The 57,671-nt window shown below is 62.4% G+C and carries 46 protein-coding genes and 2 pseudogenes (2 of these 48 running past the window's edge); 13 read left to right on the top strand and 35 right to left on the bottom strand.

All coding sequences use genetic code 11. The features are described from left to right. The 7 genes from ACIQUI_RS01065 to glnE all read right to left on the bottom strand — a co-directional run. Window positions 1-622, bottom strand: the 5' portion of a protein-coding gene (locus ACIQUI_RS01065) for a lipopolysaccharide kinase InaA family protein (RefSeq protein ID WP_403194281.1). 131 nt of this gene lie to the left of the window's left edge; 622 of the gene's 753 nt are visible here — the first part of the coding sequence; the start codon lies at window positions 620-622; the stop codon falls past the left edge of the window. Continuing rightward, window positions 619-1,353 carry a lipopolysaccharide kinase InaA family protein gene (locus ACIQUI_RS01060; protein ID WP_403194279.1) on the bottom strand — a complete coding sequence of 245 codons (735 nt, stop codon included), beginning with the start codon at window positions 1,351-1,353 and terminating at the stop codon, window positions 619-621. Before ACIQUI_RS01060 ends, ACIQUI_RS01065 begins: the two co-directional genes overlap by 4 nt. After that, on the bottom strand, window positions 1,353-2,159 hold the full coding sequence (gene rfaP, locus ACIQUI_RS01055) for a lipopolysaccharide core heptose(I) kinase RfaP (RefSeq protein ID WP_403194278.1): 807 nt from the start codon (window positions 2,157-2,159) through the stop codon (window positions 1,353-1,355). The genes ACIQUI_RS01060 and rfaP overlap by 1 nt, the downstream gene beginning before the upstream one ends. Next, on the bottom strand, window positions 2,156-3,280 hold the full coding sequence (locus ACIQUI_RS01050; RefSeq protein ID WP_403194277.1) for a glycosyltransferase family 4 protein: 1,125 nt from the start codon (window positions 3,278-3,280) through the stop codon (window positions 2,156-2,158). Before ACIQUI_RS01050 ends, rfaP begins: the two co-directional genes overlap by 4 nt. Then, window positions 3,280-4,338, bottom strand: coding sequence for a lipopolysaccharide heptosyltransferase I (waaC, locus tag ACIQUI_RS01045; RefSeq protein WP_403194276.1), 1,059 nt, complete (start codon window positions 4,336-4,338; stop codon window positions 3,280-3,282). Before waaC ends, ACIQUI_RS01050 begins: the two co-directional genes overlap by 1 nt. After that, complete coding sequence (gene waaF, locus ACIQUI_RS01040) at window positions 4,339-5,388, bottom strand: lipopolysaccharide heptosyltransferase II (RefSeq protein ID WP_403194274.1); 1,050 nt, start codon at window positions 5,386-5,388, stop codon at window positions 4,339-4,341. Window positions 5,389-5,590: 202 nt separating this feature from the next. Next, window positions 5,591-8,524 (bottom strand): bifunctional [glutamate--ammonia ligase]-adenylyl-L-tyrosine phosphorylase/[glutamate--ammonia-ligase] adenylyltransferase, encoded by a 2,934-nt coding sequence (gene glnE, locus ACIQUI_RS01035; RefSeq protein WP_403194272.1) that lies wholly within the window; start codon window positions 8,522-8,524, stop codon window positions 5,591-5,593. A gap of 383 nt (window positions 8,525-8,907) precedes the next feature. Between glnE and aceE the strand changes: the two genes are divergently transcribed. The 5 genes from aceE (at window position 8,908) to ACIQUI_RS01010 (ending at window position 17,743) form a co-directional block, all read left to right on the top strand. After that, window positions 8,908-11,553, top strand: coding sequence for a pyruvate dehydrogenase (acetyl-transferring), homodimeric type (gene aceE / locus ACIQUI_RS01030; RefSeq protein ID WP_400684545.1), 2,646 nt, complete (start codon window positions 8,908-8,910; stop codon window positions 11,551-11,553). A gap of 13 nt (window positions 11,554-11,566) precedes the next feature. Next, the gene (aceF, locus tag ACIQUI_RS01025) at window positions 11,567-13,207 is read left to right on the top strand and encodes a dihydrolipoyllysine-residue acetyltransferase (protein WP_403194270.1); all 1,641 of its coding nucleotides are present in this window, start codon (window positions 11,567-11,569) and stop codon (window positions 13,205-13,207) included. A gap of 381 nt (window positions 13,208-13,588) precedes the next feature. Continuing rightward, entirely contained in the window at window positions 13,589-16,279 is a 2,691-nt protein-coding gene (locus tag ACIQUI_RS01020; protein ID WP_403194268.1) for a putative bifunctional diguanylate cyclase/phosphodiesterase, read from the top strand. A gap of 168 nt (window positions 16,280-16,447) precedes the next feature. Further along, entirely contained in the window at window positions 16,448-17,116 is a 669-nt protein-coding gene (gene msrA / locus ACIQUI_RS01015; protein WP_403194266.1) for a peptide-methionine (S)-S-oxide reductase MsrA, read from the top strand. A 3-nt stretch (window positions 17,117-17,119) separates the two neighbouring features. Next, window positions 17,120-17,743 (top strand): glutathione S-transferase, encoded by a 624-nt coding sequence (locus tag ACIQUI_RS01010; protein ID WP_403194264.1) that lies wholly within the window; start codon window positions 17,120-17,122, stop codon window positions 17,741-17,743. A gap of 166 nt (window positions 17,744-17,909) precedes the next feature. Here ACIQUI_RS01010 and creD read toward each other — a convergent pair whose 3' ends face one another. From creD to ACIQUI_RS00990, 4 genes are all read right to left on the bottom strand, one after another. Further along, window positions 17,910-19,238 carry a cell envelope integrity protein CreD gene (gene creD / locus ACIQUI_RS01005; protein WP_403194262.1) on the bottom strand — a complete coding sequence of 443 codons (1,329 nt, stop codon included), beginning with the start codon at window positions 19,236-19,238 and terminating at the stop codon, window positions 17,910-17,912. Between the two features lie 197 nt (window positions 19,239-19,435). Continuing rightward, the gene (gene creC / locus ACIQUI_RS01000) at window positions 19,436-20,869 is read right to left on the bottom strand and encodes a two-component system sensor histidine kinase CreC (protein WP_403194260.1); all 1,434 of its coding nucleotides are present in this window, start codon (window positions 20,867-20,869) and stop codon (window positions 19,436-19,438) included. After that, complete coding sequence (gene creB / locus ACIQUI_RS00995; RefSeq protein ID WP_403194258.1) at window positions 20,869-21,549, bottom strand: two-component system response regulator CreB; 681 nt, start codon at window positions 21,547-21,549, stop codon at window positions 20,869-20,871. Before creB ends, creC begins: the two co-directional genes overlap by 1 nt. A 155-nt stretch (window positions 21,550-21,704) precedes the next feature. Next, window positions 21,705-22,205 (bottom strand): ATP-dependent zinc protease, encoded by a 501-nt coding sequence (locus ACIQUI_RS00990; protein ID WP_403194256.1) that lies wholly within the window; start codon window positions 22,203-22,205, stop codon window positions 21,705-21,707. Between the two features lie 182 nt (window positions 22,206-22,387). On the opposite strand from ACIQUI_RS00990, the gene ACIQUI_RS00985 reads away from it, so the two are divergent. After that, complete coding sequence (locus ACIQUI_RS00985; protein ID WP_403194254.1) at window positions 22,388-23,275, top strand: acyltransferase; 888 nt, start codon at window positions 22,388-22,390, stop codon at window positions 23,273-23,275. A gap of 244 nt (window positions 23,276-23,519) precedes the next feature. After that, window positions 23,520-24,869, top strand: coding sequence for an APC family permease (locus ACIQUI_RS00980; RefSeq protein ID WP_403194252.1), 1,350 nt, complete (start codon window positions 23,520-23,522; stop codon window positions 24,867-24,869). A gap of 259 nt (window positions 24,870-25,128) precedes the next feature. Here ACIQUI_RS00980 and ACIQUI_RS00975 read toward each other — a convergent pair whose 3' ends face one another. Beyond that, window positions 25,129-25,704: a DUF2780 domain-containing protein gene (locus tag ACIQUI_RS00975; protein WP_403194250.1), complete on the bottom strand. Its 576-nt coding sequence runs from the start codon at window positions 25,702-25,704 to the stop codon at window positions 25,129-25,131. 234 nt (window positions 25,705-25,938) lie between these two features. Between ACIQUI_RS00975 and ACIQUI_RS00970 the strand changes: the two genes are divergently transcribed. Next, complete coding sequence (locus ACIQUI_RS00970) at window positions 25,939-26,907, top strand: RHS repeat-associated core domain-containing protein (protein WP_403194248.1); 969 nt, start codon at window positions 25,939-25,941, stop codon at window positions 26,905-26,907. 247 nt (window positions 26,908-27,154) lie between these two features. Here ACIQUI_RS00970 and ACIQUI_RS00965 read toward each other — a convergent pair. The 3 genes and pseudogenes from ACIQUI_RS00965 to ACIQUI_RS00955 form a co-directional block, all read right to left on the bottom strand. Further along, a pseudogene (locus ACIQUI_RS00965) lies at window positions 27,155-27,277 on the bottom strand (formaldehyde dehydrogenase, glutathione-independent); the annotation flags it as partial. Window positions 27,278-27,307: 30 nt separating this feature from the next. Then, entirely contained in the window at window positions 27,308-27,580 is a 273-nt protein-coding gene (locus tag ACIQUI_RS00960; protein WP_403194246.1) for a DUF3077 domain-containing protein, read from the bottom strand. A gap of 20 nt (window positions 27,581-27,600) precedes the next feature. Next, a complete protein-coding gene (locus ACIQUI_RS00955; protein WP_403194244.1) occupies window positions 27,601-27,849 on the bottom strand; it encodes a hypothetical protein in 249 nt (82 codons plus the stop codon). 397 nt (window positions 27,850-28,246) lie between these two features. Here ACIQUI_RS00955 and ACIQUI_RS00950 point away from each other — a divergent pair, with 397 nt between their 5' ends. Further along, complete coding sequence (locus ACIQUI_RS00950; protein WP_403194242.1) at window positions 28,247-29,137, top strand: RHS repeat-associated core domain-containing protein; 891 nt, start codon at window positions 28,247-28,249, stop codon at window positions 29,135-29,137. Between the two features lie 50 nt (window positions 29,138-29,187). Here ACIQUI_RS00950 and fdhA read toward each other — a convergent pair whose 3' ends face one another. The 7 genes from fdhA to ACIQUI_RS00915 form a co-directional block, all read right to left on the bottom strand. Then, window positions 29,188-30,387 (bottom strand): formaldehyde dehydrogenase, glutathione-independent, encoded by a 1,200-nt coding sequence (fdhA, locus tag ACIQUI_RS00945; protein WP_012270123.1) that lies wholly within the window; start codon window positions 30,385-30,387, stop codon window positions 29,188-29,190. A gap of 424 nt (window positions 30,388-30,811) precedes the next feature. Then, window positions 30,812-31,669 (bottom strand): formyltetrahydrofolate deformylase, encoded by an 858-nt coding sequence (gene purU / locus ACIQUI_RS00940; protein ID WP_016714526.1) that lies wholly within the window; start codon window positions 31,667-31,669, stop codon window positions 30,812-30,814. A gap of 11 nt (window positions 31,670-31,680) precedes the next feature. Beyond that, window positions 31,681-32,313, bottom strand: a complete 633-nt coding sequence (locus tag ACIQUI_RS00935) for a sarcosine oxidase subunit gamma (protein WP_403194240.1) — start codon at window positions 32,311-32,313, stop codon at window positions 31,681-31,683. 168 nt (window positions 32,314-32,481) lie between these two features. Beyond that, entirely contained in the window at window positions 32,482-35,496 is a 3,015-nt protein-coding gene (locus tag ACIQUI_RS00930) for a sarcosine oxidase subunit alpha (protein ID WP_403194239.1), read from the bottom strand. Further along, window positions 35,493-35,828, bottom strand: coding sequence for a sarcosine oxidase subunit delta (locus ACIQUI_RS00925; protein ID WP_403194237.1), 336 nt, complete (start codon window positions 35,826-35,828; stop codon window positions 35,493-35,495). The genes ACIQUI_RS00930 and ACIQUI_RS00925 overlap by 4 nt, the downstream gene beginning before the upstream one ends. Before the next feature lie 14 nt (window positions 35,829-35,842). Then, window positions 35,843-37,093: a sarcosine oxidase subunit beta family protein gene (locus ACIQUI_RS00920; RefSeq protein ID WP_003255680.1), complete on the bottom strand. Its 1,251-nt coding sequence runs from the start codon at window positions 37,091-37,093 to the stop codon at window positions 35,843-35,845. A gap of 15 nt (window positions 37,094-37,108) precedes the next feature. Next, window positions 37,109-38,362, bottom strand: a complete 1,254-nt coding sequence (locus ACIQUI_RS00915; RefSeq protein ID WP_003255681.1) for a serine hydroxymethyltransferase — start codon at window positions 38,360-38,362, stop codon at window positions 37,109-37,111. Window positions 38,363-38,688: 326 nt separating this feature from the next. Here ACIQUI_RS00915 and ACIQUI_RS00910 point away from each other — a divergent pair, with 326 nt between their 5' ends. After that, window positions 38,689-39,729, top strand: coding sequence for a low specificity L-threonine aldolase (locus ACIQUI_RS00910; protein ID WP_403194235.1), 1,041 nt, complete (start codon window positions 38,689-38,691; stop codon window positions 39,727-39,729). A 106-nt stretch (window positions 39,730-39,835) separates the two neighbouring features. Here ACIQUI_RS00910 and ACIQUI_RS00905 read toward each other — a convergent pair whose 3' ends face one another. The 4 genes and pseudogenes from ACIQUI_RS00905 to ACIQUI_RS00890 form a co-directional block, all read right to left on the bottom strand. Then, window positions 39,836-40,540, bottom strand: coding sequence for a methyl-accepting chemotaxis protein (locus tag ACIQUI_RS00905; protein WP_403194414.1), 705 nt, complete (start codon window positions 40,538-40,540; stop codon window positions 39,836-39,838). A 159-nt stretch (window positions 40,541-40,699) separates the two neighbouring features. Continuing rightward, a pseudogene (locus tag ACIQUI_RS00900) lies at window positions 40,700-41,728 on the bottom strand (cache domain-containing protein); the annotation flags it as partial. A gap of 254 nt (window positions 41,729-41,982) precedes the next feature. After that, complete coding sequence (locus ACIQUI_RS00895) at window positions 41,983-42,285, bottom strand: cell division protein ZapA (RefSeq protein ID WP_391137572.1); 303 nt, start codon at window positions 42,283-42,285, stop codon at window positions 41,983-41,985. Further along, window positions 42,282-42,512: a hypothetical protein gene (locus tag ACIQUI_RS00890; protein ID WP_391137569.1), complete on the bottom strand. Its 231-nt coding sequence runs from the start codon at window positions 42,510-42,512 to the stop codon at window positions 42,282-42,284. The genes ACIQUI_RS00895 and ACIQUI_RS00890 overlap by 4 nt, the downstream gene beginning before the upstream one ends. Before the next feature lie 274 nt (window positions 42,513-42,786). On the opposite strand from ACIQUI_RS00890, the gene ACIQUI_RS00885 reads away from it, so the two are divergent. After that, window positions 42,787-44,412, top strand: a complete 1,626-nt coding sequence (locus tag ACIQUI_RS00885) for a methyl-accepting chemotaxis protein (RefSeq protein ID WP_403194232.1) — start codon at window positions 42,787-42,789, stop codon at window positions 44,410-44,412. A 108-nt stretch (window positions 44,413-44,520) separates the two neighbouring features. On the opposite strand, the gene gbcB is transcribed toward ACIQUI_RS00885, so the two are convergent. Beyond that, window positions 44,521-45,621, bottom strand: coding sequence for a glycine-betaine demethylase subunit GbcB (gbcB, locus tag ACIQUI_RS00880; protein WP_201206638.1), 1,101 nt, complete (start codon window positions 45,619-45,621; stop codon window positions 44,521-44,523). 295 nt (window positions 45,622-45,916) lie between these two features. Here gbcB and gbcA point away from each other — a divergent pair, with 295 nt between their 5' ends. Next, complete coding sequence (gbcA, locus tag ACIQUI_RS00875) at window positions 45,917-47,209, top strand: glycine-betaine demethylase subunit GbcA (protein WP_403194230.1); 1,293 nt, start codon at window positions 45,917-45,919, stop codon at window positions 47,207-47,209. A 34-nt stretch (window positions 47,210-47,243) separates the two neighbouring features. Here the strand turns inward: gbcA and ACIQUI_RS00870 are convergent, their stop codons facing one another. The 7 genes from ACIQUI_RS00870 to ACIQUI_RS00840 all read right to left on the bottom strand — a co-directional run bounded on the left by ACIQUI_RS00870 (window position 47,244) and on the right by ACIQUI_RS00840 (window position 56,713). After that, entirely contained in the window at window positions 47,244-47,978 is a 735-nt protein-coding gene (locus tag ACIQUI_RS00870) for an RHS repeat-associated core domain-containing protein (RefSeq protein WP_403194228.1), read from the bottom strand. A 934-nt stretch (window positions 47,979-48,912) separates the two neighbouring features. Further along, window positions 48,913-49,683 carry an electron transfer flavoprotein subunit beta gene (locus ACIQUI_RS00865; RefSeq protein WP_403194226.1) on the bottom strand — a complete coding sequence of 257 codons (771 nt, stop codon included), beginning with the start codon at window positions 49,681-49,683 and terminating at the stop codon, window positions 48,913-48,915. 10 nt (window positions 49,684-49,693) lie between these two features. Next, complete coding sequence (locus ACIQUI_RS00860) at window positions 49,694-50,926, bottom strand: electron transfer flavoprotein subunit alpha/FixB family protein (RefSeq protein ID WP_403194224.1); 1,233 nt, start codon at window positions 50,924-50,926, stop codon at window positions 49,694-49,696. Then, complete coding sequence (gene dgcB, locus ACIQUI_RS00855) at window positions 50,926-52,878, bottom strand: dimethylglycine demethylation protein DgcB (protein ID WP_403194222.1); 1,953 nt, start codon at window positions 52,876-52,878, stop codon at window positions 50,926-50,928. Before dgcB ends, ACIQUI_RS00860 begins: the two co-directional genes overlap by 1 nt. A 173-nt stretch (window positions 52,879-53,051) precedes the next feature. Further along, a complete protein-coding gene (gene dgcA / locus ACIQUI_RS00850; RefSeq protein WP_403194220.1) occupies window positions 53,052-55,112 on the bottom strand; it encodes a dimethylglycine demethylation protein DgcA in 2,061 nt (686 codons plus the stop codon). A gap of 15 nt (window positions 55,113-55,127) precedes the next feature. Next, window positions 55,128-55,658: a DUF5943 domain-containing protein gene (locus ACIQUI_RS00845; RefSeq protein WP_008091518.1), complete on the bottom strand. Its 531-nt coding sequence runs from the start codon at window positions 55,656-55,658 to the stop codon at window positions 55,128-55,130. Window positions 55,659-55,735: 77 nt separating this feature from the next. After that, entirely contained in the window at window positions 55,736-56,713 is a 978-nt protein-coding gene (locus ACIQUI_RS00840; RefSeq protein WP_016497618.1) for a dipeptidase, read from the bottom strand. A gap of 284 nt (window positions 56,714-56,997) precedes the next feature. On the opposite strand from ACIQUI_RS00840, the gene ACIQUI_RS00835 reads away from it, so the two are divergent. Next, complete coding sequence (locus ACIQUI_RS00835) at window positions 56,998-57,399, top strand: lysozyme inhibitor LprI family protein (RefSeq protein WP_403194218.1); 402 nt, start codon at window positions 56,998-57,000, stop codon at window positions 57,397-57,399. Between the two features lie 127 nt (window positions 57,400-57,526). On the opposite strand, the gene ACIQUI_RS00830 is transcribed toward ACIQUI_RS00835, so the two are convergent. After that, a protein-coding gene (locus tag ACIQUI_RS00830; protein ID WP_403194216.1) for a GlxA family transcriptional regulator crosses the window boundary here: on the bottom strand, window positions 57,527-57,671 show its final stretch. It continues 800 nt past the right edge of the window; only the last 145 of its 945 coding nucleotides appear in the window; its start codon lies beyond the right edge, outside the window; the stop codon is at window positions 57,527-57,529.

Raw genomic sequence — 57,671 nt, 5'->3', positions numbered from 1 at the left:
CTCGGCGCAGCAGTGGTTCCAGGTCCTTCAGGCGGTCACGCATGCCAAACAGCAAAGGCCGGGTCTTTTCCAGGTCGATCAGTTGCGCATCCCAGCCTTCGCGGCGCTGGCGCAGGAAGATGTGCTTGGGGTAGAAGCAGCCGTGCACCTGGCCGGCGCTGTGCAGGGTGCGCGCCAGCTGGCCGCAGGCCTGCAAGATGCCATGGCGGTCGGCATCGCCCAGCTGCGGCCACTGGGCCAGCAGGCTGTCGAGGTCGGCCCATTCGTCCAGGGCACGGGTCATCAGGATTGCCCGGTGTTTGCCAGCCTGCTTGCGCTCGCCGTAGAACACCGCCTGCAAGGCAGGGATGTGCAGCTTCTGGTAGCGGCTGATGTTGCGAAATTCACGGGCGAACGTGGGCTCGCCAAACGGCCGGTGCAGGGTGCGGGTCAGGTAGTCGCTCTGGCGCTTGAGGTAGTAGCCCTTGCCTTCGAGTTCCAGGCGATACACGCTGCTCCAGCCGCCACGGCCGGTGTTGGGTTCATCCACGGCTTCCAGTTGCAGCGCCCACAGCGCCTCGAAGTCGTCCAGGCCATGGCGTTTGAGCAGCGCGAGGTCCGCGCTGGCCAGGTAATCGGTCATTCCCTTCCCTCGAAAAAGCCCAGCACCTGGCGAATGCGCTTCTTGTCACGCTCATTCAGCCGGTCGCGGCCACGGTATTGCAGGTAGAAGCGCAGGCGCTGGGTGGCCGACAGGTGGTATTTGGCCACTTTGTCCAGGCATGCAAGGTCCTTGATCATCCGGTGCCGCCACATGAAGCCGCGCCAGAAGTCGCCGGTGGGGCAGTCGATGAAGAATAGCGTGCCCTGGTCATCCACCAGCAGGTTGCGCCACTTCAGGTCGTTGTGGGCAAAGTGGTGCTCGTGCATCACCCGGGTATGGCGCGCCAGCTGGCGGCTGAGGTGGTCGACCCAGGCACGGTCGGCCAGGCGCGCATCGTTGCGCTCGGCCAGTGCCGACAAGTCTTCGGTGTTGGGCAGTTCGCGGGTGATCATTGCCCCGCGGCCAAAAGCCAGGCCATTACGCTCCAGGCCCCAGGCCACCACTTCGGCGGTGGGTATGCCCCACTTGGCGAACTGCTTGAGATTCTGCCATTCGGCCTTGATGCGTGGCCGGCCCAGGTAGCGGCGCATGTGCTTGCCGGCGCCGGTGTAGCGTTTGACGTAGTAATTGACCCCGTCACGCTCGATGCGCACCACTTCGCTCAACGGGTCGCGGGTCAGGCGTTCGCCTTGAATGGCAAACACTGCATCGAGGCTGCCGAAGTCCGCCGCCAGCTGTTCATAGCCCGGCGCCAGTGTCCAACTCGCCATCAGAGTGCATCCCCATAGCGTTGCTTGCGGTCGTAAAGTTTCTGCGCCTTGCGCTCCAGCCAGGCGAGCAGCGCGGCTTCGTCCTTGAGGATTTGCCGCAGCGGGCGCTGGAAGTAACCGCGCAGGAAACGCAGCTTGTCGCGCTGGGTCAGGCCGATGTCCAGCGCCGAGAAGTACAGCGCGGCCAGGTCCTTGTCGCGCCAGCGGCGGCTGATCGTCGCCCGGGTCTGCGCGCGGTGCAGGTCGATCACCGACAGTTTGAAGTCATCCGCCGTCACCGGGCGGTCGGTGTGCAGCAGGAAGTGGCAAATGTAGCAGTCGCGGTGGTTGACCCCGGCGCGGTGCATGCCGCCGGTCATCTTCGCCACTTCGGCGATCAGCGCACGCTTAAGGCGCGGCTCGGGCGGCTGCTTGACCCAGTCGATGCTGAAGTCTTCCAGGCTGATGGTCGGCGCCAGCTCTTCGGTGATGATGAACGAGTGCTGTGTGGCCGGGTTGCTGCCGCGCTCGCCATAGGCGACTGCGGTCATGGTCGGCACACCCACCTCGTGCAGGCGCTGGATGGCCTGCCATTCCTGGCCGGCACCGAGCACCGGCAGCTTGGCGGTGAACAGGTTCTTGAAGATCTCGCCCCAGCCGATGCCGCGGTGGATCTTGACGAAAAAGCCCTCGCCAGCCACCTCGGTGCGCAGCGTGCGGCGCCCTTCCAGCTCGCGATAGACCTCGCCTTGCAGCGCCTCCACGGCGTCGAAGGCATCACGCCCGGCCCACAGGCGCTTGAAGGGTTCGGCCAGTATCAGCTTCATGCGGTTTTCTGCCCCAGGATCACGTCGGCAGCATGCTGCGGCATGCTGTACAGATCGGCGGTTTCAGCGAACGCCAGGCCGTTGCGCGACCAGTTGGCACGGGCCTGCGGGTCTTCGAGCATGCGTTGCAGGTAGCCATTGAGCTGGTCCTGTTCGAGTGGCTCGTCCAGCACCAGGCCGCTATCGGCCTCGGCAATGTAGTGGGCGTAGCCGCACACCTTCGACACCAGCACCGGCAGGCCGGCCACCAGCGCTTCGAGCAGCACCGTACCGGTGTTCTCGTTGTAAGCCGGGTGAATCAGCAGGTCGGCACCCAGCAGGAAGCGCGGAATGTCGCTGCGGCCCTTGAGGAACTGCACCTGGTCGCCCAGGCCCAGGGTGGCGCTCTGCAGCTGGAACACCTTGGGGTCGTCCTGGCCGATCACCATCAGCCTGGTGCGTTTGCGCAAGGCCGAAGGCAGCGCGGCCAGCGCCTTGAGGCTGCGGTCCACACCCTTGGTCTTGAAGCCCGAGCCAATCTGCACCAGCAGCAGGTCTTCATCGCCCAGGTTGAACTCCTTGCGGAACTCGGCGCGGATTTCGCCAGCATTGGCCGGCGCACGACGGTCCTGGGAAATGCCTGGCGGCAGCAGGTGGAAGCGTTCCACCGGCGTGCCGTAATGCTTGATGAACAGCGGCTGCTGCACTTCGGAAATCATCAGCACTTCGGTATGCGCGTCCTTGGCGAACACCGCCCGCTCGTACTCGGCAAAATGCCGGTAGCGGCCCCAGCGGCGGTACAGGCCGCCACGCAGGGTTTGCGCCTTGTCTTCGAAGCAGCCGTCGGCGGCGTAGTACACGTCCAGCCCCGGCATCTTGTTGAAGCCGATCAGGCGGTCGACCGGGCGCTTGGCCAGGTCGGCGGCCATCCAGGCGCTGAGTTTCTCGTTGCGCCGGTGATTGAAGATCGCCTTCACCGGCGCCACCAGTACTTCAAAGCCCGGTGGAATGTCACCTTCCCAGATCAACGTGTACACACGGATCTGATGGCCCCGCTTCTGGCATTCCAGGGCAATGCGCATGAAATCGCGCTGCAGCCCGCCGAAGGGGAAATATTTGTAAAGCACGAAAGCCAGTTGCATCAACGGACATCCTCAGCCAGCAGCAACGCGCTCAAGCGGCTCGCCACATGCTCGGGATTCAGGCGAGTGAAGCACAGTGGCCACTCGCGTTTCAGATCGAACCGGCGCAGGTCGTCGGCGCTCGGTTTGTAGGTGCACTTCTTCTGCAGGCAGGGAGCGCAAGGCCAGTCACTGGCCTGGTGAATCTGGGTCCGTCCGTAGGCGCCAGTCAGGCCCGGGTTGGTCGGACCAAACAGCGAAATGGTCGGCACATCGAGTGCCGCCGCCAGGTGGCCAAGGCCGGTATCGACCGCCACGCAGGCTTTTGCCGCCGCCAATACACGCGCTACGCCGGCAAGGTTCAATTTGGGGAGCACCTGGCAGTTGTTCAAGCCCTGGGCAATGCGCTCGGCCCGTGCCTTCTCGGCCGGGTTGCCCCACGGCAGGCGCACTTCCAGCTTGCGCCGGCCCATGCGTCCGGCCAGTTCGCGCCAGTAGGCTTCAGGCCAGTGCTTGGTCGCCCAGGTGGTACCGTGCAGGAACACCACGTAAGGGGCCGCTGGCGGCAGTTGCAGCCGGTCGAGGTCCAGGCCGTAGTTGCCGATGCCTTCCGGCAGGTCGTAGGCCAGGGCCATGGCGAACAATTGACGCACGCGCTCCACCGCATGCTGGCCGGTGGCAACCGACAGGCGCCGGTCATAGAAGCGGCTGGCCAGGCCTTCGCGCGCCGAGTAACGGTCCAGGCCGGCGACCGGGGCCTTCACATAGCGGGTCAGCCAGGCCGACTTGACCAGGCCCTGTGCGTCGATCACCAGGTCGTACTTGCGCTCGCGCACACGCTGCTTGAACGCCTTCCACTCGCCACTCTTGACGGTTTGCCAAAGGTTCTTGCGCCAGCGCCGGATGGCCACCGGGATAACCTGGTCGACCGCCGGGTGCCAGCTGGGGATTTCGGCGAAGCCTTCTTCCACCACCCAGTCGAAACGGATGCCCGGGATGGCGTGGGCGGCATCGGTTAGTGCCGGCAGGGTGTGGATCACATCACCCAGCGACGAGGTCTTGATGATCAGTACCCGCACTTAGTCGACCTCGGCCACGGTATCGATCAGGTCCGGCCCGCTCAGGCTGTGCAGGGCGGCGATGACTTTGCCCGGTTCCAGCAGGCGCAGGCAGTTGTAGTGGCCGAAGCGGCAGGTACGGTCGAAGCACGGGCTGCACTCGATACCGGTGCGCACCACCTCCACCTGCTCGGCCAGCGGCGGGGTAAAGCCGGGCGAGGTCGAACCGTATACCGCCACCAGCGGGCGGTTCAGCGCGGCAGCCACATGCATCAGGCCGGAGTCGTTGGACACCACGGCGTGGGCGCAGGACATCAGGTCGATGGCCTCGGCCAGCGAGGTTTCACCGGCCAGGTTGGACGACTCTTCACGCAAGCCCGGGATCAGGCGGTCGCGGATCTGCTCACCCACCGGGTAATCGTTCTTCGAGCCGAACAGCCACACCTGCCAGCCCTGGCGGATCATCGCGTCGGCCACGGCAGCGTAATGCTCGGATGGCCAGCGCTTGGCTTCGCCGAACTCGGCCCCCGGGCACAGCGCCAGCACCGGGCGGTCCAGCTCCAGGCCGAACTTGGCCAGTGCCGCTTCGCGGCTTTGTGCTTCGATCTGCAGGCTGGGGCGCGGGTACGGCTGCGGCAGCTCGGCGCCGGGCGCGTAGGCCAGGGCCATGAAGCGCTCGATCATCAGCGGGTAGCGGGCCTTGTCCAGCTTGCGCACGTCGTTCAGCAGGCCGAAGCGCATTTCGCCGCGCCAGCCGGTGCGTTTGGGGATACCGGCAAAGAACGGTACCAATGCCGATTTCAGCGAGTTGGGCAGCAGGATGGCCTGGTCGTACTGGCCGGCCAGGGACTTGCCGATGCGCCGGCGCGTGGCCAGTTCCAGCGCGCCGTGGCCGAGCGGGAAGCTCAAGGCCTGGCGCACTTCGGGCATGCGTTCGAGGATCGGCCGGCTCCACTCGGGCGCCAGCACGTCGATCACGCAGTCGGGGTGCTGCTGTTTCAGGCACTGGAACAGGGTCTGCGCCATCACCATGTCGCCGACCCAGCTGGGGCCAATGATCAGTATTCTCATGCTTAGTCCAGAAACGCTCGGGGAGGCTACAGACTGCGGTACAGCCTGGCCTCCCCTCTTTATATTCAGGCTATGTGGCGGACAGTGTACCACTCACATGGCCCATTCGCGGGCACGCCCGCTCCCACAGGTATTGCACTGCCTCGAGGTCTGCGCTTTCCCTGTGGGAGCGGGCGTGCCCGCGAATGAAGCCAACTCGACATCAGCTCAAACCCAATTCACCCCAGATCCGCCGCACTTCACGGCGTTCATCGGCAAACTGCGCCGCATCGATCACCCCGGCCTGCTTCTGCAAGGCCTGGCGGTGCGAAGCCGAGCGGAACGCCTTGTACACTTCACGCAACAGCACCGCGTCACTGGCCGGCATCAAACCTGCCTGCTCCAGCTCTTCCAGAATGCGGATGTTATCGGTCCATCGGAGTATGGCCGGGTGGTCGTGGGACCAGGCCAAAGCGGCGTATTGCACCATAAATTCGATATCGACGATACCGCCGGCATCCTGCTTGATATCGAAGGGTACACCGGCCTCGAAAGCGTTACCCGCAGTGCCGGCAGCCGTGGCCTTGGTACCGAGGTTGCCGCGCATTTTTGCGCGCATTTCACTCACTTCGGTGCGCAGTTTTTCCAGGTCGCGGGCTTGCCCCAGCACCTTGGCACGCACGCCCTCGAACGCCGTACCGACCTGCTTGCAGCCCACCAGCACGCGGGCCCGCACCAAAGCCTGGTGCTCCCAGGTCCAGGCTTCGTTCTGCTGGTAGCGCTCGAAAGCCCCCAGCGAGCTTACCAGCAGGCCGGAAGCACCGGACGGGCGCAAGCGCATGTCCACGTCATACAGTTGGCCCGAGTTGGTCTGGGTGGTCAGCAGGTGAATAATGCGCTGGCCCAGGCGGGTGAAGAACTGCGCACTGTCGATGGGCTTGGCGCCGTCGGTTTCCTCTTGCGGGTCGCCGTCGTGGATGAACACCAGGTCCAGGTCCGAGCCATGCCCCAGCTCCAGCCCGCCGACCTTGCCGTAACCAATGATGATGAAGCCCGGGTCGCACAGGCTGCCGTCACTGCGCCTGGGCTGGCCGTGGCGGGCCACGGTCTGGCGCCAGGCCAGCGCGAGTACCTGGTCGAGGATGGCCTCGGCCAGCCAAGTCAGGTAGTCACTGACTTTCATCAACGGCAGGTTGCCGCTGATTTCCGATGCGGCCACGCGCAGGCTGTGGGCCAGCTTGAAGTGGCGCAGCGCTTCCATCTGCTGCTCCAGGTCGTCTTCAGGGATGCGCGTCAGGCGTTCGCGCAGCTCGCTGGCCAGCTCTGGGGCCAGGGGCGGGCTGAACAAGCGGCCTTCGTTAAGCAGCTCATCGAGCAGCAGCGGGTAGAGGGCGATCTGCTCGGCAATCCACGGGCTGGCAGCGCACAAGGTCAGCAGGCGACGCAGGGCACCCGGGTTTTCGGTGAGCAGCACCAGGTAAGCCGAACGCCGCGCCACGGCTTCGACCAGCGGTAGCACACGTTCCAGTACCAGGTCTGGGTTGTCGTGCTCCACCGCCTGGGCCAGCAGGCGTGGAATGAAGGCATCCAGCCGCTCGCGGCCAATACGCTGCATCGAACGCAGCTGCGGGCTGGAGCGCAGCCCGGCCAGGCGGCGCAAGGCTTCCACCGGTTCCTTGAACCCGGCCTCTTGCAGCTGCCGGCCAGCGGCTTCCTCGTCCTGCGCCTGCTCCCACAGCGGCGACCATTCGCCACCCACCACCAGTTCGCCTTCGCCGTCTTCATCATCCGGGTCGGCGATAACCTGGCGGAAGTGCCAGTCGATACGGCCACGCCAGTACATCAGCTGGTCGTGGAAACTTTGCCAATCGGCAAAGCCAAGGATGTACGCCACCCGCGCCTTGTCAGTCTCATCCTCGGGCAACATCTGCGTCTGGCGGTCGGCAATGGCCTGGATGGCGTGCTCGGTATAACGCAGGAATTCATAACCCTCGCGCAGCTCGGCCACCACCGCTGGCGGCAGATAACCCTGGCCCTCCAGGGTGGCCAGTACCTTCAGCAGCGGCCGCTGCTGCAAGCTGAGGTCACGCCCGCCGTGGATCAGCTGGAACGCCTGGGCAATGAACTCCACCTCGCGGATGCCACCGGCACCCAGCTTGATGTTGTCGGCCATGCCCTTGCGCCGCACCTCCTGCTGGATCAACTGCTTCATGGTGCGCAGCGCTTCGATGGCGGAAAAGTCCAGGTAACGGCGGTACACGAACGGGCGCAACATCTCCTGCAACTGCGCACCGGCAGCCTGGTCACCGGCCACCACCCGCGCCTTGATCATCGCGTAGCGCTCCCAGTCGCGGCCCTGGTCCTGGTAGTACTGTTCCAGGGCATTGAAGCTGAGCACCAGCGCCCCGGCCGAACCATAGGGGCGCAGGCGCATGTCGACACGGAACACGAAACCGTCGACGGTGACCGGGTCCAGCGCCTTGATCAACCGCTGGCCCAGGCGGGTGAAGAACTCCTGGTTTTCCAGCGAGCGCTTCACCCCTTCGGTTTCGCCACCCTCAGGGAAGCCAAAGATCAGGTCGATATCCGACGACAGGTTCAGCTCCACCGCGCCCAGCTTGCCCATGCCCAGCACCACCATGTGCTGCGGCTGGCCGCTGCGGTTGCCGATGGGCGTGCCGAACTGCTGGCAGTGGCGCGGGTACAGCCACTGGTAGGCTTCGTCGATGGCGGCATCGGCAAGGTCGGACAGGTCGCGGCAGGTTTCACCCAGCTCGGCCTGGCGGGTGATGTCGCGCCAGATGATGCGCAGTTGCTGGCGATTGCGCTCACGGCGCAGGTTGCGCGCCAGCTCGTCGTCGCTTTGCGCCGCGTTGGCAGCCGCAGCGATGTGCCCGCGCAACTCACCCGGTGCGTAACGGCGCGCCAACTCGCCGCTGGCCAGCAAGTCGAACAGCATCGCCGGCTCGCGCTGGGCCAGGCCAAGGACAAAGTCGCTGGCGGCAGCAACCTGATCAAACTGCTGGCGGTGGGCAGGGCTCCATGTAGCCAGGTCGAGTTCGGCATGGGCGGCTACCGCATCACCGAGGAATTGCTGGTTACGGGCGACCAGTGGCTGGAGGATGGCGGGCAGGTCGGGCGGCAAAGGCAGGCGCATGGTCTATCCTTGATCGGCGTGAATTAAAGGGGAAAAAGCGGCCAAGGGGAGACCGGACCACGGTTGGACTGTCGTACAAAAGTTGGAAATAGCTGAAAAAAACGAAAACTTGGCAATAATCATCAAGAACCACCCGTTCGCGACACAATGCCAACCACCATGAACGTTTTTCCTCACAAGCCAAGGTGCGACCAAACGTCGCACAAATGTAGTTTTACTACTACTCGTGTCGTGTAAAAGCATGAAATGCGAAAGCAAATGTAGTAAAACTACACGGCGCCGGATGACACCCCGGTAATCCAAGAATTCACGACGTCTGCCCATAAGGCCAGTCGCAATCTCAGGCAATCGATTCTGGTTGCCTTTCCGCCCTGGAGCAAGCCATGCAAGACCTCGATCCAATCGAAACCCAGGAATGGCTGGATGCCCTGGAGTCGGTCCTCGACAAAGAAGGCGAAGACCGCGCTCATTACCTGATGACCCGTATGGGCGAGCTGGCCACCCGTAGTGGCTCCCAGCTGCCGTATGCGATCACCACGCCATACCGCAACACCATCCCTGTCACCCACGAAGCACGCATGCCTGGCGACCTGTTCATGGAACGCCGCATTCGCTCGATGGTGCGTTGGAACGCCCTGGCCATGGTCATGCGCACCAACCTGAAAGACTCGGACCTGGGCGGACACATCTCCAGCTTCGCCTCCAGCGCCACCCTGTACGACATCGGCTTCAACTACTTCTTCCAGGCCCCGACCGACGAACACGGCGGCGACCTGGTGTTCTTCCAGGGCCACGCTTCGCCAGGCGTCTACGCCCGCGCCTTCATGGAAGGCCGCATCAACGAAGAGCAGATGAACAACTTCCGCCAGGAAGTGGACGGCAACGGCCTGTCTTCGTACCCGCACCCATGGCTGATGCCTGACTTCTGGCAGTTCCCGACCGTATCGATGGGTCTGGGCCCGATCCAGGCCATCTACCAGGCACGCTTCATGAAGTACCTGGAAGCGCGCGGCTTCATCCCGGCCGGCAAGCAGAAGGTCTGGTGCTTCATGGGCGACGGCGAGTGCGACGAGCCGGAATCCCTGGGCGCAATCGCCCTGGCCGGCCGCGAGAAGCTGGACAACCTGATCTTCGTCATCAACTGCAACCTGCAGCGCCTCGACGGCCCGGTTCGCGGCAACGGCAAGATCATCCAGGAACTCGAAGGCGTGTTCCGTGGCGGTGGCTGGAACGTCAACAAAGTCGTCTGGGGCCGCTTCTGGGACCCACTGCTGGCCAAGGACACCAACGGTGCCCTGCAGCGCCGCATGGACGAAGTCATCGACGGCGAGTACCAGAACTACAAAGCCAAAGACGGCGCGTACGTTCGTGAAAACTTCTTCAACACCCCAGAGCTCAAGGCCATGGTCGAAGACCTGTCCGACGACGAGATCTGGAAGCTCAACCGTGGCGGCCACGACCCGTACAAGGTCTACGCGGCGTACCACCAGGCTGTTAACCACAAAGAGCAGCCAACCGTTATCCTGGCCAAGACCATCAAGGGTTACGGCACCGGTGCTGGCGAAGCCAAGAACACCGCGCACAACACCAAGAAGGTCGACGTCGACAGCCTGCGTCACTTCCGTGACCGCTTCGACATCCCGGTCAAGGATGCCGACCTTGAGAACCTGCCGTTCTTCAAGCCCGAAGAAGGTTCTGCCGAAGCCAAGTACCTGGCCGAGCGCCGTGCTGCCCTGGGCGGTTTCGTGCCACAGCGCCGCGCCAAGAGCTTCAGCGTGCCGACCCCGCCACTGGAAACGCTGAAAGCGATCCTGGACGGCTCGGGCGACCGCGAAATCTCCACCACCATGGCCTTCGTGCGTATCCTGGCGCAGCTGGTCAAGGACAAGGACATCGGCCAGCGCATCGTCCCGATCATCCCGGACGAAGCCCGTACCTTCGGTATGGAAGGCATGTTCCGCCAGCTGGGCATCTACTCGTCGGTCGGCCAGCTCTACGAGCCAGTCGATAAAGACCAGGTGATGTTCTACCGCGAAGACAAGAAGGGCCAGATCCTCGAGGAAGGCATCAACGAAGCCGGCGCCATGTCGTCGTTCATCGCTGCCGGTACCTCGTACAGCTGCCACAACCAGCCGATGCTGCCGTTCTACATCTTCTACTCGATGTTCGGCTTCCAGCGCATTGGCGACCTGGCCTGGGCTGCCGGCGACAGCCGCACCCGTGGCTTCCTGATCGGCGGTACCGCCGGCCGTACCACCCTGAACGGTGAAGGCCTGCAGCACGAAGACGGTCACAGCCACATGATGGCGGGCACCATCCCGAACTGCCGCACCTACGATCCAACCTACGGCTACGAGCTGGCGGTGATCATCCAGGACGGCATGAAGAAGATGACCGAAGAGCAACAGGACATCTTCTACTACATCACCGTGATGAACGAATCCTACCAGCAGCCAGCCATGCCGGCCGGTGTCGAGGAAGGCATCATCAAGGGCATGTACCTGCTGGAAGAAGACACCCGCGAAGCCGCGCACCACGTTCAGCTGATGGGCTCCGGCACCATCCTGCGCGAAGTCCGCGAAGCCGCGAAGATCCTGCGTGAAGAGTTCAACGTCGGTGCCGACGTTTGGAGCGTCACCAGCTTCAACGAACTGCGCCGCGACGGCCTGGCCGTGGAACGCGCCAACCGCCTGAAGCCTGGCCAGAAGCCACAACAGACCTACGTCGAGCAGTGCCTGAACGGTCGCAAAGGCCCGGTCATCGCCTCTACCGACTACATGAAGCTGTTCGCCGAACAGATTCGCCAGTGGGTACCGAGCAAAGAGTTCAAGGTCCTGGGTACCGACGGTTACGGTCGCAGCGACAGCCGCAAGAAGCTGCGTCACTTCTTCGAAGTCGACCGCCACTTCGTGGTGCTGGCTGCCCTGGAAGCCCTGGCTGACCGTGGCGAGATCGAACCCAAGGTTGTTGCAGACGCTATCGTCAAGTTCGGTATCGACCCGGACAAGCGCAACCCACTGGACTGCTGAGGAGTATTTTTAAGTGAGCGAACTCATTCGCGTACCTGACATCGGCAGCGGTGAAGGTGAAATCATCGAGCTGTTCGTCAAGGTCGGTGACCGTATCGAGGCTGACCAGAGCCTGCTGACCCTGGAGTCCGACAAGGCCTCCATGGAGATCCCGGCCCCCAAGGCCGGCGTCATCAAGGAGCTGAAGGTCAAGCTGGGCGACCGCCTGAAAGAAGGCGACGAGCTGCTGGTCCTGGAAGCCGAGGGCGCCGCTGCTGCGGCCCCTGAGGCCCCGGCCGCTGCAGATGCGGCCCCGGCTGCTGCCCCGGCGCCTGCTGCCGAAGCCGCCCCTGCGCCAGCCGCAGCCCCGGCTGCCGCCAGCGTGCAGGACATCCACGTGCCGGACATCGGCTCGTCGGGCAAGGCCAAGATCATCGAAGTGCTGGTCAAGGTCGGCGACACCGTCGAAGCCGACCAGTCGCTGATCACCCTGGAGTCCGACAAGGCCTCCATGGAGATCCCGTCGCCAGCTGCTGGCGTGGTCGAAGAAGTGCTGTGCAAGCTGGAAGACGAAGTCGGCACTGGCGACCTGATCTTCAAGCTGAAGGTCGCTGGCGCAGCCCCGGCTGCCGCTCCGGCCCCTGCTGCTGCCCCGGCGCCAGCCAAGGCTGAGGCTGCTCCGGCCGCCGCACCTGCTGCTGCTGCCCCGGCTGCTGCCCCTGCACCGGCTGCTACCGCACCGGCCGCTGGCAGCAACGCCAAGGTTCACGCAGGCCCAGCCGTTCGTCAGCTGGCCCGTGAATTTGGTGTCGACCTGGGCGCTGTTGCTGCCACTGGTCCGCACGGCCGCATCCTGAAAGAAGACGTGCAGGTTTACGTCAAGGCGATGATGCAGAAAGCATCGGGCGCCCCGGCAGCCGCTGATGCAACCGGCGGCGCCGGCATCCCGCCAATTCCGGTTGTGGACTTCAGCAAGTTCGGTGAAGTGGAAGAAGTGGCCCTGACCCGCCTGATGCAGGTCGGTGCTGCCAACCTGCACCGCAGCTGGCTGAACGTGCCGCACGTGACCCAGTTCGATTCTGCCGACATCACCGAGCTGGAAGCCTTCCGCGTTGCGCAGAAGGCCGTGGCCGAAAAAGCCGGCGTGAAACTGACCGTGCTGCCACTGCTGCTCAAGGCCTGCGCCTTCCTGCTCAAGGAACTGCCAGACTTCAACAGCTCGCTGGCGCCAAGCGGCAAGGCCATCATCCGCAAGAAGTACGTGCACATCGGCTTCGCCGTGGACACCCCGGACGGCCTGCTGGTCCCTGTGATCAAGAACGTCGACCAGAAGAGCCTGCTGCAACTGGCTGCCGAAGCCGCTGCACTGGCCGAGAAGGCGCGCACCAAAAAGCTGTCGGCCGACGACATGCAAGGTGCCTGCTTCACCATCTCCAGCCTCGGCCACATTGGCGGCACCGGTTTCACGCCGATCGTCAACGCGCCGGAAGTGGCGATCCTGGGCGTCTCCAAGGCGACCATGCAGCCAGTCTGGGATGGCAAGGCCTTCCAGCCTAAGCTGATGCTGCCACTGTCGCTGTCCTACGATCACCGCGTGATCAACGGCGCAGCCGCCGCGCGCTTCACCAAGCGCCTGGGCGACGTACTGGGCGATATCCGCACCATGCTGCTGTAAGGCAGCCCGCTGCCCCTCCTTGCGAGGGGCAGTACCCTTTTCGAGCTGCCACGCTCGTACCTCAACCCCGTCAATTGGCGGGGCTTTTTTTTGCCTGACACAAGGCATATTGGGGCTGCTTTGCAGCCCATCGCAGGCAAGCCAGCTCCCACAGGTACTCCACAAACCTTGAAACCTGTGCCGTACCTGTGGGAGCTGGCTTGCCTGCGATGGGCCGCAAAGCGGCCCCAAATTCTCAACGCAAACTACAGATTCCGACCAAACAGCCGATAACCCGCACACAGCATCACACATGGCCGCTTGCCAGCCCTCGGCACATGATGCAACCTTGCCAGACCCGCTGCGGTCCTACCCAGCGTTCCCTCTTCAAGCGAGTCTTCGATGAAAAGCCAACCCGATGCCGCCAGCCGTGTGGCGGCCGAGGTCGTCACGCCGTTACCCGTGCCCTCGCGGCTCGGCATGCTGCGTTTCGAAAGGCTTAACGAGGCCACCTGGACCATGCTCTACCTGGACCCGGCCTGCGAGCGCCAGTTCGGCCTGCACGCCGGCGACCTGTGTGCCCTGGTGGATGCGCCCTACGCCAGCCTGATGGAACCTGAGGCGCGCTACCGGCTGCACGACGACATTCAGCTGCAACTGTCCCAGCGCGGCTACTACCGTGTGCGCTACACCCTGCATACGCCAGGCGCATCGCTGCGGCTGCTGGAGGCCGGTGAAGCCTACAAGCAGCACAACCGCCAGCTGCTGCGTGGCTACCTGAGCGTACTCGACGACCAGCAGGACGACACCGGTGAACCCGGCGCCACCGACCTGGAGTCGCGCAATAACCGCCTGCAACTGGCCTTGCAGCTGAACCAGCGCGCCCAGCAAGAGCAACTGGAACACCTGGAGCGCGTGCGCGGCCAGCAAGACCTGATCCTGCGCCTGGCCCGACAGCGCTACAGCGCCGGCAACTCGCTGCTTGAGGCCGCCCAGCTGATTACCCAGAGCGCCTGCGAAATCTACAAGGTCGACAGCGCCAGCATCTGGCACCTGGACGATCAGCGCCTGGAGCCGATCACTGCCTGGTACCGCGACGCACAGGAGCATCGCCAGCCCGAAGCCATCGATGGCAGCCGCTTCCCCGACTACCTTGAAGCGCTGCATGCCAGCCGTGCCATCGACGCACACAATGCCGGCCACGACCCGCGCACTCGTGCCCTGGCACAAAGCCTGCGCCCGGAAAACAAGGCAATGCTCGATGCCAGTATCCGCGTCGACGGCCAGGTGGTGGGCGTGCTGTGCCTGGAGCAGACCGGCCAGCCGCGGGCCTGGCAGTCGGACGAAATTGCCTTCGCCGGCGAGCTGGCCGACCAGTTTGCCCAGGTCATCACCAACCATAATCGGCGTACTGCGGCCAGCGCCCTGCACCTGTTCCAGCGTGCGGTGGAGCAAAGCGCCAGTGCTTTCCTGCTGGTGAACCGCGATGGCCAGGTGGAGTACGTCAACCCAAGCTTCACCGCCATCACCCAGTACAGCACCGAAGAAGTGCAAGGCCGCCACCTGGGCGAGCTCCCCGCGCTGGAAAACCTCAGCGAACTGCTGTTCGACTCGCCGTCCAGCCTGGCCATGGGCAACAGCTGGCAGGGCGAATTCAAGAGCCGGCGCAAGAACCTGGAGCCTTACTGGGGCCAGTTGTCGATTTCCAAGGTGTACGGCGACAACCGTGAGCTGACCCATTACATCGGCATCTACGAAGACGTCACCCAGACCAAGCTGGCGCAGCAGCGCATCGAGCGCCTGGCCTACACCGACAACCTGACCAACCTGGGCAACCGTCCGGCGTTCATCCGCAGCCTGGACGAACGCTTTGCCCACGATGGCGAGAACTCGATGTGCCTGCTGCTGGTGGACATCGACAACTTCAAGCGCATCAACGACAGCCTGGGCCACCAGACCGGCGACAAGCTGCTGATCAGCCTGGCCCGGCGCCTGCGCAACAGCCTGCCCACTGGCGGTGTGCTGGCACGCTTTGCCAGTAACGAGTTTGCCGTGCTGCTCGACGCCACTGGCCTGGAAGACGGCCAGCACGTTGCCCAGCAACTGCTGCGCACCCTCGACAAGCCCATGTTCGTCGACAACCAGCTGATCAACGTCACCGCGTCGGTGGGCCTGGCCTGTGCGCCGCTGCACGGCGCCGACCCGGCCAGCCTGATGAAAAACGCCGGCCTGGCCCTGCACAAGGCCAAGGCCAACGGCAAGCACCAGGTACAGGTGTTTACCGAGGTGCTCAATGCCGAGGCCAGCTACAAGCTGTTCGTCGAGAACAACCTGCGCCGCGCCCTGACCCAGAACGAACTGGAAGTGTTCTACCAGCCCAAGATCTGCCTACGCAGCGGCCGCTTGCTTGGCCTGGAAGCGCTGTTGCGCTGGAACCACCCCGAGCGCGGCATGATCCGCCCGGACCAGTTCATCAGCGTGGCGGAAGAAACCGGCCTGATCATCCCCATCGGCAAATGGGTGGTGCGCCAGTCATGCAGCATGAGCCAGCAACTGCGCGAGGCCGGCCTGGGCAACCTGCACGTGGCCATCAACCTGTCGCCCAAGCAGTTCTCCGACCCGGACCTGGTGGCCTCGATCAGCACCATTCTCAAGGAAGAAGCCCTGCCCCCGCACCTGCTGGAGCTGGAGCTGACCGAAGGCCTGCTGCTGGAAGCCAGCGAAGACACCCACCGCCAGCTGGACGAGCTGAAGGCCCTGGGCCTGACCCTGGCCATGGATGACTTCGGCACCGGCTATTCGTCGCTGAGCTACCTGAAGAAGTTTCCGATCGACATTCTCAAGATCGACCGCAGCTTCATCAACGAGATCCCGGATAACCAGGACGACATGGAAATCACCTCGGCGGTGGTGGCCATGGCGCACAACCTGAAGCTGAAGGTAGTGGCCGAAGGGATCGAGACGCCGGAGCAGCTGGCGTTCCTGCGCCGGCACCGCTGCGACGTGGGCCAGGGTTACCTGTTTGACCGGCCGATTCCGGGGCGCGAGCTGGCTGAACGGTTGAAGCGCTATCCGCGTGGACCGGTGGCCTGACAGCGGCTTAAACCTCGGGCACTATAGAAGCCATTCGGGCCCTTTCGCGGGCGCGCCCGCTCCCACAGGAACACCACAACCTTCGAAACCTGTGCTGTACCTGTGGGAGCGGGCATGCCCGCGAATGCCCCAACCCCTATCCAACTGAAAAAACACAGAGGAACGGCCATGGTCCTGCGTTCGGAAATCCTGGTGAACAAAAACGTCATGCCAACCGCGGAGCAGGCCTTGCCTGGCCGCGAAACGCCAATGAGCCTGCCCGAGTTCCACTACGTGTTCGAAGGCACCCCGCTGCTCGGCCCCTTCTTCGAAGGCGCTGTCGACTTCGCCATCTTCGGCCTGGGTTGCTTCTGGGGCGCCGAGCGCCGCTTCTGGCAGCGTGAAGGCGTGGTCAGCACGGTGGTTGGCTACGCCGGCGGCTTTACCCCCAACCCTACCTATGAAGAAGTCTGCTCAGGCCTGACCGGCCACACCGAAGTGGTGCTGGTGGTGTTCGACAAGGACAAGGTCAGCTACCGCGAGCTGCTGGCGATGTTCTGGGAACTGCACAACCCGACCCAGGGCATGCGCCAGGGCAACGATGTTGGCACCCAGTACCGCTCGGCCATCTACTGCACCAGCCCGGAGCAGCTCAAAGAAGCGCAAGCCAGCAAAGCCGAGTACCAGGCTGAACTGGCAAAGTCCGGCTTCGGCGAGATCACCACCGAAATCGACCAGGCGCCAACCGTGTACTTTGCCGAGGCCTACCACCAGCAGTACCTGGCCAAGAACCCGGACGGCTACTGCGGCATCGGCGGCACCGGCGTATGCCTGCCACCGAGCCTGCAAGGTAACTGACGCATGAGCACGATGACCCTGTTCCACTCGCCGTTGTCGCCGTTCGTGCGCAAGGTCATGGTGGTATTGCACGAGACCGGCCAGCTGGGCCGGGTGCAGTTGCAGGCCGTGAACATCAGCCCGGTTAGCGGCGACCCGCAGCTGAACCAGGACAACCCGATCGGCAAGATCCCGGCGCTGCGCCTGGACGACGGCACCGTGCTGCATGACAGCCGGGTGATCTGCGAGTACCTCGACCTGCAACACGTCGGCCTGCCGCTGCTGCCCCGTGAAGGCTCGGCGCGCTGGCGGCGCATGACCCTGGTGTCCCAGGCGGATGCGATCATGGATGCGGCGGTGTCGTCGCGTTATGAGAGCTTCCTGCGGCCAGAGGACAAGCGCTGGGATGGCTGGCTGCAGGCGCAGGGCGACAAGATCCGCCGTAGCCTGGCCAATCTGGAGCAGGAGCATTTGCCTGAGCTGATGTCCGGGTTCGACCTGGCGGCGATTGGCGTGGCCTGTGCGCTGGGGTATCTGGATTTGCGCCAGCCGGAGTTTGGCTGGCGTGAGCGCCAGCCTGGGCTGGCAGCGTGGTATGCCGAGGTGGCCAAGCGGCCTTCGATGGTCGCCACTTCGCCGGTGGTTTGACAGGGCCTCTTCGCGGGCACGCCCGCTCCCACAGGGACATCACAGTATTCGAAAGCTGTGCAGTACCTGTGGGAGCGGGCATGCCCGCGAAGGCCTCAGCTCGATATCACAGGAAACAACTGCCCGATCCTGAAGGCCAACCACCGCCCGATCTCTTTATCCTCCCTCATGCCGCCCTCCCCACCCGCGCCCAGTCCAGCCGCCGGGTCAGCACCATGAACACCCCCAGCAAACCAAAGCACAGCAGCGACCCCATCAGCAGCGCATAGTCCTCGGCACTCAACAGCCCGTAGAGCAGCGCATACAGCGCCGCCAAACCCGCCGCAAAACCGATGCCCCGCCCCAGGCTGCACAGCACATGGCTCAGGTAGAAGCCAATCAGCAGCACACACGCCGAAGCCGACAGCCCATACGCCAGGCCAAAGCCGATGTGCTCGGACAACGACAGCAACAACAGGTAGAAAAACGCCAACGCCACGCCCACCAGGATGTACTGCACCGGGTGCACGCTCAGGTTCTTCAGCACTTCGAACAGGAAGAAACCGGCAAAGGTCAGCGCAATGAACAACAGCGCGTATTTGATCGCCCGTTCGCTTTTCAGGTACTGGTCCACCGGGTCGACAAAGCTCACGCCGAAGCTGCGTTCGCTGAAGTCGGCGCACTGCCCGGCCGTGGCGCACTGGCGCAGGGCGTCTTCAAGGTTGGTGGCAAAGAACGACGTCTGCCAATGTGCGGCGAAGCCCTGGGCGTCGATCTCGCGGCGGCTGGGCAAGTAGCTGCCGACGAAGCTCGGGTGTGGCCAGTTGGCACGCATGTCGACGCTGCTGGTACGACCGACTGGCACTACGTGCAACTGGCCGGTGCCTTGCAGCGCCAGGTCGAAGCCATAGCTGAACTCCCGTGCCTGCAGGCCATCGAGCCCTGGCAGGCTGGCGTGCACGCCGCCACGCATCCAATCGAGCTGGGTGCCCGCTTCGAACGGCACCTTCTGTTCGTCCAGGCTCAGCTCCAGGCCATTCTCGATACCGCGTATATCGCTGATACCCACCACCAGGAACGGCTTGTCGAAACGGTAGTCGTCGAAATCCTTGTCGATGCCCCAGCGCTCCGGGAGCTTGAAACGGCCGCTGATGCGGCCTTTGGCGTGGAACAGCCGGGCCTGGTAGATGCCGCGGGCGCGCAGTTCGGTGTCTACGCCAAGGTCGGCGTCGAAGGTTTCCGGCAGGAAGTACAGGTGGCCGACGATGGTGCTGGTTTCCTGGGTACGCTCGCCGTCCTTTTCGATCCAGCGGCGCTGGTACTTGCGGTACGGCACCACCAACAGCGGGCCGCTGAGCTGCTGGTCGAAGCTGGCGCTTTGGGCGATGTCGCGCAATACGTCGTCACGCAGGGCCTGGCGTTCATCGATCAGGCCGTTGATCAGCAGCAGCGGGATGAGCAGCAGAAGCATCAGCACGACGATCATGCCGAGTTTGTAACCGAGGGTCTTGTTCATGGGGCCTCCTGTGGCAGTGGGCGCAGTGTCTGCGCCTTGCGTGGAGGCTTCGGGGAGGCTCTGTGGAGATTATGTGTATTCGAGGGCCCCATCGCAGGCAAGCCAGCTCCCACAGGTATTTCACAGGCCTTGAGCATTGTGCGGTACCTGTGGGAGCTGGCTTGCCTGCGATGGGCTGCGCAGCAGCCCCGGCTATCTCAGCTGATACGCCGAACCGGCAGCCACAACCGCACCCGCACCCCGCCATCAACGTTGTCCACCGCCAAAGCCCCACCATGCAGCTGCATCACCTCGGCCACAAAGTTAAGCCCCAGGCCGGTACTCTTGCGCCCACTCCCCGGCCGCGGCAGCGAGTAGAACCGCTCGCTGACCCGCCCGATGGCATACGCCGGTATCGCTTGCCCCTGGTTGAACAGGCTCAACGCCACCCGCTCGCCGTCGCGCTCCAGGTCAAACAGCAGTGCGCCACCATCGGGGGTGAAATCCAGTGCATTATCCAGCAGGTTGGCCAGCGCCTGGCGCATGAGAAACGGGTCGCACAGCAGACGCAACCCGGCGGGCACCCGCTGACGCACGTGCAACCTGGCGGCTTCGATGCGCGCAACATGGGCCAGCAGCAATTCGTCCACCAGCGCCGCCAGCGCCACCTGCTGTTCGTCCTCCAGCGCCTGCATCTGCTCGACCCGGGCCAGGTTCAGCAGGCGCTCGATCATCTGCTGCAAGCGCTCGCTCTCACGCTCGATATTGCCGGCAAAGCGCGCCCGCTGCTCGGCCGGCATGTCATCCTGCAACAGTTCTGAGGCCCCGCGAATGGCAGCCAGTGGGCTTTTCAGCTCATGTGTGAGGGTGTGCACGTAGCGTTCAACATAGGCCTTGCCCTCCAGCTGCGTGCGCATGCGTTCCACGGCATTGGCCAGGTTCGCCAGTTCACCCCCCTTGTAATGTGGCAACTCCGCACGCTCACCTTCGCTGACCGCCTGCGCGTAGGCCGCCAACTTGCGCAGCGAGCGCGCCAGCCACCACGACAGTGCCGCACCCACCAGCAAGCCCAGGCCGATCAACCCCAGCCCCAAGGTGAGCAAACGCTTCTCGGAATGGTCGATGTACGGCTGTAGCGAGCTGTTGGGCTTGGCCACAGTGACCACGCCGATGATCTTGCCCTCGTCGATGATCGGCGCCCCCACATGCATCACCGACGTACTTTCGTCGCTGGGGTCGCTGCGGGTCGAGCGCGCACCGTACTGGCCACGCAGGGTCAGGTACACGTCATTCCACTTCGAGTAGTCCTTGCCCTGGGCCTCGCCGCTGGAATCCAGCAGCACGATGCCCCTGGCGTCGGTGACATAGATGCGGTGGCTGACCTGGTTCTTGGCCAGGCCCCAGATCTGCGCGCCGGGGCTGCGCAAGCCGTAGGCCTTGAGTACTTGCGGCAGGCGGCCCTGGTTCAGGGTGCCGGCCTTGACGTCATCGCGCAGGATCTCGGCCAGCAGGTTGGCCGTATCTACCAGTGTTTCTTCGGAAGACTGGCGCACCACCGGGCGGATCTGTTCACGCACGGTATTGAGCAAAAAGTAGCCCGCCAACCCGACGAACAGGAAGTACACCAGGAAGATCCGGACACCCAGGCGCATCAGGCGTGGTCCGGGCTGTAGCTGTAGCCGAGGCCGCGGTGGGTCTGGATCGGCTCGGCATCGCTGGCCACCTGGCGCAGCTTGGCGCGCAGGCTCTTGATATGGCTGTCGATGGTGCGCTCGTAGCCAACGTCAGAGGCCACGCCCAGCGCGTCGAGCAGTTGTTCGCGGCTGAACACCCGCTGCGGTTGCTCCAGCAGGCATTGCAACAGGCGGAATTCGTGACGGGTCAGGGTGAGTGGCTGGCTGCGGTAGGTGATCTGCATGCGCAAGGTGTCGAGCTGGAACAGCGCACTTTCGGCAGCAGGCTCGGCCCTGGGTGCCATGCGCTTGAGGATCGCCCGCACCCGTGCGGCCACTTCACGCGGGCTGAAGGGTTTGACCACGTAGTCATCGGCACCGATTTCCAGGCCTACCACCCGGTCGATCTCACCGTCGCGGGCGCTGAGGAACATCACCGGCACTTCGGTGAAGCGGCGCAATTGGCGGCAGGTTTCGAAGCCACTGATGTCGGGCAGGCCGATGTCGAGAATGATCAGGTCGGCCGGGCGTTGGCGCTGCTGTTCGAGGGCAGCGCTGCCCAAGGTCACCCATTCGGTGCTGTGGCCATCGGCTTGCAGGGCGTAGACCAGGGTGTCGGCGATGGCGGCTTCGTCTTCGACGATGAGGATGTGGGGCATGGCGTCCGGCCTTACTCGGGGCAAGAATGGACTTTTAACTTACCGGCCTCTTCGCGGGCAAGCCCGCTCCCACAGGATCACCTCAAGCCTTGAGGGCAGCGCGGTCCCTGTGGGAGCGGGCGTGCCCGCGAAGAGGCCAGTACAGGCAATGCAAATCAGCAGTCAGGCTTGCCAGCCGTAAACTTCTTGGCCGGGTTAACCGCCGCCTTGAACTCGCGCAGCGCCTTTGAACCCACCAGCAGCGGGTAGTTGAAGCTGCTGCGGTCCACCAGGTTCACCTCCACGGTGCGCTTCACGTCACCCAGGCACAGCTCCAGGTCAACCACCGGACGCTTGGAGATCTCCGGCGCGTCACCTTCCTCTTCTTCATCGGCACGCCCCTTGATCTTGCTGATGCGCGACACCTTGTGCTCATACACCTTGCCATCCGAATCCTTGGTCGCCAGGCGGAAGCGCACCCACTCGTCACCATCACGGGTGAACAGTTCGATGTCCTTGGCCGACAACGACGCGGTAAAGGCACCGGTGTCCATCTTGGCTTTCAGGGTTTCGCCCAGCTCGGGCAGGGCGATGTTCTCGTACCGGCCGTAGATCGTGGGTTCGGCAGCCATAACCGGCAGCGCCAACAGCGACAACAGGGCAAACAGAGATTTCACTAGCAGGCTTCCTTGAGAAGGGTCAGTGCTTAGACTGCACTGGCAGGATAGGTTCGCTGTCACAAGGTTAACCAACAAATTGTGAAACATTTGTCTGCGCCGCAAGGCATTGGACATTTGGCGTAGGCCACGGCGCTGCTTATCATTGCCGACCGTTTATCTCCCACAACAAGAGTTTCTTTATGCGTCGCCTGCTGACCGGCATTCTCACAACCACCCTGCTGCTGCTCAATACCGTGGTGTTGATCTGCCCGCTGCTGGTCTTCGCCCTGCTCAAGCTGGTGCTGCCGGGGCGTGGGCGTGATTACGCTTCCTGGGCGGTGATGTGGGTGGCCGAAACCTGGTCGGAAATCGACAAGGCCATCTTCGCACTGTGCATCCCTACCCAATGGGACATTCGTGGCGTCGAGAACCTGCGCAAGGACACCTCGTACCTGGCGGTGAGCAACCACCAGACGTGGGTCGACATTCCCGCTTTGATCGAGAGCCTCAACCGCCGCACGCCGTTCTTCAAATTCTTCCTGAAGAAGGAGCTGATCTGGGTGCCGCTGCTGGGCCTGGCCTGGTGGGGGCTGGATTACCCGTTCATGAAGCGCTACAGCAAGGCGTTTCTGGAAAAGCACCCGGAGCTGAAGGGCAAGGACCTGGAAATCACCAAGGCGGCCTGTGAGTTGTTCAAACGCCAGCCGGTGACCGTGGTGAACTACCTGGAAGGCACCCGCTTTACCGAGGCCAAGCGGCAGGAACAGCAGTCGCCCTATCGCTACCTGCTCAAACCCAAGGCCGGGGGCGTGGCGTTTGTGCTGGCGGCGCTGGGTGAGCAACTGGATGCCTTGCTGGATGTAACCATCGTGTACCCCGGCAACAAGGCACCGGGGTTCTGGGATTTGCTCAATGGCAGCATTAGCCGGGTGATTATCGACATTCAGGTGCGTGAGCTGGACCCGGCACTGTGGGCAGGGGATTACGAGAATGACCCTGAGTTTCGTCAGACTGTGCAGGCTTGGGTGAACCAGCTGTGGGTGGAGAAGGACCAGCGGATCGAGCGGCTGCGAGGGGAGATGGGCTGAGCCCTTTACTGCTTGTACCGGCCTCTTCGCGGGCTTGCCCGCTCCCACAGGAACCGCGTCACCTTCAGCACCTGTGATAATCCTGTGGGAGCGGGCGAGCCCGCGAAGAGGCCGGCACAGTTAGCCCAGCAATCCGATTAAAACCCAGGCTAATAATCAGCATAAGTAATACTTCTTTGTCACACCCCACCCAAGTGGATAAAAATCGACCAAAGCACAACTACAAAAATGCCTGGATCGATCAATGGCCACCCAACCTAGCTCCGCCCCCGCCCAGCTTCGCCGTGTCCTCGGCTTGCCCGCCCTGGTGTTCTTCGGCCTGGTCTACATGGTCCCCCTGACCATTTTCACTACCTACGGCATCGTCACCGAACTCACCGGTGGCCGCACCGCCGGCGCCTACATGGTCACGCTGGTAGCCATGCTGTTCACCGCCGCATCCTACAGCTTCATGGTCAAACGCTTCCCGGTCGCGGGCTCGGCGTATTCCTACACCAACATGGCCTTCGGCCCCAACGTCGGCTTCCTGGCCGGCTGGTCGCTGCTGTTGGATTACCTGTTCCTGCCGATGATCAACTACCTGCTGATCGGCCTGTTCCTCAACATCGCCTTCCCGGCAGTGCCTGCCTGGGCCTTCGTGCTCGCCTGCATCGCCCTGGTAACCGTGCTGAACGTGGTTGGCATCAACTCAGTGGCCAAGACCAGCAACCTGATCGTCGGCGCGCAAATCGTGTTCATCGGCGTGTTCGTCGCGCTGTCCTGCCAGACCTTGGCTGGTCAGCCGCTCGACCTGCTGTCGCCGCTGCTGGGTGATGGCTCGCAGCCTGGCTTCGGCCCGATCATGGCTGGCGCTGCGGTACTGTGCCTGTCGTTCCTCGGCTTCGATGCGGTCTCGACACTGGCCGAAGAATGCCGCGACGCACGCCGCGACGTGCCACGGGCGATCATCCTTACCACCCTGTTCGCCGGTTTGCTGTTCACCCTGCTGGCCTACGTCAGCCAGCTGGTGCTGCCGGGCAGCAGCTTCGCCAATGCCGATGCAGCGGCCAACGAAGTGATGTTCAAGGCGGGCGGGCAGTTCCTCACCAACTTCTTCACCGCCGCTTATGTCGCCGGCAGCCTGGGTTCGGCGCTGGCCTCGCAGGCGGCAGTGTCGCGTATCCTGTTCACCATGGGCCGTGACAACGTGCTGCCACGGCGCAGCTTCGGTTACCTGTCACCGCGCTTTGGTACCCCGGTATTCGCCATCTTGTTGGTGTCGGCGTTTTCGTTGCTGGCGTTGGTGATCGACCTGACTACCCTCGCTTCGCTGATCAGCTTCGGTGCGCTGGTGGCGTTCTCGGCCGTGAACCTGGCGGTGGTCAAGACGCACCTGATGGACGATGCCTCGCAGCGTAGCTTCAAAGGGCTGCTGAGCTATGGCCTGGTGCCGCTGGTAGGGTTGGGGCTGACACTGTGGCTGTGGACCAGCCTGTCGGCGCTGACCTTGGTGATTGGCCTATGCTGGTTTGCCTTGGGCCTGGCCTACCTGGCAGTGCTGACCGCCGGCTTCCGTCGCCCGGTGCAGCTGGTGGACTTCAGCGAAACTACCTGACCAAACGCGATTCTGCGTTACAAATGTTTTGCTCAATTGTTTAAAGCTGGCGCGATCCCTGTGGGAGCCGCGCTTGCCGGCGATGGGCCGCAAAGCGGCCCCGGCAATTTATGCAACAACCTTGAAAAAGTGGGGCCGCTTCGCGGCCCATCGCCGGCAAGCGCGGCTCCCACAAGCACAGCGCACGCCTGGACGCGGGTGATAATCCTGTAGAGGCCGGCTTACCGGCCATAGGTCCGGCACTGACGCTACAAGACCTTCAGACCGAAGGCTGGCCCAACGGCGCCGGCGTGGTCCACAAACTCCCCAGATTCTGCAACAACGACCCGGCAATCCCCTGCTGCCCCAGGTACTGCAGAATCAACGGCGCAAACTGCCCGATCATCCCGGTATCCATCCCCAGCGCCTTGAACGCAGTGTCCAGGTCGCTGCGGTTTTCCACGTTGTTGCCCAGCGCGTTGCTCAACGCCGACTGGCTTTCGCTGTTCTTACCCAGCATTTCGCCCAACCCGCTCAACCCACCCAGCGCATTGGCCCCGGCCAGCAGGTCCAGCCCCGGCACGGCTTTGGTCAGCTGACCATAGTCATCGCTGCTCAGGTTATTGCGCGCCAAGCCCAGCATTGCGCCTGCCCCGCCCACGGCCTGTTCGGGGGTGATCTTCAATTCGCTGCCCAGGGTGTTAAGCAGGTTGGCCTGCGCCTCGGGCGCCTGCACCTGGCCTTGCTGCTTCTGGTTCTGCATGGCCGACACAGCATTGGCGGCATCACTGAGGTTGAAGGCGAACACCGGGCTTGTGGCCAGGGTCATCAGGGTTGCCAGGGTGAATGCTTTCATCGGGAGGGACCTCGGTTGGCCGGGATGGCCGGGATGGCCGGGGAAACGAGAGATTCGACTCGTGGTTTGAGGATTTGTTCCAAACCAACAGTCGAGATTCAAAATGAGAACCAACTCATAAATGACTCAACCTCGAAACTAGCAATTTTACCAGTTGCACAATATCAGATTCCATATAAATCTCTAAACTACCCAGCCACAGCTTAATATGCCAAGCCAAAACAGAGGTAGAACATGCCCTCCCATAAAAAGCAATCAATATTCTATCAAGCTTTCAGTATCAGCACTGTCATTTACAATGACAAAAGCACTTCCATCATACGTAGCGAGTCCGGCCCAATAGCTGAAAGAACCTTAAACTCTACGCCCAATGAGCTAGCACTTTTATCTACAGACAACTTAAATACACCTATTAGCATCGTTCACAATGAAAATATTTCAGGAAAAGCATTTTCAGCATACGGGTACATCAGCACAGAGTGCCGAGAGCACTCTTTGATTGGCTTCGCAGGAGAAACCCCCATAGTTGGCGAAAAATACTTGCTTGGCAGCTACCGTATATTTGACCCTGTACTGATGCGCTTTCACTCACCAGACAACCTTAGTCCTTTCTTGGCCGGGAGCATAAACAGCTATGGTTACTGCAGCGGCGACCCAATAAATAACACAGACCCAACTGGACATGTCAAAAATCGGCTTAGATCGTTCAGAAAATTATTCTCAAATAAAAAAAACAAACCCATGAACACGAGTCTAAGTCAGTCCACACCGGCGGTAAACCAGCCATCGGAATACTCTCAACCTGAGAGCTTCAACCCGACATTCGAGGGCAAAGGAGAAATATTCCTGCCCTCCAAGGACAACTTAAAATCTGCCAAGAGCCTATCCAACATCGTCGGAACGAGCGACGCGCCGACGCTGGAGCACCTGATGCAATACGAACCTTCCGCCCCATTACCGGTAAATACATTAACGGACGACAACTTAAAATACTTGAGAGAACTTGAGCGACTTGCAAGCTCAATCTCTCGTATAATGCGTGAGCGGCGACCGGTGTCAAGATCTATCTTCGAGCATCGGCGCATCCAAGATTTTAGCGCGCAAAGACTCGATGAGCACAGCAACGAAATCACAAAAATGCTATTTAAAGCTGGTTATACACCCTCTCCAGAAAATGTTCAGAGATTGATCCGACGGACGTAAAACAAAATATAATTCCCGCACTCAGCTCCTACAGGTGAGGCTTGAGTTTGAGGTTACAACCTTCTTAAGCTCTGTACGAAATCCCGAGAAACTGAATCGGCGTCTCTCGGAAGCTGGAATTCTCTAGGGTTCCCCGCCATGTACGGAAAGGAGTTATGTGATGGTGAAGCGATACGAACTCTCGGATGAGGCCTGAAAGAAGCCCCTCTACTGGAGGGGCTTTTTGTCGATGCAGATTACGCCGTCCCCACATCTTGTGCAGGTCGATCACAAACTTCTTCGGCGCCCCGGCATCAAACTCGCCATACCCTTCCGGCGACTGGTCCAGATTGATCACCTGCACGCCAACCACCTCAGCGAGCTTTATCCTCGACTAGCTGACCGTCAAAACCTGAATCGATCAATGCCTCTTGTTCCGCGCCACCTCGATGTCATCCATGATCGCCTTGGCAAATGCACTCAAGTAATCCGCAGCCCCCAGCAGCTTGTGGTCATCCTCCATATCCCCCTCGCGCACTAGGTGCTTGATGTACCCCAGCAACACCGAAACCTGCTCATAGGCATGTTCGAAGGGCACGCCGGGCATCACCCGGAAGATATGGCAGGGGCCTTCGCCCGTCTCGCAGAAGGTTTCAGCGCCAAGGGTTACGTTCGTGGTTTTTTTGTCAATCATCGCATCACTCCCTTATGTGTTCACAGACGAACCAGCGCGTGCTCGACCAGCGCATGGGCGGTATCGGCGCAGTGGCCGGCATTAGCCAGCATTTGCATGCCAGGCTCACCGGCGTTGGCGCGGCAGTACTCGTCGAGGGCTTGCGAAATGCCAAGCAGCATGTCGCTGGCGACGGCCAAAGCGTCAGGAGCGATAAGGTCGGGATGGATGGAGGAATAGAGAGTATTGAACAGCTTCAGACGGGGTGGATCGGGGACTATTTTGTTCATCAAATCACCATGCTTTGGGTGCCACCCGGCCGTTTCCACACATAGGGGTGACAACTGTACACGGGGTGGAAAGACCGGTGCATGGTGAACCCGGCAGGTCGTTAGACCTCCCGCGTACAGCCGTCATGACGACAACAACCATGCTAACTACCGGGTTTCCACACCCGGCCGCTGAAACGTTCAGCGACCGGTTGAGCCTAAATGGCCAGGGTTCCCGGGACAATCAGAAGGGAGTCGACAGAGTGCGTAGGATATTTCTCTAGAAAAGGGATGACTAGCACATTGACGTCGGATCATTCCGAAATCGACGTAAGAAACCTGTTACTTTTACTAGTTTCACTATTTCCCAAACAGCCCAGAATGCTCAGAGCCGTTTTTGACAATAGTGAAACCTAAAATGGATAACCGGCTCTTTTTCTATCAAAGCAGCGCGCTCGCCACCGTCAAGCACGGCGCCCAAAGCCGCAAGATCTTGCGCGGCACTGGTGTGCCTTTGGCAGAGCAGCAAACGGACAATACCCCTAACACGGGCTTACTGGCGACCGACGACAAGAGGTCAGTGCTGCTGGTAACTGGAGATCAAGGTGAGCAATCGCACGCCTACACCGCCTACGGATATGACCCCACACTGCCATCCGCCAAGACAGTGCTCGCTTTCAATGGCGAACCCATTCACTCTGGGATCACAGGCGCTTTCCTGGGCAACGGCTATCGCTGCTACCCATCGGCATTGATGCGCTTCAACTCACCTGATAGCTGGAGCCCTTTTGCAGCGGGCGGCTTGAACCCGTATTGCTATAGCCTTGGCGATCCGATCAATCGGGTAGACCCCACAGGCCATGTCAGCTTTCCCATGCTGGTAAAAGCCATTATCAAGTTTCGTGGATTACGGCAGCGTCCACTGCCCAACACCGGCACAAATGGCCACCTGAGCATGATCAGCACGCATATCCCTCACAGGCCTGCACAGGTCGCCTACGTCGCGCCAGTACCAAGCTCCGGGGCTGTCAGACCTTCACGCGCTCATGCAGCACCGGCATCAGTGCCACAGCGCGTGGCGAGCACCAGCACCATTACAACCTCTATCGGCCCTGAATCACCAGCTGGGCCTACCAATGCGCGGCGGTATTCATCCGATACGCCGTTGTCAGCAGACTCGTCGAGAGACTCCACGCCAGCAAGCAGTCGTTCTTCAAGCCCATCGCCGGAGCAAAGTGTGCCGGACTTCGTTCAACGCGCTTTAAATCTGAGAAAAAACCCTTACCACAGTCAAAGATTCAACTATTAAACGAAAAAAAGAGCCCCTCAAATTGAGGGGCTCTTTGTTATATCAGAAGATCAAGCCGCACCCCACATCTTGTGCGGATCGATCACAAACTTCTTCGGCACCCCTGCATCAAACTCGCCATACCCTTCCGGCGCCTGATCCAGGTTAATCACCTGCACGCCCACCACCTCGGCAATGTTGATCCGGTCCCACATGATCGCCTGCATCAGCTGGCGGTTGTACTTCATGGTCGGGGTCTGGCCGGTGTGGAAGCTGTGCGACTTGGCCCAGCCCAGGCCAAAGCGAATGCTCAGCGCGCCGATCTTGGCAGCAGCATCCACCGCGCCCGGGTCTTCGGTCACGTACAGGCCCGGGATACCGATGCTGCCGGCCACACGGGTCACTTGCATCAGCGAGTTCAGCACGGTGGCCGGGGCTTCGTGCTTGGCACCTTCGTGACCATGGCCGCGGGCCTCGAAGCCTACGGCGTCGACGGCGCAGTCCACTTCCGGCTCGCCGAGGATATCGACGATCTGCTCGTGCAGCGGGGTGTCCTTGGACAGGTCGACCACTTCGAAGCCCTGCGACTTGGCGTGGGCCAGGCGGGCCGGGTTGAGGTCGCCGACGATCACGCAGGCAGCGCCCAGCAGGCGGGCCGAGGCAGCGGCAGCCAGGCCGACCGGGCCAGCGCCGGCAACGTAAACGGTGCTACCTGGGCCTACGCCAGCGGTGACGGCACCGTGGTAACCGGTTGGCAGGATGTCGGACAGGCAGGTCAGGTCACGGATCTTCTCCATGGCCTTGTCGCGCTCTGGCAGTTTCAGCAGGTTGAAGTCGGCGTACGGCACCAGCACGTATTCGGCCTGGCCGCCGGTCCAGTCGCCCATGTCGACGTAGCCGTAGGCACCGCCGGCGCGTGCCGGGTTGACGGTTAGGCACACGCCGGTGTGCATCTCTTTGCAGGAGCGGCAGCGGCCGCAGGCGACGTTGAACGGTACCGACACCAGGTCGCCGATCTGCATGCGCTCTACGTCGCTGCCCTTCTCGACGATTTCACCGGTGATTTCATGGCCCAGGACCAGGCCGACCTGGGCAGTGGTACGGCCGCGGACCATGTGCTGGTCGGAGCCGCAGATGTTGGTGGAGACCACCTTGAGGATCACGCCGTGCTCGATCTTCTTGCCGCGTGGGTCTTGCATTTTCGGGTAGTCGATTTTCTGTACTTCGACCTTGCCAGCGCCGAGATACACCACTCCACGATTGCCAGACATGCTCTTACCTCGCTTGATTTTTATTTATGCAGCGGTGGTTGAACGCGCCGCCATCCGTGGGCGGCATGTGTTTCTGGGATGAGGGGAATTGTGGGCCGGATGGGGCGAAGTGCGCTGACTGGGAACGACAGAGAGATGCCTTTTAGCGGCAGGTTTGTCGTTGGAAGACATGGAGGCAAACAGAGGTGAGTGGCCTGTGCCGGCCTCTTCGCGGCTAAAGCCGCTCCCACAGGTAAAGCACAGCCTTCGAGGCTTGTGATATCCCTGTGGGAGCTGGCTTGCCGGCGATCACCGGCGCAGCCGGTGCCATACACCGCGTCGCCTGCTTCGCGGGCTTGCCCGCTCCCACAGGTTCAGCGCAAGGCTCAAAGCTGGCGCATTACCTGTGGGAGCGGGCAAGCCCGCGAAGAGGCCGGTACAGGTATTAAAGAACTACAGTCCGGTTGGCGTTAAGGAACACCCGCCGCTCAATGTGATAACCAACAGCCCGCGCCAGGGTCAGGCATTCGATGTCGCGCCCCTTGGCAATCAGGTCTTCCGGGTAATGGCTGTGGTCCACCACCTCCACACCCTGGGCAATGATCGGCCCTTCATCCAGGTCGTTGTTGATGTAGTGCGCCGTGGCACCGACCATCTTCACACCCTTGTTATACGCCTGGTGATAAGGCTTGGCGCCTTTGAACCCCGGCAGCAACGAGTGGTGAATGTTGATCGCCCAGCCATCCAGGCGCCGGCACAGCTCCGGCGACAGCACCTGCATGTAGCGCGCAAGAATCACCAGCTCGGCGCCGGTTTCCTCGATCACCTGCAACACCTTGCGCTCCTGCCCAGGCTTGTCCTTGGGGTCGAGGGCGAAGTGGTAGTAAGGGATCTTGTGCCACTGCGCCAACGGCTCGAGGTCCGGGTGGTTGGACACCACCGCGACCACGTCCATGCCCAGCTGGCCAATGCGCTGGCGATACAGCAGGTCGTTCAGGCAATGGTCGGCCTTGGACACCATGATCACCACCTTGGGGCGGTGATTAGGGGCGGTCAGCTCGAAGGCCATGCCGAACGCTTCGCTGCGCTCGGCGAGGCCGGCCCGAAAGCCCGCCTCGTCGAAATCGTCCGGCTGGCGGAACTCCACGCGAATGAAGAAGCGCCCCGACTGCCGGTCATCGAAGGAGTGGTGCTCCGTCACGTAGCAGCGCTGCTCGAAGAGGTAACGCGTCACCACGTCGACGGTGCCGAGCATGCTCGGGCAGTCGGCGGTGAGAATCCAGGTATCCGGTGCCCGACTCATGTTGTTGCTCCTTAGGCTTCGATGCTCAGGCCGTATTCGGCCGAAGCGTCCTGCAGCCACAGCCACCAGTAATCGGCGAAGCTGCGGCGAATCACCAGCTCCCAGGTGTCTTCGGCGGTGCGGCGGATCACCAGTTGCGACTTGGCGAACACGGTGCCGACAGCCTTGCCGACCGGGAAGTTGTTCGGATGAACATCATAGCTGGTGGATTTCATCAGCACTTCGCGCACGTTCGGGCCGCGCAGTTCCAGCAGGCTTTGCCCACCGCTGACGTTGACCACCTGGATGTGCTGGCCGTCGAGGGCCGCGCGCAGCTTTTGCTCGACCGCCAGTTCCTGGCCGCCTGGTACGATCAGCAGCCACTCGTCTGGGCCTACCCATTGCAGCGAGGTGTCACCGTTGGCAACCACGGTCAGGGCTACCGGCAGCTCCAGGCCCAGGGCCTTGTGCACGCCAGCGGCGAATTCCGGGTTGTGGCCATCGCCACGCAGGGTCAGGTGGCCGAGGAATTTCTTCTCACGCAGGGTTACGCCTGCGTTCTTGCGGCCTTTGCCAACCAGGCTGGCCAGGTCGGCGTGGTGCAGTGGCGACTGGGCCTTGGCCTCGGCGCCGGGGTTTTGCTGGTAAACGTTGATAGCGCTCATTTCTTACCTGCCTTGAATTCTGTTGTCGACCACGATGCCCGCCGGAAACGCTGGTCCTGTGGGAGCGGGCGTGCCCGCGAATGCGATGGTTGATGCACCGCCCTCTTCGCGGGCACGCCCGCTCCCACAGAGACCTCATTCCAAACAGGCACAGTTGGTGCCGGGGCCTTAGACGTTCTGCCGCTCACCCTTCGGATCGAAGAACACCGAAGACACGATTTCCGCCTCGATCACACTACCGTCAGCCTGTGGCGAGTACACACGCTCACCCATGCGCTTCAGGCCGCCTTTGACCACACCCATGGCGAACGAGTAGCCCAGGGAGTTGGATGCGTAGCTGGAAGTCACGTGGCCAACCATGTCCATCGGGATCGGCTGCTTAGGGTCGAACACCAGCTGGGCGCCTTCCGGCAGCCATTTGGTCGGGTCGACCGGCTTCAGGCCCACCAGCTGCTTGCGGTTCTCGCGCACGCAGTCTTCGCGGTTCATGCCACGCAGGCCGATCCACGAGTACGGCTTGTTGCGGCCCACACACCAGCTCATGTTCAGGTCGTCCGGGTTCATCGAACCATCGGTGTCCTGGCCAACGATGATGAAGCCCTTCTCGGCACGCAGTACGTGCATGGTCTCGGTGCCGTACGGGGTCAGGTTGTACTTCTTGCCGGCCTCGATGATCTGTTCCAGCACGCCCATGGCGTAGTTGGCCTGCACGTTGACTTCGTACGACAGCTCACCGGTGAACGAGATACGGAACACACGGGCCGGCACGCCGCCAACGTTGCCTTCCTTCCAGGTCATGAACGGGAAGGCTTCCTTGTCCATGTCGATGTCGGTCAGCTCGCTGAGCAGCTTGCGGCTGTTGGGGCCGGACAGGGTCATGGTCGCCCAGTGGTCGGTGACCGAGGTGAAGTACACCTTCAGTTCCGGCCATTCGGTTTGCAGGTACAGCTCCATCCACTGCAGCACGCGGGCGGCGCCGCCGGTGGTGGTGGTCATGATGAAGTGGTTGTCGCCAACGCAGGCGGTTACGCCGTCGTCGAAGACCATGCCGTCTTCCTTGCACATCAGGCCGTAGCGGGCCTTGCCCACGTCGAGCTTGGTCCAGGCGTTGGTGTAGATGCGGTTGAGGAACTCACGGGCGTCCGGGCCCTGGATGTCGATCTTGCCCAGGGTCGAGGCGTCCAGCAGGCCCACGCTGTCGCGCACGGCCTTGCATTCGCGGGCCACGGCGGCATGGATGTCTTCACCGGCTTTCGGGAAGTACCAAGGGCGCTTCCACTGGCCGACGTCTTCGAACTCGGCACCGTTCTTCACGTGCCAGGCATGCAGCGCAGTGAAGCGCACAGGCTCGAACAGGTGACCACAGTGGCGGCCCGCTACTGCACCGAAGGTAACCGGCGTGTAGTTGGGGCGGAACATGGTGGTACCCATTTCCGGGATGGTGATGCCGATCGAACGGGCGGCGATGGCCAGGCCGTTGATGTTGCCCAGTTTGCCCTGGTCGGTACCGAAGCCCAGCGCCGTGTAGCGTTTTACGTGCTCGACCGACTCGAAGCCTTCGCGGGTAGCCAGCTCGATACCGGCAGCGGTCACATCGTTCTGTTGGTCGACGAACTGCTTCGGCCCCTTGGTGCCTTTGTCGTGCGGCACCAGGAACAGCGCCACGGTGGCCTCTTCCTTGCGTGCAACGGTTTTTGGCAGGGTGCCAACGGTCGCCTTGAAGCCCGCCTCGGTGGCTGCGCGCACGCCGCCTTCGAAGCCATCGGCAATCACGTCGCCAAGGGCGTAAACGCCGTTGATACCGCCCACGCACTCGCGCTTTTGCGGCGCATCGCCTGGCACGAAGCCGAGGATGTCGTCACGCCATACCGGGCGACCGCCCAGGTGCGACGCCAGGTGAACGATCGGGCTGTAGCCACCGGAGCTTGCAATCAGGTCGCAGTCAAGGGTTTCGCCTGGGCTGGTGACTTTGTGCGCCTGCACATCGATGGCGGCCACACGGGCGCCGGTGACATGCTTGCTGCCTTTGGCCTCGACCACGGCGCTGGAAGTCAGGATGCGAATGCCTTTGGCACGCGCCTCCTCAACCAGCGAGCCACGTGGGTTGTGGCGGGCATCGGCGATGGCGACCACTTGCAGGCCGGCGTCGTGCCAGTCCAGCGCGGCGCGGTAGGCGTGGTCGTTGTTGGTCGACAGCACCAGCTTGCGGCCCGGGGCCACGCCGTAACGGCGTACGTAGGTGGACACAGCACCGGCCAGCATGTTGCCCGGCACGTCGTTGTTGCCGTACACCAGAGGGCGCTCGTGGGCGCCGGCAGCCAGTACCACGCGCTTGGCGCGTACACGGTGCACACGGTGGCGAACCTGGCCGATCGGGGCGCGGTCGCCAAGGTGGTCGGTGAGGCGCTCGTGAATGGTCAGGAAGTTATGGTCGTGGTAGCCGTTGACCGTGGCGCGTGGCAGCAGGGTCACTTCCGGCAGGCCTTCCAGCTCCTTGACCACAGCGTTGACCCAGTCGGCGGCAGACTTGCCGTCGAGGGTTTCGCGGGTGTCGAGCAGGCTGCCGCCGAACTCTTCCTGCTCGTCAGCCAGGATCACGCGGGCACCGCTGCGCGCAGCGGCCAGTGCAGCAGCCAGGCCAGCAGGGCCGGCGCCAACGATCAGCACGTCGCAGTGCTGGTTCATGTAGTCGTAGCTGTCCGGGTCGTTCTGCAGCGGCGCACGGCCCAGGCCGGCAGCTTTACGGATGTACTTCTCGTAAGTCATCCAGAACGATTTCGGGTACATGAAGGTTTTGTAGTAGAAGCCCGGCGGCATCATGCTGCCGCCCACCTTGCCAAGGATGCCCATGACGTCATTGTTGACGTTCGGCCAGCCGTTGGTGCTGGTGGCTACAAGCCCTGCGTACAGCGCCTGCTGGGTGGCACGCACGTTGGGGATCTGGGTGGCTTCGCTGGAGCCGATCTGCAGGATGGCGTTCGGCTCTTCGGTACCCGAGGCGATGATGCCGCGAGGGCGCGAATACTTGAAGCTGCGGCCAACGATGTCGACGCCGTTGGCCAGCAACGCGGCGGCCAGGCTGTCACCGGCATAACCCTGGTAGGTCTTGCCGTTGAAGCTGAAGTTCAGGACCTTGCTGCGGTCGATACGGCCGCCGCTGGCGAGGCGATAGGTCTGGCTCATACTTTTTCCCCTTGGCCTTTGACGGCGGACGGTGCGGTCGCAGCTTTGCCATCAGCGGTCACTTGCGGCTTCTCGCCAATCTTGTAGGTTTCCAGAATTTCGTAGGTCACGGTGTTACGGGTGACGTTGAAGTACTGGCGGCAGCCGGCAACGTGGTCCCACAGTTCATGGTGAATCCCGCGTGGGTTGTCACGGTAGAACATGTAGGTACCCCACTCCTCGTCGGAGCAGGCGGCAGGATCCAGCGGGCGGGCGATGTGCGCCTGGCCAGAGGCGTGGAACTCTTCTTCGGAGCGCAGCTCGCCACAATGGGGACAGAAAATGTGCAACATGACGGTGGCTCCGGTTAGTGGGCGACGGCGGCAGCGCCGTGTTCGTCGATCAGTGCGCCGTTGTAGAAACGGTCCATGGAGAACGGCGCGGCCAGTGGGTGCATTTCGCCCTTGGCCAGGCTCGCGGCAAAGACGTTGCCCGAACCCGGGGTCGCCTTGAAGCCGCCCGTGCCCCAACCGCAGTTGAAGAACATGTTCTTGACCGGGGTCTTGGTGATGATCGGGCAGGCGTCTGGCGAGGTGTCGACGATGCCGCCCCACTGGCGGTTCATGCGAACGCGCGAGAGGTTGGGGAACATTTCGACGATAGCCTGCAGGGTGTGCTCGATCACCGGGTACGAACCGCGCTGGCCGTAGCCGACCCAGCCGTCGATACCGGCACCGATCACCAGGTCGCCCTTGTCGGACTGGCTGATGTAGCCGTGCACGGCGTTGGACATGATCACGCTGTCGATGATCGGCTTGATCGGCTCGGATACCAGCGCCTGCAGCGGGTGCGATTCCAGCGGCAGGCGGAAGCCGGCCAGCTTGGCCATGTGCCCGGAGTTACCGGCGGTGACCACGCCGACGCGCTTGGCGCCGATGAAGCCTTTGTTGGTTTCCACACCGATGACCGCGCCGTTTTCCTTGCGGAAACCGATCACTTCGGTTTGCTGGATCAGGTCCACGCCCAGGGCGTCGGCGGCACGGGCAAAGCCCCAGGCCACGGCGTCGTGACGGGCCACGCCACCACGGCGCTGTACGGTAGCGCCGAGGATCGGGTAGCGGGTGTTCTTGGAGCAGTCCAGGTACGGGATTTCGGCCGCAACCTGGGCGGTGTTCAGCAGTTCGCCATCCACGCCGTTCAGGCGGTTGGCGCTGACACGGCGCTCGGAGTCACGCATGTCTTGCAGGGTGTGGCACAGGTTGTACACACCACGCTGGGAGAACATCACGTTGTAGTTCAGGTCCTGGGACAGGCCTTCCCACAGCTTCATGGCGTGCTCGTACAGGTGTGCCGACTCATCCCACAGGTAGTTGGAACGCACGATGGTAGTGTTACGGGCGGTGTTGCCGCCGCCCAGGTAGCCTTTCTCGATCACGGCAACGTTGGTGATGCCGTGCTCTTTGGCCAGGTAGTAGGCCGTGGCCAGGCCATGGCCGCCACCGCCGACGATAACCACGTCGTAAACCTTTTTAGGGGTTGGCGTGCGCCACATGCGCTGCCAGTTTTCGTGGTGGCTGAGGGAGTGCTTGAAAAGGCCGAAGCCCGAGTAGCGTTGCATGGTCGTTTACTCCACTCAGCGGTAAACAGGGAAATCAGCGCACAGCGCCGCGACGTTCTTCGCCACATCGGCTTCGACGTCTGCGTCACCGAGGTTGTCGAGGATGTCGCAGATCCAGCCGGCCAGGGCCACGCACTGGGCAACCTTGAAGCCGCGGGTGGTGACGGCCGGGGTGCCGATGCGCAGGCCCGAGGTGACGAACGGCGACTGTGGGTCGTTCGGTACGGCGTTCTTGTTGACGGTGATGTGGGCGCGGCCCAGGGCGGCGTCGGCATCTTTACCGGTGAGGCCCTGGCGAATCAGGCTGACCAGGAACAGGTGGTTGTCGGTGCCACCGGACACCACGTCGTAGCCACGGTCGATGAACACCTGGGCCATGGCCTGGGCGTTTTCGATCACTTGTTGCTGGTAAGCCTTGAAGCCTGGCTCCAGTGCTTCCTTGAAGCACACGGCCTTGGCGGCGATCACGTGCATCAGCGGGCCGCCCTGGGCGCCCGGGAATACGGCGGCGTTCAGCTTTTTCTCGATCTCTTCGTTAGACTTGGCCAGGATCAGGCCGCCACGTGGACCGCGCAGGGTCTTGTGGGTGGTGGTGGTGACCACGTCGGCGAACGGGATCGGGTTCGGGTACAGGCCAGCGGCAACCAGGCCGGCAACGTGGGCCATGTCGACGAACAGCAGCGCACCGACCTTGTCGGCAATGGCGCGGAAGCGTGGGAAGTCGAGGGTCTTGGAGTAAGCCGAGAAGCCGGCCACGATCATTTTCGGCTTGTGCTCGACGGCCAGGCGCTCGACTTCGTCGTAATCGATCAGGCCGGTGTTGGTGTCGATGCCGTACTGCACGGCGTTATAGAGCTTGCCCGAAGACGACACCTTGGCGCCGTGGGTCAGGTGGCCGCCGTGGGCCAGGCTCATGCCGAGGATGGTGTCACCGGCTTGCAGCAGGGCCAGGTAAACAGCACCGTTGGCCGACGAGCCGGAGTGCGGCTGGACGTTGGCATAGTCGGCCCCGAACAGCTGCTTGGCGCGCTCGATGGCCAGGGCCTCTACCTTGTCCACGTGCTCGCAGCCACCGTAGTAGCGCTTGCCCGGGTAGCCTTCGGCGTACTTGTTGGTCAGGCCGCTGCCTTGGGCCTGCATCACGCGCTTGCTGGTGTAGTTCTCCGAGGCGATCAGCTCGATGTGATCTTCCTGGCGCTGTTCTTCGGCATTCATCGCCGCCAGCAGTGCGTCGTCGTAACCCTGGATCTGGTCTTGCTTGCTGAACATCGTGTATCTCCCGGCAGCGATCGTTTTTTGTCGTGGGGCACTGTGGCCCTTTGTGGCGATGTTATGACTGGGCGGGGCGGGTCAGATGCCTGCGCACGCCTTGCAATGGCGCGTTTACGACATTCGTTTTTTGCTGTTGCTGCCGGCCTCTTCGCGGGCATGCCCGCTCCCACAGTGATTGGCGTGTGCAAGACCATTGTGGGAGCGGGCGCGCCCGCGAAGAGGTCAGCACAGACAACCAGAATCGAGCCTATGCACAGCTTGTATAGGCAACCGCTGAATCGATGGTTTAGAGTGCTGTTCTGCGTCGTTCACAGGACCGTGTCATGACAGATAAGAGCCAACAATTCGCCAGCGACAACTATTCCGGTATCTGCCCCGAAGCCTGGGCAGCAATGGAAAAGGCCAACCACGGCCACGACCGCGCCTACGGCGACGACCAGTGGACCGAGCGCGCCTCGGAATACTTTCGCAACCTGTTCGAAACCGACTGCGAGGTGTTTTTCGCCTTCAACGGCACCGCCGCCAACTCCTTGGCCCTGGCCTCGTTGTGCCAGAGCTACCACAGCGTCATCTGCTCCGAAACCGCCCACGTCGAAACCGACGAATGCGGTGCACCGGAGTTCTTCTCCAACGGCTCCAAGCTGCTGACCGCGCCCAGCGTCAACGGCAAGCTGACGCCGCAATCGATCCGCGAAGTGGCGCTCAAGCGCCAGGACATCCACTACCCCAAGCCGCGGGTGGTCACCATCACCCAGGCCACTGAAGTAGGCACCGTCTATCGCCCCGACGAGCTGAAAGCGATCAGCGCCACCTGCAAGGAGCTGGGCCTTAACCTGCATATGGACGGCGCACGCTTTACCAATGCCTGTGCGTTCCTGGGCTGCAGCCCGGCCGAGCTGACCTGGAAGGCCGGCGTCGATGTGCTGTGCTTTGGCGGCACCAAGAACGGCATGGCAGTGGGTGAAGCGATCCTGTTCTTCAACCGCCAACTGGCCGAGGACTTCGACTACCGCTGCAAGCAGGCCGGGCAACTGGCGTCGAAGATGCGCTTTTTGTCGGCGCCGTGGGTCGGGCTGCTGGAGGATGGCGCCTGGTTGCGCCATGGCAAGCACGCCAACCACTGCGCGCAGTTGCTGGCATCGCTGGTGAGTGACTTGCCGGGGGTGGAGCTGATGTTCCCGGTGGAGGCCAACGGGGTGTTCCTGCAAATGCCGGAGCACGCGATTGAAGCGCTGCGGGGCAAGGGGTGGCGGTTCTACACCTTTATTGGCAGCGGTGGGGCACGGTTCATGTGCTCGTGGGATACCGAGGAAGAGCGGGTGCGTGAGCTGGCTGCGGATATTCGCAGCATCATCACTGCCTGACAGGACGCATTCGCGGGCATGCCCGCTCCCACAGGATTACCGCCTCCTTCGAGAGCGGTGCAGTACCTGTGGGAGCGGGCAAGCCCGCGAAGGAAGCAACACAGATCTAAAGTTTGAACCCCCCCATCTGCCGCGCCAGGTCATCCGCCAAGCCACGCAACGCCTGGCACTCCTCCCGGCACCCTTGCACCTCGGCCGCGGTCTCCCGCGCCAGATCGGAAATGCCCTGCACTGTCCGGTTAATCTCCTCAGTCACCGCCGACTGCTCTTCAGTCGCCGTGGCCACCTGATGGTTCATGTCGCTGATGTGCTCCACCTGATCGGTAATCGCACCCAGCGACGCCCCTGTGCGCTGGCTCGACTCCACCCCGGTGCCCGTCGCCTGCTGCCCCGCCTGCATCGAGCTAACCGCCGAGCCTGCACCCATTTTCAGGCGCTGGATCATCTGCTGCACTTCGTCCGTAGACAGCTGCGTGCGCTTGGCCAGGGTGCGCACTTCGTCCGCCACCACCGCAAACCCGCGGCCCATCTCCCCTGCCCGCGCGGCCTCGATGGCAGCATTTAGCGCCAGCAGGTTGGTCTGTTCGGAAATACTGCGGATTACCGCGAGAACTTCATCGATAGAGGCGACTTCATCGGCCAACTGGCTGACCGCATCAGCCGCCTTACCAATGTCCCCAGACATGCCCTCGATACCGCGAATCGAGCGCTGCACGATCTCGCGCGCCTGCAGGGCCTCATCCCGTGCCGACTGCGAGGCCTGCGCCGCATCACCGGCATTGCGCGCAATGTCCTGCACGGTCAGGCCCATCTCATGCACGGCGGTCGCGACCATTTCGGTCATTTCCTGCTGCCGCCCGGAACGCTCGGCCGTGTTATCCACCACCTGAGTCACCTGCTCGACTGCCCGGTGCAGCCGTTCGGAAGTCTGCAACACCTCACCGATCAGGCTACGCTGGCTGTCGAGGAAGCGGTTGAAGCCACGAGCCAGGTCACCCAGCTCGTCCTGGCGCGTGTCATCCAGGCGGTGACTGAGATCGCCACCGCCACTGCCGATCTGCACCAGCGCAGCGGTTACGCGGCGGATCGGCCGCACCAGGCCACGCGCCAGCACCACCACCAGCAGCAGCGATACCAGGGCCACAGCACCGCCAATCACGCAGGTCACCCATACCGCCTGGTGCATTTGCGCATAGATTTCCGACTCCGGCACCTCGGCCACCAAGGTCCAGTTGAGGTCACGCAGGGGCAAGCCAAGCGCCAGGTAGCTTTCGCCGTCACGGCTGAAACGGCTGCTGCGCAGGCCTTCGCCTCCCGCCATTACCGCCTTGGCGGCGTCCGCGCCGAGCTGTTCGGTGAGCTGGCGCTTGCCGCTGAAGGCAGCGTCCGGGTGCACCTGGATCAAACCATCATTGCGTACCAGGAAGACCTTGCCATGCTCGCCAAAGCTGAAGTCGTGAATCAGCTTCGACAACTCGGTCATGCGTAGGCCCATACCGGCCACGCCCACCAACTGGCCGTGCTTTTCCACGCGGTAGTCGATGAACAGCGCCAGCTCGCCGGTAGCACCGTCGATGTCGATATTGATCAGGCGCTCGGCGCCACTGTCGATGTAGCCGTAGAACCACTTGTCCTTGGGGTTGCTGCGGCTTAGGGTGCGGTCCAGGCCATTCTCGTTGTAGTAGTGGCCGGTTTCGGTCGAGACAAACAAGGTGGTGAAGGCGCGGTTACGCTGTTTGGCAGCGTCCAGGTATTCGATGAATCGCGCGGCCTGCGCGGGGTCTTCACCGGCGGCCAGCCAGTCGCGCAACAGGGTGTTGCCGGCAATGTCCGCAGCCGCCACCAGGGGCTGGCCGAGCATGCGTTCGATATCATTGCGAATGGCCTCGACACTGGCAGGCAGGGCAGTGTCGACCAGGTAGCGCTCGGTGAGGCGGTTGAGCGCCACGGTGAAGATGATGACCACCACAAGGATGCTCGCCAACAGGGCAGCGCCCATGCTGGTGATCAACTGCCACTGGATGCTTTTACGCCAGATACGCATGCCCCTACTCCCCGCACATTATTGTTTTGCGAGAAGTGTATACACTTGCGTATCCAGTTAATCCAGTGATCTAGAACAACAACGCGGATCCTGTGGGAGCGGGCATGCCCGCGAAGGACACAACGCGGTGGCTGGCACCGGCTGCGCCGGTGTTCGCGGCGGTTCGACGCCTCGACGCGCCCGCTCCCACAGGGATCTCGGTCAGGCCGTCATTGCTCTGCAATAGTCCGCACGATGGCATCCACCGTGGCGTCAATCTGCGCCTGGGTACGCGCCAGGGTCTGCTGGTGTTCTTTCTGCAATTCAACCTGCTTGGAACACAGGTTAAGCGCAGCCAGTACCAGCAATTTGTCACCGATCAGGGTCGGGTACTGACGCTTGGTCTCGTTCAGGGCGGTGTTGAGCATCCGCACTGCCTGGGCCAGGGTTTCTTCCTGGCCTTCGGGCGCCTTGATCGAATAATCGTTGCCGAGAATCGACACGACATTGACCGGCTGCTCATGCAATCTCATGCGCCAACTACGCCAGCGCTGGCGCGCTCGACCAGGGCCTGGATACGTGCGGCGGTAGCGCCGTTCTTCTCTTCCTGCTCCATCAGCGACAGCTGCAGGGTTTCATTCTCTTCCTTGGCCTGGGCCAGTTGCGTGCCCAGGGCGGTGTTCTGCTCGGTGAGTTGAGCGTTCTTCTGCATCAGGTCGCTGACCAGTTGCTCGATTTGATTCAGGGAGGCTTCCAGCATGGGTCTATCTCAGGTTGTTGCGAGGGGCGCACACGATAAAGAAAAGTGCGGCCCATCGCCATTAAATATCGGATTCATAAGGTTTCTAGCCCGCAGATTGACAGGGTAACCACCCCCTTGTTCCGACCTGGGTCAACCGCCGGTCAGGAAAAGGTTAGCTACCTCACATTTTTTGCCGGTCGCACTCAAGACTGGCCAGTCACGACCGATAGCCCGGCAAGTCATGTTTTGTCGCACATTGCGCACCTTTTTCCTTGCCTGGACCCTGCCCTCCATGTCTCTACGCAACATGAATATCGCCCCGCGCGCGCTGCTCGGCTTCGCGCTCATCGGCCTGCTGATGCTCGGCCTTGGTATCTTCTCGCTCGTGCAGATGGGCAACATCCGCCAGGCTGGCGTTGTCATCGAGCAGGTCAGCGTGCCGAGTATCAAGATCCTCGACGAACTCACCGCGCTGAACCTGCGCATGCGCACCCTTTCCTACCGCCTGCTGCTCAACCGCGAACCGGAAACCCAGCGCGATACCCTGAACCTGCTGGACCAGCGCAACGCCCAGATCGACCGCGCCCGCCAGGCCTACCTGCCAATGATCGGCGCCGCCGACGAACAGGCTGCCTTCGATCAGTACGGCCAGTTGCTCAACCAGTACCGCCAACTGGAATCGCGCATGCGCACCCTGAGCCAGGCCGACCGCACCGACGAATTGCGCGACCTGCTCAACCGCGACCTGCTGGCCAACTCCGAGCAGGTCAACAAGGTGATGGACACGCTGGTACGCATCAACACCGACCAGACCCGCGCCACCAACGAGAAGGCCGCCAGCCAATATTCCAATGCCTTCGCTTTGGTCATCAGTCTGCTGATCGCCGCAACTGTGTTGACCTTGGTCTGCGCCTTCCTGCTGACCCGTAGCATCGTCAAACCGATCGAAGAAGCACTCAAGAGCGCCGAGCAGGTTGCCGACGGTGACCTGACCCACATCATCCGCGCCGAAGGCACCGACGAAGCCGCCCGCCTGCTACGCGCCATGGCCCGCATGCAGGACAAGCTGCGCGACACCCTGCAACAGATTGCCGGTTCCGCTACCCAACTGGCCTCGGCGGCTGAAGAGCTGAATGCGGTTACCGACGAAAGCGCCCGTGGCCTGCAACAGCAGAACAACGAGATTGAGCAGGCCGCCACGGCCGTTACTGAAATGACCAGCGCAGTGGAAGAGGTGGCGCGCAATGCCGTGAGCACTTCTGAAGCGTCCAGTGAAGCCAGCCGCTCCACCGGCGACGGTCGTGACCTGGTCATGGAAACCGTGGGCGCCATCGAGCGCATGAGCGGTGATGTGCAGGCTACCGCCAAACTGATTACCCACCTTGCCGAACAGTCGCGTGACATTGGCAAAGTACTCGATGTGATTCGTGGCCTGGCCGACCAGACCAACCTGCTGGCCCTGAACGCGGCGATCGAAGCGGCGCGTGCCGGTGAAGCAGGCCGTGGCTTTGCCGTGGTAGCGGATGAAGTGCGTGCACTGGCCCATCGCACCCAGCAGTCGACCAGCGAGATCGAACGCATGATCGGCAGCATTCAAGGCGGCACCGAAGAGGCCGTGGAGTCGATGCGCACCAGCACCGAGCGCGCCGAGTCGACGCTGAACATCGCCCGTGGCGCGGGCATGGCGCTGGATACCATTGCCGGGGCAGTGGCGCAGATCAACGAGCGTAACCTGGTGATTGCGAGTGCGGCGGAAGAGCAGGCGCAGGTGGCGCGGGAAGTGGACCGCAACCTGGTGAACATCAATGACCTGTCGGTGCAGAGTGCTACCGGGGCACATCAGACCAGTGCGGCGAGTGCCGAGCTGTCGCGCCTTGCCGTAGACCTCAATGGCCTGGTGGCCCGGTTCCGCACCTAAAAGCATTCGCGGGCATGCCCGCTCCCACAGGGTTCACCGCGGTCCTGAAGATAGCGATGAACCTGTGGGAGCGGGCGAGCCCGCGAAGAACCCGGACTGGCCGATGGATCAGTAATCGATCCGCACATCCCCTTTCGGCACACTGCAGCACGACAGGATGTAGCCCTCGGCTTCGTCCTCTTCGGTAATGCCGCCGTTGTGCTCCATCTCCACTTCGCCGCCCAGCTTGAGCACCTTGCACGTACCGCAAATGCCCATGCCGCAAGCTTTCGGGATCATCAGGCCGACCTTGGCCGCCGCCGCGTGCACCGTCTCGCCCGGGGCGACGCGGATGCTCTTCTCGCTGCCGATGAACTCCACCAGGTTGAGGTCCGAGGCATCCACTTCCGGCGCATCGGCGGCCTGCTCAGCGTGCTCGACCGCGTCGGCCTTGGCCTCTGGCGGCGTGGCCCCGAACGATTCCTCGTGGTAGTTCTTCATGTCGAAGCCGACCGCTTCGAGCATGCGCTTGACGGCGGTCATGTACGGCGTCGGGCCGCAGCAGAACACCGTGCGCTCCATGTAGTCCGGCGCGATCAGCTCCATCAGACGCTGGTTGAGGTAGCCGCGATAACCCGCCCATGGCTCACCCAGCCCGTGCTTCTCACAGATGATGTGCAGGCTGAAGTTGGGGATGCGCGAGGCCATCTGTTCCAGCTCGCGGTGGTAGATGATGTCCTTCGGCGAACGGGCGCTGTGCACGAACACCATGTCGACGTTGGCGTTGGTGTCGTAGAACCAGCGCGCCATCGACATCACCGGGGTAATGCCGACGCCGCCCGACAGGTACAGGGTCTTGCCGGCCGGGAAGTCGATGGCGTTGAACAACCCCACCGGGCCGTGCACCGGCAACTCGGCGCCTTCGTGCATGGTGTCGTGCAGGAAGTTGGACACCAGGCCACCCGGCACACGCTTGACGGTGATCGAGAAGCTGTACGGCACCGACGGTGAACTGGAGATGGTGTAGGAGCGCATCACCGGCTTGCCTTCGATCTCCAGCTCCAGGGTGACGAACTGCCCTGGCTTGAAGAAGAACATGATCGGCTGGTCGGCCATGAAGCAGAAGGTGCGCACGTCCCAGGTCTCCTGGATGACCTTGACGCAGCGCACGATGTGGCGGCCGTTGGCCCAGGTCTGGGTAGTGACCGGATTGAGGAAGGTATCGGACATGTTCATCTCCAGCAGCCGACTATTGGCCTTTTTATGGCTTGGATAATGCGCAAGCCGAGGGCGACGCACATTCCTGCCAGCGACATCGGCGTGCTTATCGCGACCAGCCCCGCACTACAAGGGCTGGCGCGTCGTAATTCACATCGGCCATGTCGCCCATGGATACGGTTCGCGGCGGCTTCGGACGCACACTCCACGGCAAAACAACTAGCTGTTTGCTGATAAACAGCCTTGCGGCACCACAACAACGATTAGCCACCTTTTGCCGGCCGCACACGGCCCCGAGGAATACACGATGGACGTCACCGCAACCCTGAGCCTGGGCGATCCACTGGAACCTGCACGCAAGGCCACCGCCGAGATGTTGCAAACCCGCGAGCGCACCTACTCGCTGCCCCAGCCTTTCTACACCGACGAGCGTCTGTTCCAGATCGACATGCAGGAGATCTTCCAGAAAGAATGGTTGATCGCCGGCATGACTTGCGAAATTCCGGCGAAAGGCAACTACATCACCCTGCAGATCGGCAAGAACCCGATCCTGGTGGTACGTGGCGCCGAAGGTAAAGTGCACGCCTTCCACAACGTTTGCCGCCACCGCGGCTCGCGCTTGTGCGTAAGCGACAAGGGCAAGGTGGCCAAGCTGGTCTGCCACTACCACCAGTGGACCTACGAGCTGGACGGCCGCCTGCTGTTCGCCGGCACCGAAATGGGCGCCGACTTCGACATGAAGGAATACGGCCTGAAGCCTGTGCACGTGAAGGTTGCCGGTGGCTACATCTTCATCAGCCTGGCGGAAAACCCGCCCGCCATCGACGAGTTCCTGGCCACCCTCGAGCACTACATGGAACCGTACGACATGGAAAACACCAAGGTGGCGGTGCACACCACCTTGATGGAGAAGGCCAACTGGAAGCTGGTGCTGGAAAACAACCGCGAGTGCTACCACTGCTCCGGTTCGCACCCAGAGCTGCTGCAAACCCTGCTGGAGTGGGACGACACCAACGACCCGCGCGCCAGCCAGGAATTCAAAGACCACGTGGCCAGCTCCGCTGCTGCCTGGGAAGCCGAGAAGATCCCGTACCTGCACAAGAGCCACGGCCTGCGTAACCGCATCGTGCGCATGCCGCTGCTCAAGGGCACCGTGTCGATGACCATGGACGGCAAGCAGGCCTGCCAGAAGCTGATGGGCCGCATCAAGAACCCGGACCTGGGCTCGATGCGCATCCTGCACCTGCCGCACTCGTGGAACCACTGCATGGGCGACCACATCATCGTCTTCACCGTGTGGCCGATCAGCGCGCAGGAAACCATGGTCACCACCAAGTGGCTGGTGCACAAGGACGCCGTGGAAGGCGTGGACTACGACCCGGAACGCATGCGCAAGGTGTGGGACGCTACCAACGACCAGGACCGCCGGTTGGCGGAAGAGAACCAGCGTGGCATCAACTCCACGGCGTACCAGCCTGGGCCTTACTCGAAGACCTATGAGTTTGGCGTGGTCAACTTCATTGACTGGTATAGCCAGCGGGTGCTGAACAACCTGGGGGCGGAGCCGGCGCCGTACCTGAAGGAAGTGCTGGCGCAGTGATTCCCCAACTCACTCCGGGTGGCGACACATGTCGCTACTTGGGGGGCTCGTTGGTACGGTTGTAAGTACCTAATCTGATTCCTGCTCCGATGGTAGAAGGCGCGGACGCTTGCGGATCCTGCAAAGGCAATGCGGTAGTCACAGGCGTCACCGGCGTCGGCACCTTCCACGGCTTTGCCTGTGCGAGCTTCCAAGCCTCATAGGCTGTGGTGCCGAGCGAAACGGTAGTCAATACCGCCAGCCCCCAGGTTTGCCACTCCTCCCCTGGTTTGGCCGTTCTTGCGATGCCCAGGGTAAAACCAGCTATCGCAGATACGGCACTGACGCTGGATGTGATCCAGTCCTTGGCGCTTGCCGGGGTAATCATCAATTCAGGACTCGTTGATCCAGCAGCGCTGCGGGCTACCACGCCGCGCTTGTAGAACGACCTGAACCTCAACCCACTGATGAACAAACCTGCCAGGTTGGTGAGGATACTCAGGGCGGGCAACACATAATCCTCTGCTCTCTGCCCACTAGGATCGATGTGATTGACTGGGTCACCTACGCAATATGCATAGGCATTCACACCCCCGAGCCCAAATGGACTGAGGGAATCCGGCCTCAGAAATCGCGTCAGTGTTGGGCTATAGAAGCGATGGCCATTCCCCAACGGATAATTTCCAGTAAAGGGATCTCGATACTGCCCACAGAAGGCCAGCCTAGGAGCAAGGGCTGTGTTGGTGACGCCGTAGGGGGTATAGGCACGCGTTTCAAAGAATGTTGCCATGGGATTATCCACAAACAAGGATCGCTGTGGACACAGTAATGGCTGGGTGGAATTTAGCGTACTGGCAAAAGTGCCAGGCAGCCTCCTGATCATTAAATGATCAAACCAGCGGAGGCCGCATGTTCAGTGTGCTACCGCCGAGTTCATACACGTTGTCCACAGAATCACCAACAGCGTTTGTGGGCAAAACACGAACGTGCAGCGATTGGGTTGTGGATAAGCGATTCAAGGCCTTGATAATCATGGATCAGAAGACTATCAAGTGGATTTGATTATTTTTTGATCAATTTTTCACAAGCCACGACCTGCGCGGGTTTCAGGTAGTACCGAACAGATTATCCACAGAGCAGCCAACAGCGATTGTGGGCAAAATAAGCTACAGGCACGCTTATCTCCGTCGGATGCACCAGACCAGAGCTGATCACTTCTTGATCAAACCTCTGTGCCCCCTGCCATATAAGGCCTACAGCGATGCGCCAACACTTTACCCACACCTTGGCGAACAGATTCCGTGGGCAAAATCGAGGCCCACCTGATATTTCTGCCAGTTTCACAAATTCAATCTATGTGATTGGGTAGTAGCCACTACTTTGGCATTACTCAGGAATGACTTATGCACAGCCGCCAGGAGGGGATCGTGAAGTGGTTTGACGAAGGGCGGGGGGTTGGGGTTATCAGCACCGAAGGGCAGTGCAGGGATTATCTGGTTTTGCGCTGCGCCGCAAGGAATGTGGTGTTGTCGAAGGGGGAGCGGGTGTTGTTCGAGCCTGTGAGCGAGGCGCTGGGTTGTTGGGCGTTCAATGTGGCCAAGGCACATCATCAGCCTGTCAGGCCCAATCGCCGGCAAGCCAGCTCCCACAGGTATTGCACAAGGCCCGAAGGCAGTAGTAATCCTGTGGGAGCTGGCTTGCCGGCGATGAGGCCAGTGCAGGCTTCAGCGCAATACGCCCTCTTCTACGAGCAGCTTGAGGATGGCCTCGGCGCCTTCCTGCGGTGAAACATCTTTCAGCACCTTGCCGCCACCACCGCTGGCTTTGGCCGTCGCCGCCTTCATGCGGTCGGCACCGCTCTTGGCCTTGATCACTTTCAGCCGCTTGGGCCGTGGGCGAGCTGGTTGTAGCTCGGCCTCGGCCAGCAGCTCATCGTCAACGATGGCCACATTGCGCGCCGCCAATACCCCCCGGCGCGCCGGCCCGAATGCACTCTGGCGCGGCTTGGGCGCCGCGTTATCCACAGTTGCCAGCAATGGCAGGCGCACCTTCAGCCGACGCCGTTGACCACGCGGGAGCGCCTGCAATACCTGGGCAGTGCCGTTCTCTATCGACTCCACCTCGGCCAAGCCCACAATCAACGGCCAGCCGAGCTTTTCCGCCAGCAGGAACGGCAACATGCCCGACCCCTCGCCCGTCTCGGCCTGGCTCCCGGTCAGCACCAGCTGTGCCCCGGCGTCGCGCAGGTAATCCCCCAGCACGCCCAGCACATCGGCACCGGCCGGCTGTTCCAGCACATCCAGGTGGTCAAGGCCCATGCCCAGGTATGCGCGTAGCGCCTCTTCGCGCGGGTCGCCGGCATGCACCACCTGCAAGTTATCCCCAGCCAGCTGCAACCCCAGTTCCACGGCGCGGGCATCCTGCTCGGCGCGGCGGGCGCGGCCTGAGCTTGGGTGGGCACCGATGGAAACCAGGCTGATCACTTTGGTACTCATGCTCGTGCCCTTATGCCGCGTCGCGCTGGCCGCCGCTGCGGTAGTTGTCCACAGCCTCGATCAATGCCTTGAGAATCGCCGAGCTGTCGCCAATCACCGACAGGTCGGCCCGTTTGATCATGTCGCAACCCGGGTCCATGTTGATCGCCACCACCTTGTCGCAGGCACCGATGCCTTGAAGGTGCTGGATGGCGCCCGAGATACCCACAGCCACATAGACCCGTGCGGTAACCCAGGTACCGGTGGCACCCACCTGGCGGTTGCGCGGCATGAAGCCGTCGTCCACCGCCACCCGCGAGGCGCCTTCGGTGGCACCAAGGGCTGCGGTGGCCTGGTGGTACAGGTCCCAATCCTTGACGCCGTTGCCGCCCGAGACGATGAACTCGGCCTCGGCCATGGCAATGGTGGCCGGGTCCACGGCCACCGAGCCGAGGTCTTCGATGCGCGACAGGCTGCGTGCCACGCTTGTGGACAACTCCACCGGCAAGGCTTCGTGACGGGTTTCGCTGACCGGCTCGGCGCACTCCGCCGCCGCCAGAATCAGGCGTGGCACGGCGCGTTGCAGGTCTTGCTGGCCGGCACCGGCGCGGCCGATGCACTGGCCGTCCTTGACCTGCCACACTCGCGTCGCCGGGCGCTCGCCCAACGCGGCACCCAGGCGGCGACCCAATTCGCCGCCGCCGGTGCGGCTGTCGGGCAGCAGCCAGTGGCGCGGGGTGAACTGGTTATCCACAGCCCGCAAGCCTTGCACCAACTGCTCCGGCGCATAACCTTCGAACGCCTCGCCTTCGATGACCAGCAGGCGGTCGACGCCGGCTGTGGAAAAGTTGCTTTCCTTGTGTTCGCCAAACACCACCGCCAGCACTGCACCGTCGCTGCCAGCCAGGCTGTGGGCCAGGCCGAGCAGGTCGCGGTCGTGGCTGCTCAGGCGGCCACCGACCATGTCCGGTACCACGGCAATGTAGAACGCAGGCATAGGTACCTGGTGCAGCGGCAACTTGACCTCGGCCGCCGCCGTGCGCCGCCCGCCCACACCGGTGCCCTGCTGGGCGCCGCTGCGGTCGATACGCTTGATGCCGGCCGGGCCGATAAAGCCTGCGGCAATGGCGTGGGGGTTCTTGCGGATAAGGCCGTTGGGCCCCATCCAGCTGGTCTGTTGCGTCTGCATGGCCGCGTGCAGCGGGTGCAGGCGGTTACGGGCGATCCACTCGGCGCGTGGGTCGCGGCGGATAATGTCGCTCATCAATGCACCTCCGCAGGTTCACGTTTGGCCGCTTGCGGCTTTGGGGCGGCGGGCGATTCCTCTTCGATCAGCACGTCAGCCACCAGCTCGGCCAGGTCCTTGATCTGTGGGCGCGGTTCGACCACGCCTTCGAGCATGGCGGTGCACTGTGGGCAACCCACGGCCACCAGCTCGGCCTCGGTTTCGCGAATGTCGTCCATGCGCATGTCGGGGATACGCTGCTTGCCCGGGATGTCGGTGATCGGCGCGCCGCCACCACCGCCGCAGCAACGGGAGCGGAAGCCCGAACGCTGCATCTCGCGCACTTCGATACCCAGCGCCTTGAGCACTGCACGCGGGGCTTCGTATTCGCCGTTGTAGCGGCCCAGGTAGCACGGGTCGTGGTAGGTGACGCTGCCACCCTTGTGCTGGCCAAGGTTGAGCTTTTTGGCTGCGATCAATTCGGCGATATAGGTACTGTGGTGCTGCACCTGGTAATCACCGCCCAAGGCGCCGTACTCGTTCTTCAGCACATGGAAGCTGTGCGGGTCGCAGGTGACGATGCGCTGGAACCTGTACTTGGCCAAGGTCTGGATATTGCGCTTGGCCAGTTGCTGGAAGGTCGCTTCATCGCCCAGGCGACGGGCCACGTCACCGCTGTCGCGTTCTTCCAGGCCGAGCACGGCAAAGTCCACGCCCGAAGCTTTCAACACTTTTACAAACGAGCGCAGGGTACGCTGGTTGCGCATGTCGAAGGCGCCATCACCGACCCAGAACAGCACTTCGGTGGTTTTGACTTCAGACAGCAATTTCAGGTTGAGGTCGGCGGCCCAGTTCATGCGACCGCCGGGGGCGAAGCCGCCCGGGTTGTCGGTGGCGATCAGGTTGTCCAGCACCTCGGCACCCTTGTTCGGGGTGGCGCCCTTTTCCAGGGTGAGGTGGCGGCGCATGTCGACGATGGCATCGACGTGCTCGATCATCATCGGGCATTCCTCGACGCAGGCACGGCAGGTGGTGCACGACCACAGCGTTTCGGCATCGACCAGGCCATTGACGATCGGCTGGTGCGGGTGGCCGCCGTGTTCACCGATCGGCTTGCCCGGGTATGGGCTACCGGCAAACTGGGCGTCGGTGCCACCGGCCAGGCCGATGACCATGTCCTGAATCAGCTTTTTCGGGTTCAACGGCTGGCCGGCAGCAAACGCCGGGCACATGGCCTCACATTTACCGCACTGCACACAGGCGTCGAAGCCCAGCAGCTGGTTCCAGGTGAAGTCTGCCGGTTTTTCCACGCCCAGCGGGGCATTGGGGTCTTCCAGGTCCAGCGGTTTCAGGCCGGTAGAGCGGCCGCCGCCGAAGCGTTCGGCGCGGCGGTGCCAGGCCAGGTGCAGGGCACCGGCGAAGGCGTGCTTCATCGGGCCGCCCCAGGTCATGCCGAAGAACAGCTCCGACACGCCCCACAGCACGCCCAGGCCAAGGATGCCGACCATCACCCAGCCACCGGTGTTGGCGGGCAGGATGCCGGCAACCGGCAAGGTGGCGATGAAGAAGCTCACGGCGAACGCCAGCAGGCTTTTAGGCAGGCGCATCCACGGGCCTTTGGACAAGCGCGAAGGCGGGTTGAGGCGGCGTTTGAAGACAAAGATCGCGCCGCTGAACATTATCACCGTGGCGACTAACAGCGCGTAACCCAGGATTTTGCTTTGCAGGCCAAAGCCGTGCACCAGGATCGCCAGTACGGCCGACAGTACGAAGCCGCCTGCGGTGGCCACGTGGGTCTTGGACATGTACTTGTCGCGCTCGACCACGTGGTGCAAGTCCACCAGGTAACGGCGTGGCATGGCCAGCAGGCCGCCGATCAGGTCGACCTTGGCGGCCCGGCCACGGCGCCACATGCGCACCCGGCGCAGGGCGCCGAGCACTGCCAGGCCAAGGGCAGCGAACAGCAGGATGGGTAGAAGGGTGTTCAACATGGGAGGCTCCCACAACAACGGTTGCAAGGGGTTCAGGCCCCTGGAATCCTGCACCGGCCCTGTGGGAGCGGGCGTGCCCGCGAATGCGTCAGATCAGACAACTCTGTTAATCATGCTGACGCTTTCGCGGGCGCGCCCGCTCCCACAGGGGCCGGTGTGTGCCGACAGTGCGATCAGAAGTCCTTGCACAGGCGCAAGGCGTCGTAGATCGCCGCATGCACGTTGCGCTGGGCCACGCAGTCGCCGATGCGGTACAGCAGGTACCCTTCGCCCGGCTGGCTGAGGATCGGCTGTGGCTTGATGGCGAACAGCGCCTCCACGTCGATCTGGCCCTTGTTGCGCGAGCCTTCCTTGAACGCGTAGTAGAGCTCTTCGTCAGGGCGCACGCCGTTCTCGATCACCACCTGGTCAACTACCCGCTCTTCCTTGGCACCGGTGTATTCGTTTTCCAGCACCGCCACCAGCTTGTCGCCTTCGCGGTAGACCTTTTCCAGCATCATGTCGCCGGTCATGATCACTTCTTTGGGGTACATGCTGCGGTAGTAGGTCGGGAAGGTGGTACCGCCCATGGCCACGCCCGGCTTGATGTCGTCGGTGACGATTTCCACCTGGCTGCCCTTGTCGGCGATGAAGTCGGCCACCGACATGCCGGTGAATTCGCAGATGGTGTCGTACACCAGCACGTTCTTGCCCGGCGCAACCTTGCCGTCGAGCACGTCCCAGCTGCTGACCACCAGCCCTTCGGCGGCGCCCCAGTGTTCGTTCTGCTCGAGGAACGAGTGCCCGCCCACGGCCAGCACGATCACGTCCGGGCGCAGGTCCTGGATGGTCGGCACGTCCGCGGCCGTGCCCAGGCGCAAGTCCACCTTCAAACGCGCCAGCTCCAGCTGGTACCAGCGGGTGATACCGGCAATCTGGTCACGCTGCGGAGCCTTGGCGGCGATGGTGATCTGCCCGCCGATCTGGTCCTTCTTCTCGAACAGGGTCACGTCGTGGCCACGTTCGGCCGCTACACGAGCGGCTTCCATACCGGCAGGGCCGGCGCCTACCACCACCACCTTGCGCTTCACGCCGGTGGTTTTCTCGATGATGTGCGGCACGCCCATGTATTCACGGGAGGTCGCGGCGTTCTGGATGCACAGCACGTCCAGGCCCTGGTACTGGCGGTCGATGCAGTAGTTGGCACCGACGCACTGCTTGATCTGGTCGATCTGGCCCATCTTGATCTTGGCGATCAGGTGCGGGTCGGCCATGTGCGCACGGGTCATGCCGACCATGTCCACGTAGCCGCCTTCCAGAATGCGCGTGGCCTGGTTGGGGTCCTTGATGTTCTGCGCGTGCAGCACCGGGACCTTGACCACTTCCTTGATGCCCGCCGCCAGGTGCAGGAACGGCTCCGGCGGGTAGCTCATGTTGGGGATGACGTTGGCCAGGGTGTTGTGGGTGTCGCAACCCGAGCCGACCACGCCGATGAAGTCGAGCATGCCGGTGGCGTCGTAGTACGCCGCGATCTGCTTCATGTCCTCGTGGCTGAGGCCATCGGGGTGGAACTCGTCACCGCAGATACGCATGCCCACGCAGAAGTCGTCACCGACTTCGGCACGCACGGCTTTCAATACTTCCATACCGAACTTCATGCGGCCTTCGAAGCTGCCGCCCCATTCGTCAGTACGTTTGTTGACCCGTGGGCTCCAGAACTGGTCGATCATGTGCTGGTGCACCGCCGACAGCTCAACGCCGTCCAGGCCACCTTCCTTGGCACGCCGCGCAGCCTGTGCGTAGTTGCCGATCACCCGCCAGATCTCTTCCACCTCGATGGTTTTGCAGGTGGCACGGTGCACGGGTTCACGGATACCCGACGGCGACATCAGGGTCGGCCAGTTGAAGCCGTCCCAGCGCGAGCGGCGGCCCATGTGGGTAATCTGGATCATGATCTTGGCGCCATGCTTGTGCATGGCGTCGGCCAGGTTCTGGAAGTGCGGGATGATGCGGTCGGTCGACAGGTTGACCGAGGCCCACCATTCCTGCGGGCTGTCGATGGCCACCACCGACGAACCACCGCAAATCGCCAGGCCGATGCCGCCCTTGGCCTTTTCTTCGTAGTACTTCACGTAGCGGTCGGTCGTCATGCCGCCGTCAGTGGCGTAGACCTCGGCGTGCGCGGTGCTGAGCACGCGGTTGCGGATGGTCAGTTTGCCGATCTGGATCGGCTGGAACATTGCTTCGAATGCCATGACGCTATCTCCGGCTTACAACGGCTTTGTAACGAACAGGCCATCTTCGTGGCCTTCTTCCGACCCGCCGTAGACCTGTTCGGCCACGGTGCGGATCTTGCTGCCGCGGGCAGCGAGAATCTGGTCCATGGCACCGGCGAACCAGCCGGTGAACATGTAGTCGACCTTGCGGCCGCATTTGCCATACACGTAAACGAACGCCGAGTGCTTGAGCTTGACGCTGCAGGTGCCTTTGTCCAGGTCGATGTCCTGGATCTCGAACAGGCCCCAGCCACGCTGGCTCAGGCGCTTCATGTAATGCTCGAACACCGCCACGCCTTCCAGGCCATGGCACTCGGCTTCTTTTTCACACCAGTGCCAGGCGGATTTGTAGCCGGCCTTGTAGAGGATTTCGGCATAGGCGTCGGCGCCCAGCACTTCCTCGATGCCGATGTGGTTGTTGACGAAGAAATGGCGCGGTACGTACAGCATCGGCAGGGCGTCGCTGGTCCAGACACCGGTCTCGCTGTCGACTTCGATTGGCAATTGCGGGGCGATCTTGGCCATGGAAACTGAACTCCAGAAAAATTTTTATTAAGGGGCCCCGGCGTTGCTGGCAGGGGCTATCAGGCTTGGAGAGCGGCTTACTCGCCCCAGACGTCCTTGAGGACGTTGACCCAGTTCTCGCCCATGATCTTGCGTACCACGCGCTCGGAATGGCCGCGCTTGAGCAGGGTTTCGGTGAGGTTGGGGAATTCGCCGACGGTGCGGATGCCCAGCGGGTTGATGATCTTGCCGAAGTTGGTCAGGCGACGGGCGTAGCCCTTGTCGTGGGTCAGGTACTCGAAGAAGTCCTGGCCGTGGCCCTGGGTGAAGTCGGTACCGATACCGATGGCGTCTTCACCGACGATGTTCATGGTGTATTCGATGGCCTCGGCGTAGTCGTCGATGGTGGAGTCGATGCCCTTGGCCAGGAACGGCGCGAACATGGTAACGCCAACGAAGCCGCCGTGATCGGCGATGAACTTGAGTTCTTCATCCGACTTGTTGCGCGGGTGCTCTTTCAGGCCCGAGGGCAGGCAGTGCGAGTAGCACACCGGTTTTTTCGATTCGAGGATGACCTCTTCGGAGGTTTTGGAGCCGACGTGGGACAGGTCGCACATGATGCCGACGCGATTCATCTCGGCGACGATCTCGCGGCCGAAGCCCGACAGGCCGCCGTCACGCTCGTAGCAACCGGTACCCACCAGGTTCTGGGTGTTGTAGCACATCTGCACGATGCCAACGCCCAGTTGCTTGAACACGTCCACGTAGGCGATCTGGTCTTCGAACGCATGGGCATTCTGGAAGCCGAAGAGGATGCCGGTCTTGCCCAGTTCCTTGGCCTTGCGGATGTCGGCGGTGGTACGTACCGGCATCACCAGGTCGCTGTTGTCGCGGATCAGCTTCTGGCTGGCGGCGATCTGGTCGACGGTGGCCTTGAAGCCTTCCCACACCGACACCGTGCAGTTGGCCGCAGTCAGCCCGCCTTTGCGCATGTCCTCGAACAGCTCGCGGTTCCATTTGGCAATGATCAGGCCGTCGATGACGATGCTGTCGGCGTGAAGTTCGGCTGGGCTCATCAGGCTGTCCCCTTTGTTGATTTAGGCCGCGCCGAATCTTCTGCCGGCGCTTTGGGGCCAGCATATGCCTGTGCCTTGCGACGCCCCGATGCAAAAACGACAGGGGGTTTGCCGAAAGCGTCAATGCGCGACAACACGCCCTCTGGCATGCGGCGTGGCGATGAGAGACAGTCTCGATAACGACGTTTCTGGCCGTTTCATGAACATTTCGTCAGGGAGCTACCGCCTTGCCTTCGGCTGAGCGAGAATCCCTGCGATTCGTCAGCCTGTTGAGGAGAAAACGGATGAAATCATTGGCATGGATGGTACTGCTGGCCGTCGTATCAGGCGCGCAGGCCGGCGAGGAAGAAAGCACACCTTGCGACAACGTCGAGACCGACCAGCAAACCTACGCGTGCGCTGCGTTCAACAAGCAGACTGCCGAGCGGGAGCTGAAAGCGGCTTACGATGACTTGATCCAGCGTATCCGCGACCAGTATGCCGACGAAGGCGACCAGGCTACCGCGCTGGTGGGGCGCATGGATGCCGCCGAGAAGCTGTGGACGCAGCTGCGTGATGCCGACTGCAAGGTCGAGACCTATGCCGAGAAGCCGGGGAGCAAGGCGTTCCAGGCGGCGTGGGATACCTGCGTGGCGCAGCGCAGTGATGACCGGTCGGAGTATTTGCAGTCCATTGGTCAGCAGTGAGATCTCGCTTTCCTGCACTGGCCCTATCGCCGGCAAGCCAGCTCCCACAGGTACTGCACAGGGCTTGAGTACTGTGGGGTACCTGTGGGAGCTGGCTTGCCGGCGATGAGGCCAGTACAGGAGGACCTCAGACCACCCTGGCTAACCTGTCCTCCCGCGGGCAACGCTGATATCGCGCCCGGTAACACCGGGTAAAGTACGAAGCCGACTCGAACCCGCAAGCCACCCCCACCTCCAGCACGCTCATGTCGGTCTGGCGCAACAACTGCCGC

This window comes from Pseudomonas sp. NPDC090592 (genome assembly GCF_044769185.1).
Lineage (GTDB): Bacteria > Pseudomonadota > Gammaproteobacteria > Pseudomonadales > Pseudomonadaceae > Aquipseudomonas.
This window is presented reverse-complemented; position numbering and strand designations above follow the sequence as displayed.

Coding starts and splice junctions, on each gene's coding strand:
- ACIQUI_RS00930 (WP_403194239.1), bottom strand. CDS start 35,496: ATGAGCCAGACCTATCGCCTCGCCAGCGGCGGCCGTATCGACCGCAGC.
- ACIQUI_RS01050 (WP_403194277.1), bottom strand. CDS start 3,280: ATGCAACTGGCTTTCGTGCTTTACAAATATTTCCCCTTCGGCGGGCTG.
- ACIQUI_RS00865 (WP_403194226.1), bottom strand. CDS start 49,683: ATGAGTACCAAAGTGATCAGCCTGGTTTCCATCGGTGCCCACCCAAGC.
- fdhA (WP_012270123.1), bottom strand. CDS start 30,387: ATGTCTGGCAATCGTGGAGTGGTGTATCTCGGCGCTGGCAAGGTCGAA.
- ACIQUI_RS00835 (WP_403194218.1), top strand. CDS start 56,998: ATGAAATCATTGGCATGGATGGTACTGCTGGCCGTCGTATCAGGCGCG.
- ACIQUI_RS01020 (WP_403194268.1), top strand. CDS start 13,589: ATGAAAAGCCAACCCGATGCCGCCAGCCGTGTGGCGGCCGAGGTCGTC.
- ACIQUI_RS00905 (WP_403194414.1), bottom strand. CDS start 40,540: ATGGGCCTGACCGTGCAGGACATTGCGCGCAATGCCGGTGATGCGGCG.
- ACIQUI_RS00960 (WP_403194246.1), bottom strand. CDS start 27,580: ATGATTGACAAAAAAACCACGAACGTAACCCTTGGCGCTGAAACCTTC.
- creD (WP_403194262.1), bottom strand. CDS start 19,238: ATGAACAAGACCCTCGGTTACAAACTCGGCATGATCGTCGTGCTGATG.
- dgcB (WP_403194222.1), bottom strand. CDS start 52,878: ATGTTGAACACCCTTCTACCCATCCTGCTGTTCGCTGCCCTTGGCCTG.
- ACIQUI_RS00970 (WP_403194248.1), top strand. CDS start 25,939: ATGCCCTCCCATAAAAAGCAATCAATATTCTATCAAGCTTTCAGTATC.
- ACIQUI_RS00920 (WP_003255680.1), bottom strand. CDS start 37,093: ATGCAACGCTACTCGGGCTTCGGCCTTTTCAAGCACTCCCTCAGCCAC.
- ACIQUI_RS00985 (WP_403194254.1), top strand. CDS start 22,388: ATGCGTCGCCTGCTGACCGGCATTCTCACAACCACCCTGCTGCTGCTC.
- ACIQUI_RS00890 (WP_391137569.1), bottom strand. CDS start 42,512: ATGCTGGAAGCCTCCCTGAATCAAATCGAGCAACTGGTCAGCGACCTG.
- ACIQUI_RS00910 (WP_403194235.1), top strand. CDS start 38,689: ATGACAGATAAGAGCCAACAATTCGCCAGCGACAACTATTCCGGTATC.
- creB (WP_403194258.1), bottom strand. CDS start 21,549: ATGCCCCACATCCTCATCGTCGAAGACGAAGCCGCCATCGCCGACACC.
- purU (WP_016714526.1), bottom strand. CDS start 31,669: ATGAGTCGGGCACCGGATACCTGGATTCTCACCGCCGACTGCCCGAGC.
- ACIQUI_RS00935 (WP_403194240.1), bottom strand. CDS start 32,313: ATGAGCGCTATCAACGTTTACCAGCAAAACCCCGGCGCCGAGGCCAAG.
- ACIQUI_RS00980 (WP_403194252.1), top strand. CDS start 23,520: ATGGCCACCCAACCTAGCTCCGCCCCCGCCCAGCTTCGCCGTGTCCTC.
- ACIQUI_RS00950 (WP_403194242.1), top strand. CDS start 28,247: ATGGATAACCGGCTCTTTTTCTATCAAAGCAGCGCGCTCGCCACCGTC.
- ACIQUI_RS00885 (WP_403194232.1), top strand. CDS start 42,787: ATGTCTCTACGCAACATGAATATCGCCCCGCGCGCGCTGCTCGGCTTC.
- aceE (WP_400684545.1), top strand. CDS start 8,908: ATGCAAGACCTCGATCCAATCGAAACCCAGGAATGGCTGGATGCCCTG.
- ACIQUI_RS00860 (WP_403194224.1), bottom strand. CDS start 50,926: ATGAGCGACATTATCCGCCGCGACCCACGCGCCGAGTGGATCGCCCGT.
- ACIQUI_RS00845 (WP_008091518.1), bottom strand. CDS start 55,658: ATGGCCAAGATCGCCCCGCAATTGCCAATCGAAGTCGACAGCGAGACC.
- gbcA (WP_403194230.1), top strand. CDS start 45,917: ATGGACGTCACCGCAACCCTGAGCCTGGGCGATCCACTGGAACCTGCA.
- ACIQUI_RS00840 (WP_016497618.1), bottom strand. CDS start 56,713: ATGAGCCCAGCCGAACTTCACGCCGACAGCATCGTCATCGACGGCCTG.
- ACIQUI_RS01060 (WP_403194279.1), bottom strand. CDS start 1,353: ATGGCGAGTTGGACACTGGCGCCGGGCTATGAACAGCTGGCGGCGGAC.
- ACIQUI_RS01010 (WP_403194264.1), top strand. CDS start 17,120: ATGAGCACGATGACCCTGTTCCACTCGCCGTTGTCGCCGTTCGTGCGC.
- ACIQUI_RS00925 (WP_403194237.1), bottom strand. CDS start 35,828: ATGTTGCACATTTTCTGTCCCCATTGTGGCGAGCTGCGCTCCGAAGAA.
- waaF (WP_403194274.1), bottom strand. CDS start 5,388: ATGAGAATACTGATCATTGGCCCCAGCTGGGTCGGCGACATGGTGATG.
- dgcA (WP_403194220.1), bottom strand. CDS start 55,112: ATGGCATTCGAAGCAATGTTCCAGCCGATCCAGATCGGCAAACTGACC.
- ACIQUI_RS00915 (WP_003255681.1), bottom strand. CDS start 38,362: ATGTTCAGCAAGCAAGACCAGATCCAGGGTTACGACGACGCACTGCTG.
- msrA (WP_403194266.1), top strand. CDS start 16,448: ATGGTCCTGCGTTCGGAAATCCTGGTGAACAAAAACGTCATGCCAACC.
- rfaP (WP_403194278.1), bottom strand. CDS start 2,159: ATGAAGCTGATACTGGCCGAACCCTTCAAGCGCCTGTGGGCCGGGCGT.
- ACIQUI_RS00955 (WP_403194244.1), bottom strand. CDS start 27,849: ATGAACAAAATAGTCCCCGATCCACCCCGTCTGAAGCTGTTCAATACT.
- creC (WP_403194260.1), bottom strand. CDS start 20,869: ATGCGCCTGGGTGTCCGGATCTTCCTGGTGTACTTCCTGTTCGTCGGG.
- gbcB (WP_201206638.1), bottom strand. CDS start 45,621: ATGTCCGATACCTTCCTCAATCCGGTCACTACCCAGACCTGGGCCAAC.
- ACIQUI_RS00975 (WP_403194250.1), bottom strand. CDS start 25,704: ATGAAAGCATTCACCCTGGCAACCCTGATGACCCTGGCCACAAGCCCG.
- glnE (WP_403194272.1), bottom strand. CDS start 8,524: ATGCGCCTGCCTTTGCCGCCCGACCTGCCCGCCATCCTCCAGCCACTG.
- ACIQUI_RS00895 (WP_391137572.1), bottom strand. CDS start 42,285: ATGAGATTGCATGAGCAGCCGGTCAATGTCGTGTCGATTCTCGGCAAC.
- ACIQUI_RS00870 (WP_403194228.1), bottom strand. CDS start 47,978: ATGGCAACATTCTTTGAAACGCGTGCCTATACCCCCTACGGCGTCACC.